Source organism: uncultured Brachyspira sp. (genome assembly GCF_910578695.1).
In the GTDB taxonomy this organism is placed as follows: Bacteria; Spirochaetota; Brachyspiria; order Brachyspirales; family Brachyspiraceae; genus Brachyspira.
Genome location: NZ_CAJTQJ010000001.1, coordinates 115343 through 159855, shown reverse-complemented (window position 1 = coordinate 159855; position 44513 = coordinate 115343). Strand labels below are relative to the sequence as shown.

The 44513-nt window shown below is 26.3% G+C and carries 35 protein-coding genes and 2 tRNA genes (1 of these 37 cut by a window edge); 20 read left to right on the top strand and 17 right to left on the bottom strand.

Translation table 11 applies throughout. From position 1 onward, the window contains the following. Both QZ288_RS00740 and QZ288_RS00735 read right to left on the bottom strand, forming a co-directional pair. Nucleotides 1–875: cell surface protein (locus tag QZ288_RS00740; protein ID WP_295153909.1), on the bottom strand; the 875-nt coding region annotated here is incomplete at its 3' end. A 388-nt stretch (nucleotides 876–1263) separates the two neighbouring features. Then, complete coding sequence (locus QZ288_RS00735; RefSeq protein WP_295153929.1) at nucleotides 1264–2874, bottom strand: peptide ABC transporter substrate-binding protein; 1611 nt, start codon at nucleotides 2872–2874, stop codon at nucleotides 1264–1266. 156 nt (nucleotides 2875–3030) lie between these two features. Between QZ288_RS00735 and QZ288_RS00730 the strand changes: the two genes are divergently transcribed. Continuing rightward, on the top strand, nucleotides 3031–6141 hold the full coding sequence (locus QZ288_RS00730) for a PD-(D/E)XK nuclease family protein (RefSeq protein ID WP_295153907.1): 3111 nt from the start codon (nucleotides 3031–3033) through the stop codon (nucleotides 6139–6141). A gap of 437 nt (nucleotides 6142–6578) precedes the next feature. On the opposite strand, the gene ligA is transcribed toward QZ288_RS00730, so the two are convergent. Beyond that, a complete protein-coding gene (gene ligA, locus QZ288_RS00725) occupies nucleotides 6579–8570 on the bottom strand; it encodes an NAD-dependent DNA ligase LigA (RefSeq protein WP_295153905.1) in 1992 nt (663 codons plus the stop codon). Between the two features lie 652 nt (nucleotides 8571–9222). Here ligA and QZ288_RS00720 point away from each other — a divergent pair. The 4 genes from QZ288_RS00720 (at nucleotide 9223) to QZ288_RS00705 (ending at nucleotide 11789) form a co-directional block, all read left to right on the top strand. Continuing rightward, complete coding sequence (locus QZ288_RS00720; protein ID WP_295153903.1) at nucleotides 9223–10026, top strand: DUF2262 domain-containing protein; 804 nt, start codon at nucleotides 9223–9225, stop codon at nucleotides 10024–10026. Between the two features lie 300 nt (nucleotides 10027–10326). After that, on the top strand, nucleotides 10327–11061 hold the full coding sequence (gene trmD, locus QZ288_RS00715) for a tRNA (guanosine(37)-N1)-methyltransferase TrmD (protein WP_295153901.1): 735 nt from the start codon (nucleotides 10327–10329) through the stop codon (nucleotides 11059–11061). Nucleotides 11062–11446: 385 nt separating this feature from the next. Further along, nucleotides 11447–11531: transfer RNA gene (locus QZ288_RS00710), tRNA-Leu, on the top strand. A gap of 57 nt (nucleotides 11532–11588) precedes the next feature. Next, nucleotides 11589–11789, top strand: coding sequence for a hypothetical protein (locus tag QZ288_RS00705; RefSeq protein ID WP_295153899.1), 201 nt, complete (start codon nucleotides 11589–11591; stop codon nucleotides 11787–11789). On the opposite strand, the gene QZ288_RS00700 is transcribed toward QZ288_RS00705, so the two are convergent. Continuing rightward, nucleotides 11786–12076: a DUF6506 family protein gene (locus tag QZ288_RS00700; protein WP_295153897.1), complete on the bottom strand. Its 291-nt coding sequence runs from the start codon at nucleotides 12074–12076 to the stop codon at nucleotides 11786–11788. The genes QZ288_RS00705 and QZ288_RS00700 overlap by 4 nt on opposite strands. A gap of 295 nt (nucleotides 12077–12371) precedes the next feature. On the opposite strand from QZ288_RS00700, the gene QZ288_RS00695 reads away from it, so the two are divergent. The 3 genes from QZ288_RS00695 (at nucleotide 12372) to QZ288_RS00685 (ending at nucleotide 16053) form a co-directional block, all read left to right on the top strand. Then, the gene (locus tag QZ288_RS00695) at nucleotides 12372–13376 is read left to right on the top strand and encodes an Ldh family oxidoreductase (RefSeq protein WP_295153895.1); all 1005 of its coding nucleotides are present in this window, start codon (nucleotides 12372–12374) and stop codon (nucleotides 13374–13376) included. 17 nt (nucleotides 13377–13393) lie between these two features. Beyond that, complete coding sequence (locus QZ288_RS00690) at nucleotides 13394–14062, top strand: DNA alkylation repair protein (protein WP_295153893.1); 669 nt, start codon at nucleotides 13394–13396, stop codon at nucleotides 14060–14062. Nucleotides 14063–14256: 194 nt separating this feature from the next. Then, nucleotides 14257–16053, top strand: a complete 1797-nt coding sequence (locus tag QZ288_RS00685) for a methyl-accepting chemotaxis protein (RefSeq protein ID WP_295153891.1) — start codon at nucleotides 14257–14259, stop codon at nucleotides 16051–16053. 13 nt (nucleotides 16054–16066) lie between these two features. On the opposite strand, the gene QZ288_RS00680 is transcribed toward QZ288_RS00685, so the two are convergent. Beyond that, nucleotides 16067–16951 (bottom strand): AAA family ATPase, encoded by an 885-nt coding sequence (locus QZ288_RS00680; protein WP_295153889.1) that lies wholly within the window; start codon nucleotides 16949–16951, stop codon nucleotides 16067–16069. Nucleotides 16952–17154: 203 nt separating this feature from the next. Between QZ288_RS00680 and QZ288_RS00675 the strand changes: the two genes are divergently transcribed. Continuing rightward, on the top strand, nucleotides 17155–18210 hold the full coding sequence (locus QZ288_RS00675; protein ID WP_295153888.1) for a DUF3298 domain-containing protein: 1056 nt from the start codon (nucleotides 17155–17157) through the stop codon (nucleotides 18208–18210). Between the two features lie 63 nt (nucleotides 18211–18273). After that, the gene (locus QZ288_RS00670) at nucleotides 18274–18690 is read left to right on the top strand and encodes a single-stranded DNA-binding protein (RefSeq protein WP_295153886.1); all 417 of its coding nucleotides are present in this window, start codon (nucleotides 18274–18276) and stop codon (nucleotides 18688–18690) included. Here QZ288_RS00670 and tmk read toward each other — a convergent pair. From tmk to QZ288_RS00655, 3 genes are all read right to left on the bottom strand, one after another. Then, a complete protein-coding gene (tmk, locus tag QZ288_RS00665; protein ID WP_295153884.1) occupies nucleotides 18659–19270 on the bottom strand; it encodes a dTMP kinase in 612 nt (203 codons plus the stop codon). The genes QZ288_RS00670 and tmk overlap by 32 nt on opposite strands. Nucleotides 19271–19336: 66 nt before the next feature. Then, entirely contained in the window at nucleotides 19337–20485 is a 1149-nt protein-coding gene (gene mraY, locus QZ288_RS00660) for a phospho-N-acetylmuramoyl-pentapeptide-transferase (protein WP_295153882.1), read from the bottom strand. A 213-nt stretch (nucleotides 20486–20698) separates the two neighbouring features. Then, nucleotides 20699–23986 (bottom strand): DUF4132 domain-containing protein, encoded by a 3288-nt coding sequence (locus tag QZ288_RS00655; RefSeq protein WP_295153880.1) that lies wholly within the window; start codon nucleotides 23984–23986, stop codon nucleotides 20699–20701. 281 nt (nucleotides 23987–24267) lie between these two features. Here QZ288_RS00655 and QZ288_RS00650 point away from each other — a divergent pair, with 281 nt between their 5' ends. After that, nucleotides 24268–26010 (top strand): tetratricopeptide repeat protein, encoded by a 1743-nt coding sequence (locus tag QZ288_RS00650; RefSeq protein WP_295153878.1) that lies wholly within the window; start codon nucleotides 24268–24270, stop codon nucleotides 26008–26010. Between the two features lie 5 nt (nucleotides 26011–26015). Here the strand turns inward: QZ288_RS00650 and QZ288_RS00645 are convergent. Next, a tRNA-Ala gene (locus tag QZ288_RS00645) sits at nucleotides 26016–26089 on the bottom strand. Between the two features lie 143 nt (nucleotides 26090–26232). Between QZ288_RS00645 and ruvB the strand changes: the two genes are divergently transcribed. From ruvB to QZ288_RS00630, 3 genes are all read left to right on the top strand, one after another. Then, complete coding sequence (gene ruvB, locus QZ288_RS00640) at nucleotides 26233–27273, top strand: Holliday junction branch migration DNA helicase RuvB (protein WP_295153876.1); 1041 nt, start codon at nucleotides 26233–26235, stop codon at nucleotides 27271–27273. Between the two features lie 62 nt (nucleotides 27274–27335). Next, complete coding sequence (locus QZ288_RS00635) at nucleotides 27336–28442, top strand: M23 family metallopeptidase (protein WP_295153874.1); 1107 nt, start codon at nucleotides 27336–27338, stop codon at nucleotides 28440–28442. Nucleotides 28443–28465: 23 nt separating this feature from the next. After that, the gene (locus QZ288_RS00630; protein ID WP_295153873.1) at nucleotides 28466–30097 is read left to right on the top strand and encodes a hypothetical protein; all 1632 of its coding nucleotides are present in this window, start codon (nucleotides 28466–28468) and stop codon (nucleotides 30095–30097) included. Between the two features lie 73 nt (nucleotides 30098–30170). On the opposite strand, the gene QZ288_RS00625 is transcribed toward QZ288_RS00630, so the two are convergent. The 6 genes from QZ288_RS00625 to murA form a co-directional block, all read right to left on the bottom strand. After that, entirely contained in the window at nucleotides 30171–30827 is a 657-nt protein-coding gene (locus QZ288_RS00625; RefSeq protein ID WP_295153871.1) for a flavin reductase, read from the bottom strand. A 224-nt stretch (nucleotides 30828–31051) separates the two neighbouring features. Next, nucleotides 31052–31255, bottom strand: a complete 204-nt coding sequence (locus QZ288_RS00620) for an alanine:cation symporter family protein (protein WP_295153869.1) — start codon at nucleotides 31253–31255, stop codon at nucleotides 31052–31054. A gap of 23 nt (nucleotides 31256–31278) precedes the next feature. Beyond that, nucleotides 31279–32379: an alanine racemase gene (gene alr / locus QZ288_RS00615; RefSeq protein ID WP_295153867.1), complete on the bottom strand. Its 1101-nt coding sequence runs from the start codon at nucleotides 32377–32379 to the stop codon at nucleotides 31279–31281. Between the two features lie 128 nt (nucleotides 32380–32507). Continuing rightward, nucleotides 32508–35387 (bottom strand): methyl-accepting chemotaxis protein, encoded by a 2880-nt coding sequence (locus QZ288_RS00610; protein ID WP_295153865.1) that lies wholly within the window; start codon nucleotides 35385–35387, stop codon nucleotides 32508–32510. 91 nt (nucleotides 35388–35478) lie between these two features. Further along, a complete protein-coding gene (gene flgF / locus QZ288_RS00605) occupies nucleotides 35479–36327 on the bottom strand; it encodes a flagellar basal-body rod protein FlgF (RefSeq protein ID WP_295153863.1) in 849 nt (282 codons plus the stop codon). Between the two features lie 24 nt (nucleotides 36328–36351). Further along, a complete protein-coding gene (gene murA, locus QZ288_RS00600) occupies nucleotides 36352–37629 on the bottom strand; it encodes a UDP-N-acetylglucosamine 1-carboxyvinyltransferase (RefSeq protein ID WP_295153861.1) in 1278 nt (425 codons plus the stop codon). 395 nt (nucleotides 37630–38024) lie between these two features. Between murA and QZ288_RS00595 the strand changes: the two genes are divergently transcribed. The 3 genes from QZ288_RS00595 (at nucleotide 38025) to QZ288_RS00585 (ending at nucleotide 39457) form a co-directional block, all read left to right on the top strand. Beyond that, entirely contained in the window at nucleotides 38025–38216 is a 192-nt protein-coding gene (locus QZ288_RS00595) for a hypothetical protein (RefSeq protein ID WP_295153859.1), read from the top strand. A 268-nt stretch (nucleotides 38217–38484) separates the two neighbouring features. After that, the gene (locus tag QZ288_RS00590) at nucleotides 38485–39018 is read left to right on the top strand and encodes a hypothetical protein (protein ID WP_295153857.1); all 534 of its coding nucleotides are present in this window, start codon (nucleotides 38485–38487) and stop codon (nucleotides 39016–39018) included. A gap of 37 nt (nucleotides 39019–39055) precedes the next feature. Next, nucleotides 39056–39457: a hypothetical protein gene (locus QZ288_RS00585; protein ID WP_295153855.1), complete on the top strand. Its 402-nt coding sequence runs from the start codon at nucleotides 39056–39058 to the stop codon at nucleotides 39455–39457. Nucleotides 39458–39474: 17 nt separating this feature from the next. On the opposite strand, the gene QZ288_RS00580 is transcribed toward QZ288_RS00585, so the two are convergent. Further along, nucleotides 39475–40065: an L-threonylcarbamoyladenylate synthase gene (locus tag QZ288_RS00580; RefSeq protein ID WP_295153853.1), complete on the bottom strand. Its 591-nt coding sequence runs from the start codon at nucleotides 40063–40065 to the stop codon at nucleotides 39475–39477. 9 nt (nucleotides 40066–40074) lie between these two features. Beyond that, nucleotides 40075–41097 (bottom strand): diguanylate cyclase, encoded by a 1023-nt coding sequence (locus tag QZ288_RS00575; RefSeq protein WP_295153851.1) that lies wholly within the window; start codon nucleotides 41095–41097, stop codon nucleotides 40075–40077. Nucleotides 41098–41667: 570 nt separating this feature from the next. On the opposite strand from QZ288_RS00575, the gene QZ288_RS00570 reads away from it, so the two are divergent. From QZ288_RS00570 to QZ288_RS00560, 3 genes are all read left to right on the top strand, one after another. After that, a complete protein-coding gene (locus QZ288_RS00570) occupies nucleotides 41668–43026 on the top strand; it encodes an aspartate kinase (RefSeq protein ID WP_295153849.1) in 1359 nt (452 codons plus the stop codon). A gap of 142 nt (nucleotides 43027–43168) precedes the next feature. Next, a complete protein-coding gene (locus QZ288_RS00565; RefSeq protein WP_295153847.1) occupies nucleotides 43169–43564 on the top strand; it encodes a DUF4234 domain-containing protein in 396 nt (131 codons plus the stop codon). 138 nt (nucleotides 43565–43702) lie between these two features. Continuing rightward, nucleotides 43703–44513, top strand: partial view of a DUF2268 domain-containing putative Zn-dependent protease gene (locus tag QZ288_RS00560; protein ID WP_295153845.1) — the 5' portion only. It continues 353 nt past the right edge of the window; 811 of the gene's 1164 nt are visible here — the first part of the coding sequence; the start codon lies at nucleotides 43703–43705; its stop codon lies beyond the right edge, outside the window.

Below are 44513 nucleotides of genomic sequence, written 5' to 3'. Positions count from 1 at the left end.
GCATGAGTTGTAACTTGATCTGCTCCTTTGTATTTAGAAGAAACTACAGCATAACCTAAAGAAGGTTCAAAGTATAAAGAAACTGTATCGCTTGAAGCTGCTAAAGATAATACAGGCTTAACAAATACTTTGAATGGACTTACATCATAAATATCTGATTGTTTTTGACCACCACTTAAACCTGAAATTCTGCCATGAGCAACATAGTTTTCTATAGTTCCGCCTTTTAATGCTGTATGATAATCTATTCTAACATAAGGATTAACAGTAACATTTCCTATTTGTGTTCTTAAGAAATATAACCTAACTTGGAAACCAAAAGCTTCTGAAGTATATTTAGTATCAACATCAGATGTGTTATTTCTATAATAGAAATATAATCTTATAGCATTGAAAGCATCTACACCTGTAAAATATCTTAATTGGATATTATTGAAAGCTATACCTGTATAGTTATCAGCATCTGCCACTTGTATAGGAGCTGCTATTCTTAAATTATTATTTAAAGCATTAAGAGCTAATACAGGAGTATGTACTTGCATATCTTTGTTGATGTAAGTGAAATTATATCCTAATCCAATACCTATCATATCAGAAGTATATCCTATACCAACTGAAACTGTAGGGCTGAAATCAGTAGGCTGATTAGTTGGAACATTTAAAATATTACCCATCCAGCCTGTGTTAGCTCTGAAGCCGAAAGTACCTTTGATTGTTCCGTTTCCTAAAACGAAGCCTAATTGATCCATTCTAGCTCTGAACTGGTTTCCATGAGTAAGGAAGTCAATCCAAGAATCGCCATAACCGTACATGCCAAATGCTGATGCACTTGCCATAGCAAGGAGCATCATAGTAGTTAATAAAAATTTTTTCATGTTTTTTTCTCCTAAATTTTAATAAAACATATTAGTAGTATACAAAAATATTATAAAATTGTCAATATTATGATATATTAAATTTATATAAATATATTTATTCATATATGTAAATATGTATTATATAAAAAATATGATTAATTACAGTATATTTTTTTACTAGTAATAAAAAACTAATTGTATGAGGTTTTATATCCTGCGATAATAAAATCATTTTTAGACACTAAAAAGCCGCTGTAAAAATTGAGTTTTTTATTATTGCTAATAAAATCTAATGTTAAAAAAATTATTAGTTTTTATTATTACTAATAAAAAACTTGTTCGTCAATAACTCCTATCGCTTTAAAAAAATTTATTTAATTCAATAATTACAAAATACAATATTTTATTAATTTAATTTAGCATAAAAGAATTTATGTGCCCCAAGAGGGTCGTAAATAACATTCGATAATTTTTTGCTTACTATAATCGGATCCGTATAAAAATAAAGAGGTATTAAAGCCATATCTTCCATAAGTATATCCTCAGCCTCATGCATAGCCTTCATTCTTATATCTTTATCTGCTGAAGACATAGCAAGCTTCAATTTATCATCATAAGCCTTATTAGAATAGCCTCCATTATTCTGTATGCTGTAACTTAAAAATACTCCTAAAAAACTCATAGGATCATTATAATCAGCTATCCAGCCATGACGGGCTATAACAAAATTTTTATCCTGTCTTGTAGTTTGAAAAACAGCCCATTCTTCCTGAGATATAGTAGAATCTATTGATAATTCTTCTTTCCACATCTGCTGTACTGCTTCAAATATCTGTATATGTTCTCCTGAATTAGATTTGAATTCTATAACAGGAAAGCCTGCTGCATTAGAATATCCTGCCTCTGCTAAAAGTCTTTTTGCCTCTTCAGCATTTTTCTTATAGTCTTCAGGCTTTATGCTGTAATAATCCCCTCCCAATTTTCTAAAATCATCATCAGAGTTTTCAGCATCATTAACACCATTAGGAACCCAAGCAGCTGCAGGAAGCTGTCCGCCCCTAGTCACATTTTCAACTAAATAATTTCTATCTATAGCCAAAGATAAAGCCCTGCGTATTCTTACATCTCTTAATATTTCATTGGTAATATTCAAGCAATAATAATATGTGCCCAAATAAGGAGATATATACATTAATCCCTCTTTTTTCAAATTCTCAATATCCTGAAGAGGAGGATTATTAGCAAAATGTATAGAGCCTTCTTTTAAAGCCGCAACTGCTGCAGTAGGGTTTTGCATAAGTATAAATACAAGTTTTTCAGGTATTATATTATCAGCATTCCAATAATTAGTATTTTTTTCCATAATAAGCCTATCATCAGTTCTTCTCTCTATCATAACAAAAGGTCCGTTGCCTATATAAGTTTCAGGAGAAAGAGTCCAATTATCGCCGTTTTCTTCTACAATATCTTTTCTAATAGGATAAAATGTAGGAAAAGCAGTTAATTCTAAAAAATAAGCTGTAGGAGAATTCAATTTTATTTCTAAAGTTTTTTCATCTATAGCCTTAATCCCCAATTCAGAAACAGACTTTTTACCGGAATTAATATCGATAGCATTAAGAACAGGCTCAAACTGATAAGCATATTCGCATGCTGTAATAGGATCAACTGCCCTCTGCCAAGCATAAACAAAATCTTCTGCTGTTATTTTTTTACCGTCAGACCATTTAGCATTATCTCTTATATAAAATGTATAAGTTAATCCGTCTTCGCTGATATCCCATCTCTCAGCAGCTCCGCCTATTATTTTATTATCCTTATCTCTAGTAGATAATCCCTCAAAAGCATGCTGAATATAAATACTTCCGTCTACAGTAGAGTTTAGTGCAGGGTCTATAGTTTTAGGTTCAGGTCCTACATTAATATATATTATTCCGTCTTTTGAAGTATTTCCTTTGCAGGAAATAAAAAATACAATTAAACTTAATGATAAAATTATTAACAGTTTTTTCTTAATAGTTTTTTTATCGTTTTTCATAACATTTCCTATTTAATTTTTATTTTTAATAATTATATTTCATATTGTCTATTAGTCAATTATTTTTTTATAATCAGAAGCATATTCTTTACAATTACAAATTTTAAAGTATAATTAAATAAAAAAGATAAATATATGCAAGAATTATTTTTATTTCCAAATTATAAAGCAAAAAATAATTACCTAAAAGATAAATTCAACAATTATACTTTAGATATAACTAATTATCAAACACTTCATCAATATTATAAAAACAGCATAGATAATTTTTTTGAAAAATACAAAATAGAATATGAAGTTCAAAAAATAGATGAATCAATAGCCGTAATTAATATTCATAATATATTATTTCAGTATAAAGAAAAATATAAAAACTCATTAATAGCAAAGCAGAATATCAATTATGAGCTTGCATATACTTTATATAAGCTGATAGAAGAAATAACTTTAGCAAAATTTTATAACTTCAAATTAGATGATTATAAAAATTTAGAAGAGATTAATAATATTATAAATCTATATAAAAAATACAATAGAGAAAATAATTTATTAGATGAATTTGATATTTTTGAACTTTTTATTGAATATATAAAAAATAAAAAATTAAATTTCTTTAATAATTATAATTCAATAACAATTTATAATTTTGAAAAGATACCGCCTTTACATTTAATATTTTTAGAAAATATAAAAAAGCATTATAATATAAATATAAAAGTTATAATGCCTTATGATATGAAAAAGCATTTCAATAATTATAAATCATTCTATCAGGGTATTGATAATATTGATAATTTTGATATAAATAAAAATTCAGATTTTGCTAAGGCTTTATTAAAAGAAAATAATAATATAAATCAATATAAAGATAAAATTAAATTCATATCAGGATTCGGGGCAAAACAGGAAGCTGATACGGTTATTGATGAAATAATTAAATTAATAGAAAAAGGAGTTAATCCTTATGATATAGGAATAATATTTTCGGATATTCAATTATACAGCGATATTATTTCAAACAGATTAAAAGAATGCAAAATAAAATTCAATGAAAGAAGAGCTAATTTTATATGGAAAGTACCTATAATACCAGTTCTTACTTCTATATTTTTGATATTGGATAAGTATGACGGAGAGATAGATACAGATGCTTTAATAAAAATATTATCCTCTTCATATATAAAAAATCTTGATAAAATTAATCCTTATAATATAAGAGATATGATTTATTCTTCAGATGATGAAATATTTTCAAAAATGTCTTTTAAAGATTTTAAATATAAGATTGCTAAGAAGTTTGAAGAAAATAATGCATCAAAATCCATAATTGATTTTTTAGATTTATTAAATGAGCTTGTATCTAAAAAAACTTATAAAGAAATAGGTCTTTCATATATTAAAATTTTGAAATTCTTAAAAATAGGAAATATATTTGAAGATGATACCTATAAAGATAAAGATGAATATTTTTACAGAGATAATGAAGCATTAGCATTATTTATTAATATTATAATTGATATAGCATATACTAATACAGAAAATATAAAAATAAGTCATTTTGATTTTCATTCTGCTTTAAATACTATTTTAAGAGATAAATCAATAGGAGAATATAACAGCAGAGATATATCTGTAACTGTAAGCAATTTATATGATGCTAGGGGATTAAGATTCAAATATTTATTTATACTTGGAATGAATAATAACTTTATAAACAGAAAGCCGAATTTATTTTTTATAGGCTCTAAATTAAGAGAAGAAATAAATAAAAAAAATAAAAAAATAGCTTTTAATACTCAAAGTTATTTATCGGATATTAATTATGCATTATTTCTTAATATATTATCTTTATGCTATGATGACAGTAATATTTATTTTGCATTCAGATTCAAAGATGAAAAAGGAAATTTGGAAATTCCTTTCTACTATTTGGAAGATTTATACAGAGAATTATATAATGATGATTTTAAATTTGAAAGTTTAGAAAAAAACGGGCTTATATACAGAAAAGAATATATACAAAAACAGGATAATATTCATACCGATAAAGAAAATCTTATGAGTTTATTTTTATATAATGATATAGCTTATAATATTGAAAATATAAATGATATTATAGATACTGTTTATCATAAATCTAATAAGAATATGCATCATAATTTTAACAATAAAAATGAAGAGATAAAAAATTTCTTTTTGAATATTTTTAAAGAAAAAGTATCTGTTACAACTTTGCAGTCTGTAATGGAATGTCCTGCCAAATTCTTTTATTCAGCTTTATACTCAAAAGAATCAGCTAAATCAAAAATGCAGAGTATAAATTATATGGACAGAGGAAAAGCATATCATCAATTCTTTCAGGATTTTTATAAGGAAGTAAAAAACAGATACGGCTCTCATCTAAAGGAAAGCGAATTTAATAATTACTGCAATATAGCAAATGAAGTTATAGAAAATCATATAAATAATTTAATAAATATATACTCAGAAAAAGATTTAGAAGAAAAATATAAATTAGAATATGAATATGATTACAGTGTTATAAAAGAAGAAGCATTAAATATAATGTCTTCATTCATAAAAAAAGAAATAGAACAAAATAAAATAAAAGAAGATGAAGGCTTTTATTATATACCGTCGTATTTTGAAAAATACATAGGCGGTAAATATGAAGAAGATTTTATAATTTATCAAAATAAAGATTTATCTATAAAGATTAAAGGAATAGCAGACAGAATAGATTTCAGCTATTATGATGAAGAAAATAAAAATATAAACGGAATAAGAATTGTCGATTATAAATCAAGCTATAAAAAAGAAGAGCCTTACGGAGAAACTCAAAAAGATATTATAAAAGAAACTATAAGAATATACTTTCAGCCTATTTTATATTTGAAATTCATATTAAATAAATATATACAAAATAGTGTAGCAGAAAAAATAAAGCATTTAGAAGTTGTATTTACTGTATATAAAGAAAAAGATGTCATAAATGAATCGCAGCAGATAAATCAGTCCTATAATGATAGGGATATGCTTTTATCTATATGCGGATATATTGAAAGCGAATATAATTTAAATAATTACTTTGATGAAATATTCGATAAAATTCTTGAAGGCGAATTAATTTATATACCAAATAGTGCAAACTGCGATAACTGTTATAATTTTTCTTACTGCGAAAAATCATATAAAAAAGATGATTATGAAAAATATGATTATGAAAAACATAATAATGAAGAATAATATTTATAAAAATACAGCTTCAAAAAATTATTTATCTATAAAGATACCTATATAACTAAAAAATATAATCTAACATCATTTATTATAAGCAAAGTTATACTCGGACTTTTCTAAATTAATAATGTATTCATAAAATTCATTTTCTTCAGCTTCAAGATAATATCCTTTTTATTATTTCAAAACAAGAACATATAAACCTATGATTATATTTATTTTTTAGTATAAATAATAGAAGATAATCCTCCTCTATATATTATATAATCAACATATAAATCGCCATATTTATAAATATTTTCAAAATATATTAAATTATTCATTTTACTTTCGATTTTTTACATTACTGAAAAATATTGTATATTGTTTAACATTTTTATATAACCAAAAATCTATATGAGAATTATTTTTTTTAATTATATTTTAAGTAATACTGTTTTTTATTATTTATTAACAAGCTTTATAAACTCATCAGCGAGAATTATCTCTATACCTAAATCCTGAGCTTTTTTAAGTTTGCTTCCTGATTTTTCTCCTACTATCAGAATATCTGTATTCTTCGACACAGAAGACTGAACTGATGCTCCTAATCTCTCAGCAGCTTCTTTTGCAGAAGTTCTTGTAAAGCCTTCTATAGAACCTGTGATTACAACATTTTTTCCGGTGATAGGAGATTCTTCTGCAGCTAACTTTTCAAATACAGGATTAACGCCAGCCTCAAGCAAATCATCTATCAATTTTGAAGCCTTTTCGCTGTTAAGAAAATCATAAATACTTTTTGCACTTACTTCTCCTATTCCTTCAATATTCTGTAAATCTTCAATATCAGCTTTCCTAAAATTTTCTATTGATGTGAAATATTTAGCAAGCAAATCTGCAGTAGTTTCTCCAACCTGACGCATTCCCAAAGCATATATAAATCTTTTTAAAGTAGTGTTTTTACTATCCTCAATAGATTTAAGCATATTTCCTGCAAGTTTCTCTCCCATTCTTTCAAATTCAAATAATTTTTCTTTTGTTATCTTATAAAGGTCAGCAGGAGTTTTTACAAGCCCGCTTTTTGTAAATGCAGCAATCCATTCCTTTCCTATACCGTCCATATTCATAGCAGGCTTTGAAACAAAATATTCTATATATTTAGTTATCTTACTAGGACATTCTTCATTAATGCATCTTACAATTACATCTCCGTCAGTTACGGCAGTATCTCCTTTACAAACAGGGCATTTATTTGGAAACTCAAAAATTTTGCTGTCAGGCGGACGCTTCTCTAATACCACCCTTGTAATTTTAGGTATAACATCTCCTGAACGAATAACTACAACAGTATCTCCAATTCTTATATCTTTTGATTTTATCTCATTAGGATTATGAAGCGTAACATTTGAAACAGTAACTCCTCCAACTTGAACAGGCTCTAATTTTGCAACAGGCGTTAATGCACCAGTTCTTCCTACCTGCACCTCTATATTTTTCAAAATAGTTTCTTTTTCTTCAGGCTTGAATTTAAAAGCTGCGGCAAATCTCGGAGCACGGGATAAAAATCCTAATTTCTCTTGATATTTAACATCATCAACTTTTATTACAAGTCCGTCAATATCATAATCTATTTTGCTTCTATTTTCCTGTATATCATAATAAATATCCAATACTTTTTTAGAATCAATATTTCCGTGAACTCCTTCAACTGTAAAACCTAAATCAGATAAAAACTCCATTGCTTTATATTCATTAGTTAAATTAAAATCTCTATAATTTGCAATTTGATAGGCAAAGAATTTTAATCTTCTTTTTTTACTTTCAGAACTGTCTAATTGTCTAAGTCCACCTGCAGCAGCATTTCTTGCATTTGCAAAAGGAATCTCCTCAAGCTCTTCTCTCTCTTTATTTAAAGCTTCAAAATCTTTCTTTGTTATTAATGCCTCGCCTCTTATAATAAGTTTATTTTTTTCTTTTATTTTTTTAGGCACATTACTCATCATTTTAACATTATTAGTAACATTCTCTCCTATCTGTCCGTCTCCTCTAGTTCCTGCAGCTGTTAATTTTCCTTCCTCATAAATAAGCTCTAAAGCAAGACCATCAAATTTATTTTCAACTGTATATTTAATATTATCTTCATTAAGCTCTTTTTTCATTCTATTATCAAAATCCCAAAACTCCTCTTCATTCATAACATTAGAAAGAGAATACATTGCAATGGAATGTTCAAACTTTTCAAACTTTTCTAATATAGTGCCGCCTACTTTATTTGTAGGGCTTTCATCTTTTTTTAATTCAGGAAACTCTATTTCAAGATTCTCTAATTCTCTGAAAAGTTTATCATATTCATAATCTTCTATTTCAGGATTATCATCTGTATAATAAAGTTTATTATGATAATTAATAATTTCTGTTAATTGTTCAATTTTTTTTCTAGCTTCTTCTCTGTTCATAATTATCCCATTAAAAGTATTTATAATAAATTTTGTATATTTACTGCATCTGATTATTATATATTCAGGCATTATTTTTTATTATTTTAAATAATTATAATTTATTTATTATTTTGCATATTATAATATAAAACTGCTTGAATTCAATATAAATTTAATAAATAACTCCCTCTATTATTAGTATAACAAAAAAATATTTAAGTAAATAAAAAATATTTGAATATAGAATTTTTTTGCAGTTTAGTTATATATTTGACATAAGTCAAAATAAACAATTAAAATTAATAGAACATTTTATTTATAAAAAAATTACTATATTACAGCTTTTCTATTCTTAATTTACTAATAAAAAACTTGTACTGATATCGGCATTATCTCCTGCCATTCTTGCGAATGTCAGGCACTCACAATTTTTATATTCATCTTTCTAGTATAAAACCTTACTAAGTTTATATAGTATAATATAAATGTAAATTGCAGTCAATAATCGATAACAATTTGAATAAGAATTTCATTTACAATCTAATAAATAATAAGAAATATAATTAAATATAATCTTAAACAAATAATAATAAATAGTTAAAACATATTTACCAATTTATTAAAATAAGTTAAAATTTTAAATATAAAATAATAAATAGGATAGCAAGCTGTGAACAATGAAATAGATAATTTTAATAATAATTTTAATGATGAAATTTCAGACATTGCATTCGTACTTAAAGAATCATGCTGCACAGCTACTAAATTTAATAAAGATAAATATTATCGTTTATCTGTTGATGCTATTGCTTTAAAAAATATTGCTACTAATGAAATTATAGAAAATGAACATATTAGCATTAATAAAAAAGTTAAAGAAACAAAAGAATATTTTAAAATGTTTAAAAGTAAAAGTATAGTAAGGTTAAAAGTGAGAAAAGAAAAAACTTCTGATAACTTATATATTAGATTTTTACTTGAAGATATAGTTGACAGTGATTATAAAGATGATGATTTAAATATTATATTAGAAAAATATTTAGAACCTGTTTATTATAAAGATGATGAGTTTGGAGATTTTAAGCTTGATAAATCTATTAACAGTTTTCAAAAAGATATATATTGGCTTGATAATGATATATCAATTTTATTTGATAATATTGATGAAGAGAATAATAAAAGAAGCATTGATATAATCAGAAAAATATTTGCTAATAAAAAATATATTGACAAAAAACTAAAAAAATATGCAGCAGAAAATATGCTTGAAGATGCCAATAGCTGGAATGATGATGCAGACAAGCCTCATATAAATGAAGAAGAATTCGCAAAATTAATAACTTTAGAATCTATAAGTATACAGGGATATGAATATAATATAACATTTTACTTTGATGACGGTGATATTTTCTTTGGACATTCTATAATAGTAGAAAGCGATTCAAATTTTAATTTTACAGATGCTTATATATGAGGATAATTCACTAAAATTAAACTTTAAAATATAATTCAAATTTTATTTACTTTTATTTACAATTCATTAAACTTAATTAAAGCCTGTGTATATGCTATATTTTTTAATGTCCTTGTCTTATTTTTAATTTTAAACTGTTATTATAATTTTTTACTCAAGAGTTTTTTCAATTTATATCTTAATTTCTGCATATAGAATGAGTTTAATAATTTAGCTTTTATTTATATTATTATATTAAAAACTATGCTTAATGATTATAAATGCACTTGATATAGAGCTTTTATATAGTATAATGCTAAAATGATAATAGATATACTCACTCTTTTTCCAAAATTTTATGAAAGCCCTATTTCCATAGGTATTATAAATATGGCTATTAATGAAAAAAAAATAAATTTGAATATTGAAGATATGAGAGCATACGGAGAAGGCAATTATAAAAAATGCGATGATTATCCTTATGGCGGAGGACCTGGTATGATCATAAGTTATAATATATTCAAAAAATATTTTGAAAGTCATAATAGAGGATATACAATTATTTTTTCGCCTTCAGGAAAAACTTTGACGCAAAAAAAAGTAAAAGAGTTATCCTATAAAAAGCATATCACTATGATACTTGGGCATTATGAGGGAATAGATTACAGAGTTGAAGAAAAATATGCTGATGAATCTATCAGTATTGGGGATTATGTATTAAGCGGAGGAGAGATACCTGCTCTTTTGCTTTTAGATGCAATATCAAGATATAAAGGCGTTATGAATAATGATGAGTCTGTAATAAGCGATACATTTGAAGAAAACAGTATTGGGCTTTTAGAGTATGAACAATATACAAGACCTTATGAAATAGATAATATGAAAGTACCTGATATTCTTCTTTCGGGCAATCATAAAAATATTGATGAATATAGAAGAAAAAGAAGCATTATAAAAACATTTAAAAATAGAGGAGATTTGCTTTCAAAAGTTAATCTTAATAAAAAAGATATAGAAACTATTTTTAACTATTTAAAAGAAAATAATATGAACTAAAATCTTTTGCCTAATAAAATGAGTTTTTTATTTTATTCTAACTCTCCAACTCAAAAGTTTTTTTATTTAAAGTCTGCCTGCCATAATCAGAGCGAAATAAAATTATGAGTATCTGATATTCTGATAATGCAGCAGATAATTAAAAATAATTTTAAAGCTTATAGCCTCTTTATTGTGCTTATAAAAATTGCGGGTGTCAGACATTCACAGAATGGCATAGTTTATTAAAAATAATAAAAAAGGGCTTACATTATCAGCATATACTTTGCCAAATCGTAAGTATCGGCAATAATATAAAATTTATAGCCTGCAATAATAATAAAATATTTATGAAATAAAACTTGATTTTTTTTCAGCAATATGTTAATATTTACAGCAACTGCTAGCTCGGGTGATGGAATTGGTAGACATAGCAGATTTAAAATCTGCTGGTCCTTGTGACCGTGCCGGTTCGATTCCGGCCCCGAGCAAATAAATACTAATTTCCAAAACGGAGCATTTTTAAGTTTTGCACTTTTATATAATTTATGATAAATAATCACGATAAACTTTCTAAACAAAATCTAATAATACTTATCATAGGATTAGTAATATTCGCTATTAGTTTTCTATTTACGGCAATGGTAGGACAGCACCCTGAAGGTTTTATGGGTTTTTTAGCACCTTTTACTATGCTTTCAGGTATTATAGTGATAGTTATAGGATTTTTATATAAATCTAATTCCTAATTACTTGCGAAAAGTTTTTTATAAATATCCTCCTGCTCTTTCAAATGTACGGCAAATCCTACCGCTATTTTATTTTCTGTTGCCTCTATTATTTTTCTTGCACCTTCTTCTTTAAAGCCTCCGCATAATTCTATACAGTCAATACCTTTTTCTTTAAGTTCTTTAGCTATTTTACAGGCTTCCTCTATATCTGAAACCCCTATTATCTGAGCAATACCATTATGTATATATGCCTTATCTGTATTACTGTCAAAAATACTTCCCATTATTAAATAAGCGAATTTCATTTTTATACTCCTTTTTATATTCATTGAAAATTGATAAAATAATTATAAACAATAAATAAAAAAAGTATATACTATTATCATAATTATATTATTGCTGGTTTAAACTAGTTAATTAAAACGGTTTATATAAGGCATAAAAATATTAATAAAAAGCATATGTCATAGATAAATATATAATTTGTATTATTACAGAAGTAAAATATACAGCATACAAAAATCATACTACGCTTATTGACATTATGTTTATAACTATGTAAACTTTATTATGTTTATTAAATATAAGGGTTTTGTCAGTATGATTAAAGTTAAAGCAAAAGACTTAATGGAAGCTCTATACAATAAATTGATATCTGCAGGAGTATCAGAAGAACAGGCTTCTATTATAAGAGATGTTCTTATATATGCTGATATAAGAGGCATACATTCTCATGGTGTTATTAGAGCTGAGCATTATATTGAAAGAATAAAATCAGGGGGAATAAATTTAGATTCAAAATTTAATATAGAAATAAAAAAGCCTTCTTTTGCATTGATGGATGCCGACGGAGGATTCGGACATACTGCAGCTCATTATGCTATGAAATGGGCTTTAGAAACCGTTGAAAAACAAGGAATTGCCTTAATAGGAATAAAGAATAATAGTCATGCTGGTGCTTTGGGATATTATAATAAAATGGCAATAGATAAAAATAAAGTTTCTTTAATAATGCTTAATACAGATCCCTGCGTAATACCTTTCGGAGGCAAGAGAGCATTTTTCGGAACTAATCCTATAAGCTATGGTTTTCCTGCAAAAAAAGATTTTATATTAGGAGATATGGCTACAAGCGAGGTATCTCTCGGACGCATATTTACAGCCCGCGAAAATAATGAAACTGTGCCTATGAATTGGGGAGTTGATGAAAACGGAAATCCAAGCAGTAATCCTTATGAAATAAAATATGTTGTGCCTTTCGGAGGAGTCAAAGGATATTTAATAATGACTATGGTTGAGGCTTTCACAGGGCTTTTAATAGGACAGGCATACTGCAATAATTTAGTAAAAATGTACAGCGATATGGATAAAAAAAGAAATTTATCTGCATTCATACTTGTAATAGATCCCGCTGTTTATAATGATTTGGATACTTATTTGAATACCGTTCAGTCATTTATTGATGATATAAGAAAAGAAGAGGCATTAAAAGAAAATGAAACTATATCAATACCCGGAGAGAGAAAAGAGGCTTGTTATATTGATTATTTAAAAAACGGAATACCTTTATCCGAGCATGTTTATAATTATATTTTTGATAAATAAATTTTAGGTCTTATTAAATGAGTGATTTATATATTTTTCTTTCAAAAGAATTTAAAAAATTAAAAAATGAAAAAGAAGCCTTAATGATGTCTAAATATATGAGAAATAATTTTGAGTTTTTGGGCATTCATTCAAAAGAAAGAAAGGAAGCTGAAAAGAAAGTATTCAAAACAATTCCAAAAGATGAAAAAGAGTTTATTGATTTTAACTTTACAGATAAATGCTATGATAATAAATACAGAGAATTTCAGTATGCTTCTTTATACTATTTAAAATTAAAAAATAAATATCTAAATAAAAACAATATAGAAAAATTAAAAGAATATGCACTCACAAAATCATGGTGGGATACTATAGATTTTTTAGATAGGATAATTGGCGATATTGCTTTAAGAGATGAGTCAGTCAATAATATACTTTTAGAATGGTCTTTATCTGATAATATTTGGCTTAGGAGAATAGCCATAGATCATCAGCTTTTAAGAAAGGATAAAACTAATACTCAATTATTAGAAAAAATTATAATAAACAATTTAAACAATAAAGAGTTTTTTATAAATAAAGCTATAGGCTGGTCTTTAAGGGATTACAGCAAAACTAATCCTGATTGGGTTAGGGATTTTATAGAAAGGCATAAAAATGATATGGCTAATCTCAGCATTAAAGAAGCAGGCAAATATATTTAATTTCTTTATATGAACTCTAAAGAAAATTTTTTATATAATAAAAATTTTAATAATAGATAAATTTATATTTTTATTTTCATTTTCTATGCGTTGAATATACTGCTGAAATATAGTTATTTATAATACTAGTTTTTTTTAAAATTTATCTTATAATAGCTTTAATATAGTAATAAATTTAATTTTTGGAGAAATTAATGAAAAGAGGATTAATGTTTAATTTTTTAAGTGTTTTCTCTATATTTTTATTTGCAGCATTTTTAGCAATATTATTTATATTTAAACCTATATACAAATCAAGATTTATAAAAGAAAAATATTTCCAAACTCTAAACTCCAAAAATGAAACAGAAGCACATGTAAAAGAAATAAAAAATACTGTTAATTTAATAGTTAATAATTTAGAATCAAATCCTGACTTAGAAACATTCGGAAACTTTATAACAAATGTACAAAAAACAGGTACGGGATATTTAAATATATATTTCGGAGATACGGTTCCTTATCCAGAAGGAGGAATATATCTAAATACAATAGAAGAATATCCAAGAACTTATGATCAAACATCAAGAGCTTGGTATAAGGATGCAATAGCAACAAATGATATAGCAATAAGCGATCCTTATATAGATTTTGCTGTTAATGAACTTACTGTTACATTTAGTAAGGCGGTTTATACAAACGGCAGATTAAAAGGGGTATTTGCTATAGATTTTGCCAATATGAATAATATAATGAAAGATGTAAAAGTAAATTTTAAAGAGAATTTTTATATAGTATCTCCAAACGGAATATATATGACACATGAAAATAGCGATTATATATTAAGTGAAAACAATAATTTATTTACAGACCCGCTTTTTGCACCTTTCAAAGATAATCTTGCATCTCATATAGGCGAAGTAAAAATAGCGGGCAATCAATGGTATGTTATACAAAAAACAGATAATGCCCCTTGGATTTTAATATTTAAAGGAGATGCTAGTGAGTTTAATAATCAGTTTATGATTTTTATGATTATAGTATTCATTGCTATGGTTTTTATTTTATTTCTTGAGGGATTTCTTGTTTATAAAATAGTAAAGCCTTTGAAAAATACTATAAAAATAATAGACTCGATGAAAGACGGTAATTTTAACAGCATATTTAATGAAGAAGATTTAAGTTTAAAAGATGAATCAGGACATTTAGTAAATTCAGTTAATGATATGCAAAATAAAATTTCAGATATAGTTTTAGGAATAAAAACAAATATATCCTCAATAAATAATTCAAGCGGGCAGATATCAGAGGGAATAGATCATTTATCAGAAAGAACATCATCTCAGGCGGCTGCTATAGAAGAGGTAAGCAGTTCTATACAAAATTTATTCTCTTCTATATCAGAAACATCAAAGCATGCAAATAATGTAAAAAATATGAGCAGTAAAGTATCAGATTCCACAAGAATAGGTGTAGAAGCTGTAACACAAATATCAGATAATATGTCTGATATATCTCAGTCTAGTAAAGAAATATCGGATATTATAAAGCTAATACAATCTATAGCATTTCAAACAAATATACTTGCTTTAAATGCTGCCGTAGAAGCGGCTAGAGCCGGAGAACAGGGGAAGGGTTTTGCTGTTGTAGCATCTGAAATACGTTCGCTTGCACAAAATGTTAATGATGCTGCTGGAAAAATTACTGATATAATAGAAAATACCGTTACAAAGATAGAAACAGGAGATGAATCCGTTAGGAATTCTTTAGAAATACTTTTAAATATAGAAAACTCTGCAAAAGAAGTTTCTAATGTTTTAGTTAATTTATATAATGCTGTTTCTGAAGAAGAGGGAAGCGTAAGAGAAATTTCTCTTGCTATGAATGAACTTAATAATATTACTCAGGAAAATTCAAATCTAGTACAAAACAGTGCTATTTTAGGAAGAAAAGTTGCTAATAATACTGAAAGCGTTTATGAAGAATTAGAGTATTTTAAATTAAATAAATAACTTTATGCATTATTTAAATAATTGTGCTTCCTTCATCATTCATATTTTTTCTATTATCTTTATCATCTATATTCAAACTTAATATTCTAAGCCCTTCATCTCCTAATACAGATTTTAATGCTATTAAAAAAGCCGTATCTCTGCTGCCTGCAATATTACTTTTATAAAGCTTCATAGCATATCTTGCCATATTAATGCCATCTCTCACAGAAAAAGAAGCATTATGTATATGAGATTTTTGTAAGAATCCTACAGTAATTTTTAATATCTCATCATCTGCAAAAGGCAAATTCATTTTTAATATATCATATTCTTCTTTAACATCAGGAAAAGGAAGTTCTATAGTAGGCTGCAAACGGGAATGTATATATTCAGGAAGTTCAAAAGTACTTGCATCATCATTCATAGTAACTATTATTCTAAAATCAGGATGAGCCTTTATCTTTATCCCAGCTATAACGCTTTCTACATACCTTCTGTCATCAAGAAGAGGAGCTAAAGAAGCCCAAGTCTTTTCTCCCATTCTGTTTCCCTCATCTAATATAGCAACTCCGCCTTTAATCATAGCACTAACCAAGCTGGAAGCATGATAGCTTATTTTATTATCTTCAGATATTACAGGTATTATTATCAAATCTTCAGGTCTTGTATCTACTGTACATTGAAATATATAAACATCTCTGTTCAAAAGCTCTTTGGCAGTATAATAAGAAAGAGTAGTTTTTCCTGTACCGGGCTTTCCCACTATTCTAGGATTCAAAGGTATATCATCTTCTGAAATTAAATGCCAAGATGCCATTATTTGTCTTACTAAATCATTCTGCCCTGTCCATTTTACATTTAAATTATCAGGATGCGATAATGTAAGCTCTACATTCTCTATTTGAATTTTTTCCATTTTTAAGCCTTTTATTTCTGCTATAAATAGCTTGCTTTAACATTACTAATAAACAGCTGCTTATAAGTATTTATTTTGTAAATAATATTATTAATTTTATAAAAAGTCAATTATTTATAATAATTTTAACAATATATTATTGATTATTTATATTTAAATTATATATTTATATTTTATAAAGTAAAAATAAAAAGGGATTTATTATGTTAAATAAATATGTATATATACTGCTTATTCTAACTGTATTAATTATTTCATGCAGTAAAAAAAATAATGATATAAATGATATATCAGAGAATAAGAAAAGTATAAATATAGAAGAATCTAAATTCTATTTATTAAAAGGAAATATTGCAGGAGAAAAAGCTGATATGTATTTATATGTAAATGAAAAAAATAAAAAAGTAAGCGGTTATTATTATACAAAAAATAAAAAAGCTATGATTACAGGAAGCATTAATAATAATAGGCTGAATTTAAATGAATTAGATGAGAATAATAATATATATGCTTCAATATCAGGAAATTTAAGCGATGATATAGTACTTAATGCTGAAATAAAATATGATGAAATAAATGAAATTAAAGATATGGAATTTTATTTAAATAGAAATCTGCCTGTATATTATGCTGATATTGTTGATTATTATAAAAATGATAATTTAAGCAATTCTATATTCTCTTATCATAGAACTTTACTTTTATTCAGTAAAAATACTGATATCAAGTCTTTAGATATGCAGTCATCTATTAACTATGTAGAAGAAGAATGCGGTAATTACTATAATGAATGGAAAGAGCTTTTATATTCAGGTGCAGATAATGCAGTTTATGAAATAGATAATACTGTCAATGTAGGTTATATAGATAATAGAATAATAGCACTTGATAATTATTCTTCAATGTATACAGGATATGATAATATAGTAAAAGCAAATATTCAGGAAGTTTTTTCTTTAGAAAGTTCTAATCTCATTACGATAAGAGATTTAATAGATGATTTTTATAATACTGATTTAATACGGCTTATGAGAGATAAAATATTAAAAACAGGCTCGGTAAAAGAGGATTACTTTAAATTTAATTCCATAACATTAGAAAGCTCAACTTTCAGAATACTTCCGAATTCTATTAATTTTGTATGGCAGGTTTATGATATAGCACCATATACTACAGGAATAACTGAAATAAGTTTTACTTTTGAAGAATTAAAGCCTTATGTAAAAGAAGATTCTCCTTTATATTATTTATTTTTATAAATAGGCTTAAATTGATAAAAAAATTTGTTTAACTATTAGCATAAAGATAATAAGGAGTTTAATATGTCTGGAAATGCTAATATTATTGTAATAGAAGGAAGATTAACAAAAGATCCTTCTTATATGAAAACAAAGAATGGAAAATCTTTATGCAAATTTTCTATAGCAAATAATAGGTATTATTATACTAATGGTTCTTTACAAAAGGAGGTATATTTTTTTGATTTAGTTGCTTGGGGATACAATGCTGATAAGGCTGCTGTTAATCTATTTAAAGGAAGACATATACTTGTAAACGGAGAATTAAGACAAAACAGATATACAGCAAAAGACGGAAGTAAAAAAACTGCAGTATATATACTAGCATTAGAAATAAAAAATTTAGATAAAAAATCTATAGGAAATACTTCATATACGAATACAGCCAATAATCAGATAATACATGACTCTATTGAAGAGAATTTAGAGGAAGTATTTTAGATTCTTTTATGATATTTAAAAGCTCATTATTGATATATTTTTCATCTTTGGAGGCATCTATATGATGTATATATGAATCATTAATTGAAGAAAATATTTTATCAACATTTTCTAAATAATTTTTGTTTTCAAATCTATCAACAAAACCTCTTTTTTTTATGATTCTATCTAATGCAGTTTCTATCGGAAGATGAAGTATAAATTCTATATCAGGTATTATTATAAAATCTTTATGCAGATTATATATATATTCTATATCTATGCCCTTAGCACCTTGATAAGCCATAGATGAATGCATATATCTGTCTAATACTATTACATATCCGTCGCTTATAGCAGGCTTTATCATATGCTTTATATGATCTTTTCTATCTGCTATAAATAATGATAATTCTTCTTCAGGCTTTAAATCCTTGCTGAACATACTTTCTCTTAATTTAGAACCATAATAAGCATGTGTAGGCTCAAATGTATATATAGATTTTACTCCCATATTATTTAAAGTATCAGTCAGCATTATGCCTATGCTTGATTTTCCGGAACCGTCAATACCTTCCAATACTATTAATTTACCATTCATAATGTTTCCTATTATTATTAATACATATTTAAATATAACAATTATTTAAGCTAATGTCAAAAATATTTATCTTATTTTAAGCGTCGCTATACCTATAAGAGCAACTATTATGCCTATAATATAAAATCTAAATACCACCTGAGTTTCTTTCCAGCCTGATTTTTCAAAATGATGATGCAAAGGAGCCATTTTAAATATTCTCTTTTTAAACATCTTATAAGAAAATACCTGCAAAACCACACTGAAAGCCTCAGCTACATACACAGCACCAATTATAAGAAGCAGTAATTCATGTTTTATAAATAAAGCAATAATGCCTAAAACTCCGCCCAAAGATAAACTTCCCACATCTCCCATAAATACTTGTGCAGGGTGAGCATTAAACCATAAAAAACCTAGTCCTGCACCTATCAAAGCACCTACAAAAACAGTAACCTCTCCTGCATCCGATATAAAAGGTATTTTCAAATAAGTTGCTATAACCGAGTTTCCAGATACATAAGAAAGCACAGCCAAAGCCATAGACATTATTATCAAAAGACCTATAGCAAGCCCGTCAAGTCCGTCAGTTAAATTTACAGCATTACTCATACTTACAATTACAAATGCAGCAAAAGGTATATATAAAAGCTTTAAATCTATATATATAGTGCTTGCAAATGGAAGAAATATTGCAGATGAAGAAACTTGTGCAACCTTAACAGCCTCTAATGCTCCTATTCCCTGATTAAGTTCAAAAGTCATTAAAAATACTGAATTGTCAAAATAATATAAATATACTCCTATCATAATACCTGTAAGAGTTTGAAAAAATATTTTATATTTTCCGGGAAGCCCCTTTGAATTTTTATACTTAATTTTTAGAAAATCATCTAAAAAGCCTGCTATAGAAAGTATTAATAATGAAACTGTAAGAAGAATTATTTTTAAATTATCAAGTTTTCCCCATAAAAGTATGCTTATCAAAATGCTTCCTATGATAAATATACCGCCCATAGTAGGAGTACCTGTTTTTATTAAATGTGTTTCAGGTCCGTCATCTCTTACAACCTGACCAAAATTTAATTTTCTAAGTCTGCCTATAATAGAAGGGGCAAATATCAAAACAAAAATTAAAGCCGAAGCAACTGCCCCAGCTGTTCTAAAAGTAATATATCTGAATATATTAAATCCGAAAAATGATTCCCTTAAAGGATAAAAAATTTCATACAACATCTATATCAATAACCTTTATGCAAAAAATAAATTTCAAAAACATTTATATAATACTATTATATATAAACTATTTTGTCAATTAGAATAATTATGTTAATTTGTATTTTTTATTATTGCTGTTGCCGACACCAAGATATTAATGTATCATTAGAGGTAACGGCTTTTATTTTATTAATCATTATATATATATTACATATAACTAATAAATATTTTTTACTTTATAAAATAAGATTTTACTGTTCCGTATATTGATGAAGTAAATCTCTTATTAATTTCTAAAGGATTTATGCATTCTTCTTCATTATAATTGCCGTTTTCATTTAACTTGTGGAAAGTTATATTATTAAATGTTATCTCTTCATCGGCTCCTATTCCAAAATACATAAATCTGAAATTAATACGGCAGGCTATATTTAATATATTGTCTTTTAATTCATAATAAGTATAGCTTCCTCCGTCTTCTATATCCCTTGCTCTTTCAAATGACATTTTATTTGCCATTGACATAATATCGCCTGCTTTAATTTCTTTATCTTCAAATGAAATAATCTTATTGTTTTTTATATGTTCTTCTTTTACTTCTTCAAATAATAAGCTAAGCTGATTAATAGGCTGTGATATTTCATAATCGCTTAACTGCATTTTCCATTTTGATAATTTTTCACTGTCTAATTCTATTGGATGAACTAAAGTAATATTTTTTTTATTTTTAATGCTGTCATCAAATATATATTCTTCTTCATCAAAAGTATTAAATGTACCGTCTTCCATATATCTGAAACTTTCAAGTAAATTATTATTTTCATCATAAACACCCCATATAAGCTTCAAAGCAAATATATTCATTATAGGGTTATTAACAAAAAGCTCATTAAAAGTTTTATAAGACCATTTGCGTCCGTTTAATAATACTTTATTTAATCTTGTCATCTGATTAGAGCTTATCATTTTAATATTTTTCTTTATTAAAGTTAATTCTTTTTTAGATGCATCTGCTGCTGACTTGTCATCTTTACTGTTTGGTGCAGGAAGTGATTTTAAAACTTTATTATTTGAATCTGTTATTTCAATAGAGAAATCATTTTTTATTTTGATTGTAAATACTCTGTCAGCTTCTCCTTTATAATGAAGTTCTCTCATTCCTTTTTTATCAAAATCTAAATCAGGTATTATTTTATCTATAAGCTCATCTTCTGAAATTTCTAATTGATAAGCTGCTTTCTTTAATGCATCTTTTGCAGCATTTTTTACCTGATTATTTTTTATTTTTACTGATATTGTATCAGCTAAAACTAATGCAAATTTGCTTCCATTTAAAGCTATTGCATATACTGCGTATGCTCCTAATGCTCCTCTAGCATTCAATGCCCAATCTTCAATCTGAGCTTTTAATTTTAAAAGTTTATCTTCGCTTTGAAAAATACAATATGGAATGAGTATATTTTTTAATTTTGTATCTGCTTTTTTATCAAGCCAATTAGAATATATATTATCAAGTGCATTTCTTAATGAATCAATATCAAAAAACTCTGCTATTTTATTGCAGTCTTTTAATATAGAAGGCTCTTTTAATGCAGTATATTCCATAAATATATACTTTACTATTTTTAAAGGTGCTGATGTTTGTTTATCTTTAAGTAAAATATTAGAAAGTATATTTTCATCTATATCTTTTATTAAGCTTTCATGCCCTTCATTATAGTATTTATTTAAATATTCTTCTATTTCATCAACACTTTTAAATTGGAAATCATCATTAAATTTTTGTAAATCCCAATTTTTAATTATCTCTTTATAAACTGTTCTTGATGCTTCTTTTCCTTCATTAGATAATTTTTCTATTTTGCTTCTAATAATGCTTTCATTATCATTTATTATTGATATGCAGTGTTTTTTAATTTCTTTTGATTTGGCTGTATCAAGAACTTTTAATATAAAATCAAATTTATTATCTATTAATTCGCTTAACTCATCGCTGAAAATATAATCAATAAAAACTATTGTATGCGTAATATTTGATGTTATGGAAGTGATAAATTGTTTATCTTCTATAACAGCTTTTACCTCTTCTTTATTTTCTTTTACAAGTGCTGTGATATCATTTTTTGAGTTTATGGATAAATATACATTTTTTAACGGTACTTTTTTTTCATTAACTAATTTTTCTTTAATTAATGAAATATTTCTATTATATAATATTTTTTGAATAGAAATATAAACATAAATTTTTCCGTATATCCCATAATGCTTTAATAATTTATCAGTAATTTCTGATGCCTCATCATTTATGCCGTCAAAAGACATTATAGCTGAAAAATAATTATTATATCTATCTTTAAAATATTCTAATCTTTTAGAAATTATATCATCGAAACTTTTAATAGATTCTACTGATTGTAATGATTCTAATAATTTTTCTTTGAGTTTTGATATTATAGAATCAGCATCAATTTTGTATTTATTATCATTGCTTGCAAGCATAATTGATGAAAGCATAACACAAGGAAGATACAGCCATTCTAATTTTGATTTTTCTATTATTTCATAAAGTTTATAAAAAGTTTCTTTATCTTCATCATATAATTTTTTTATATTTTCTGTTAATTTTGAGGTATATATAAAATTATTATTAACAATATTATTTAATAATAAAAATTCTTTATTAAAACCGCAGATTTCTAAATATTCAGGCACAACTTTTTTAGAATACTGATAATACTCTTTATTATCTGAATACTCTTTGCAAAATCTCTTATATGCCTTAATTGCACTGCTAGTCATTTCAGAATCTATATTTACAAGAAAATAAATCATATTATTATTTTTATTTAAAATATTCATTAATCTATTAAAAACTTCTTTATCTTTATCTGCTATAGTAAAAAGCAATGCGATAGCTTCATATTCATTAATTTTTAGAGAATCTATATAATTTAATAATTGTTTAATAAGGCTTTTATCATCATCTCTATTTATAAGATAAACTAGAATAGTTAATAATAAATGAGGTTCTTTATTTAATAATATTTTATTGTCATTTTTTATTTTTTCTAAATACTGATTAAACTCTTTAAAAATATTATTTTCTAATTTTAAAAAATTTTTGAAATTATTTATTTGTATTTGAATATATTTATTAGCTTCATTATTTACTCTGTCTATATTTCTTTTGAATACATTATTATAATTTTTTATTAATGCATTTTCTAATTCTTCTCCTGCACATAAACTTACAATTATATTTGCAGAATTATTTTTATATACATCTCTAATTATAATTTCTGCATATCTTTGAAGTGCTTTTTTATCTTCTTTTGAAGTATTCTCATCAAAATAAAAATCTAAAATCTCTTCATACCAATAATTATGATAAACTCCTAAATTAGGGCAGCTTTCTGATTTTCCATAGAAATAATCAATAAATTTATATCCATTATTATAATAAAATATGTTTTTAAACTTCCTTTTTATTAGTTCTTCGTTATTTATATCATTTTCCATAATAATCGCCTCATTTTTGATTGTTTTTCTATATATAATAATTAGTTTTTTTTATTTTGTCAAATTTATTAGCAAATAATTAGATTAAAAATAATTTACATATTTTTAGCCTATTATATTTTTTTATATTATATATAAATTCAAAAATATAAACAATATTTATTTATAAGTTTTATTAAACTTGCCTGAATAATATTTATGTTTCTTACAGCAGTATTAAGTAATATCTTTTTATATTTAAAAACTATAGTATAATAATAAAAAATGATTAAGGCATATTTATGAAAAATAATGAAAATACAGAAAATAATAATCAAACAAGCAATAAAGAAAAAAGAAACTATCAAATTTATAATTATAATGTAATGATTAAACTGTTTATATTATCTATAATAGTTTTTGCAGTACTTTATTTTTTTCATAATTTTTTTATTTGCCGTACGCTTGATAAAGCTATGGAAAGATATTCAAGTCCATTAGAAAATATTATTATAACTAAAGAAGAGTTTTATACCAATGTGATAATAACGGAGATAGAAAGTAATAAATTTATCACTAATAATATAATATTAAAAAGTTCATCAATAGAAGATTTGCAAAACGCATTCAGCAAGGCTATAGACAGCCATACAAAAAATCTTCAAATATCAATGAGCGAAATAGTAAAATCTTCATCGGATACGCTAAATTTTTGGCTTGCTTTTATATCCGTAATAATGATAGTGTTCTCATTTGCGGGTGCATTTGTAAATAATAATATTTTAAATGAAACAAAAGAGAAGCTAAATGATGTAGAAGAAGAAGCAAAAAAATCTCTAAGCCGAATAAAAAAAGAAACAGCTAAAATAATTAAAGAAAATAATAAAAATGTCAAAATAAACAGCGAATTGAATTTAGGCTATCAGGCATATCAAAATAAAAAATACAAGGAAGCTATAGAATACTTCTCAAAAGTTATAGAGCTTGACGGTAAAAATATATACGGCTATTTTAACAGAGCACTAGCTAAACAGGATTCAAAACAATATAAAGAAGCTATTAAAGATTATGATAAATGTATAGAATTAAATAATAGTAATTCTATAGCTTATAATAATAGAGGAATTGCTAAAGCATATTTGAAACTGTATGAAGAAGCTATAAAAGATTTTGATGAGGCTATAGAATTAGATAATAATTTTTCATCAGCTTATAATAATAGAGGAAATGCTAAAGCAGATTTGAAACTGTATGAAGAAGCAATTAAAGATTTTGATAAAACTATAGAATTAGATAATAATGATTCATTAGCTTATTATAATAGAGGGATTGCTAAAGCAGATTTACAGCAATATGAAGAAGCTATTAAAGATTATGATAAAGCTATAGAATTAGATAATAGTAATTCTATAGCTTATAATAATAGAGGAAATGCTAAAGCAGATTTACAGCAATATGAAGAAGCTATTAAAGATTATGATAAATGTATAGAAATAGATGGAAGCTATATATATGCTTATAATCAATCAGGTTTTTATAAAATTAAATTATCAAATATTGAATTAAAAAATAATAATATTTCAAAAGCTAAAGAATTATTGACTGAAGCTATAGAATATTTGTGCAAAGGCATTGAAATATCTAATGATAATGCTGCAATATATGATACTAGAGGTTATGCTAAAACTAAACTTGCTGATATTGAAAGGTATAATGGAAGTATAGAAAAAACTCTTGAAATATATAATGAATGTTTAGAAGATTTTAATAAGGCTTTAGAATTAAATCCTAAGCTTGATTATTCATTAAATAGTATAGGATACATTAAAAATAAACTTGCCGATATTAAAAAAGAAAATATCTCTGAAGATGAATATAAATCTTTAAAAGATGAAGCTTTACTTTCTTTTGAAAAAGCATACGAATTAGCTAATGATGAATTAAAAATAAAAATGGAAAATTACTTAATAAATCTTGCAAAAGAAAATGACAATATAGGCATAAAGTTTTGTGATAAAAACGGCATTGATTATAAAAGTTTATGAAAAGTTGGAGATAATGGGGCTCGAACCCACGACCCTCACAATGCCATTGTGATGCTCTCCCAAACTGAGCTATATCCCCTTAATGATTTTGAACATTCTAAATTATTTTTAATTAAAAGTCAATCTATATCATAATTCTTTTTTATTGATAAAATAATATAAGTACTCTTTAATTTATAGAATTTGTTATTTAATTAATTATACTATATAATAGATGAAATTATGGATAGAGAAAGCATAACAAATGCTGAAGAAAACTCTTATGATAATACATCTAATAATATAAGACCTAAAGGTTTTGATGATTTTTTGGGACAGAATAATATAAAATCAAAATTGAAAGTCTTTATATACAGTGCTAAAAAAAGAGAAGTTTCTTTAGATCATATACTATTTTACGGTCCTCCAGGACTTGGAAAAACTACATTGGCTCAGATAATAGCCAATGAAATGGGCAGCAATATAAAAGCTACATCAGCCCCTATAATAGAGCGTCCCGGCGATTTGGCTTCTATACTTACCACTTTAGGAGAAAAAGATATACTATTTATAGATGAGATTCATAGACTTAGAACCGTAGTTGAAGAAGTGCTTTATTCTGCTATGGAAGATTTTTTTGTAGATATAAAGATAGGAGAAGGAACATCTGCTAAAAGCTTTAGGGTTAAGCTTCCGCATTTTACTTTGATAGGAGCAACGACTAGAAGCGGATTATTAAGTACTCCTCTTTATGACAGATTTGGAATAGTGGAAAGGCTTGAGTTTTATACCAGAGAAGATTTAGCTAATATAGTAAAAAGAAACTCAGAATTTCTAAATATAAGCATAACAGATGAAGCAGCTCTATCAATAGCATCAAGATCAAGAGGAACGCCCAGAATAGTAAACAGACTATTAAGGAGAGTTTTTGACTTTGCTACAGTAGAAGATGTTTTTAGGATAGATGAAGAGTTTGCCTGTAATTCTTTAGAAAAGCTTGGTATAGATAAAAACGGATTTGAGGCACTTGACAAACTTTATTTAAATACTATTATTAAACATTATAACGGAGGACCTGTAGGAGTAGATACTTTATCGGTGTCTTTATCGGAACAGATAGAAACTATAGAAGATGTAATAGAACCTTATCTTATACAATGCGGTTTTATAAAAAGAACGCCTAAAGGCAGAGTTGCTACTAATAAGGCTTATAGTTATTTAAATATTTCATCTAGGTATGACGATAATTATAATGCCGAAGAAAGAGGATTATTTGATTTTTAAGGAGAAGTATTATTTTAATAACGGACAATACATCATCAAAAGAAAAAAAGTCCAATGATCAGTTGGATAAATATTATTTAGAAGAAACTTCAAAAGATGTAAAAAATTTGGCTAGAAAATTTGTAGGCAATTTTAAATATTCAAATGAGCCTATTAATAATTCGGTTTTTGATATAAGCTATAAAAAAAATGTTAAATTAAAACCTTCTTCCAGATACAAAGCTCCTAAATCAAGAAAATTTAATAAAAGCAAAAGAGTTTTCAGTAAATTTTATAATGCTACTTATGGAATAAGGCATTTTTTCAAATTAATAATAGAAGCAGTAAAACGAAAAGGAAATCATGAAAGAAGCATACTTATATTTTATGATAATGAAGAGCATGGAATAAGGCTTCCTATTAATAATTTTATGATTTTATTTTTATTTCTTGTATTTTCTGCCTTAATTTATACAGGATATGATGCCTATAACAGACAAAAACAGGCAAGAGAATTTTATAATACTTTGTCTGCAAGAGAGGCTAGAACATACTCTCTGATAGAAGATTATAAAAAATCTTTAAATAGATTCTCTAAAGCATTAATGGAATATAATAATATTATGAAATCTATATCTTATGCTATAGACTATAATGATGCTGCTTCATTCAATAATAATAATTTAAATTACAGCGAATCTTCAAATATTAATAAAATGCTTAATGAGGCGGATTCTTATCAGAAAAATATACTCTCATTTATGAAAGTGCCTCCTAAAATATATAAAGAAATACCTCTAGGCTGGCCTGTTTCAGGAGGAGGAAGAATATCAAGCGGATTCGGGGCTAGACTTTCTCCATTTAATCAGGAAAAAAGCTATCATTACGGCGTAGATATAGCAGGACCTTATGGTACTCCTATATTAGCTGTTGCTGACGGAGTGGTTACTTTTTCGGGCTGGCGAAACGGATACGGCTGGTTTCTGCTTATTAATCATGCTAATGGATATCAAACTGCTTATGGGCATAATTCTAAATTACTTGTCGGAAATGGACAAAAAGTAAGAAAAGGCGAAAAAATAGCTCTTATAGGAAATACAGGAAGAACTACAGGAATACATTGTCATTTTGAAGTTAGAGTTGGAGGAGATCATAAGAACCCTATGCCTTATTTAAGTGCTAGATTTTAATTGTTTAGATTTATTAATATAATATGCCTGAAAATGAGTATAATTCTAAAAAAAGATATTTGGGGGAATTTTATACTCCTTTAAATTTTGCTGAGAAATCTATAGAATATATATATAATGCTCTATCAAAGAAAGAATTAGAAAGCGGAAAATATAGAATATGGGATATGGCGTCTGGAATAGGGAATTTAGAATATTATCTTGATGAAAAATATCATAAGTATCTCTATATGTCTACAATAGATGAAAAGGATGTAGAATATAGTAAAGAAAAATTTAAAAAAGCATGCATATTCCAATATGATTATCTTAATGATGACATAAATAATAATGATTTTGAATATAAAAAACTTCCTTCAAAACTTCAAAATGATCTTAATAATGGAAATATAAAATGGATAATATTTATCAATCCTCCTTATGCTACAAGTCAGTGTGCAGGTACAAATTCCAAAAGCAAAAAAAATGTAAGTATAAGCAAAATAAGAGATATGATGCATAAAGAAAAATTGGGAGACGCTTCAAGAGAATTATATGCTCAGTTTATGTTTAGAATATATAAGGAGTTTATAAATATTTCAAATAAAAGCGAAGTTTATCTAGCTATTTTTTCAAAAACAAATTATATAAAATATAATAATAATGAGAAGTTTAGAAATAAAGTATGCAGTTTTAATTTTATAAACGGCTTTATATTTTCTTCATCTAATTTTGATAATACTTCAAAAACTGCTCCTTTCCCCATAAGTTTTATAATTTGGAAGATGAATAGTAATTATAATATAAAATCTCAAAATATAGTATTGGATGTATTAGATGATGAATGCAGTATAATAAGTAAAAAAAATTATAATGTTATAGACAGCAGTAATCTTTTAAATAAATGGATAAAAAGAGAAAAGACTTCTAAAATATTTGTACCTTTATCATCTGCCATTAAAGTAAAGACATCTGGTAATGATATAAGAGATAAAGTATGCGAAGGATTTATAGGCTCTCTTATGAGCTGCGGAAGCGATTTACAAAAACAGAATCTTACGGCAATATTTTCTGCACCTCAGGCTTCAGCAGGCTCTCTTTCTATTACTAAAGAAAATTTTGAAAAAGCTATGATTATACATTCTGTCAGAAGAAATGTTAAAGTAGATTGGCTTAATGGAAGCGATCAGTTTTGCATACCTAAAAATGAATTAGATAAAAAATTTATATTAGACTGCGTAGTTTGGAGTATATTTTCTGCTTCAAATCAAAGTTCTGCTATGGATAATATACTCTATAAAGATAAGTATTATACTATTATCAATCATTTTTACCCTTTTGATTATAAAGAAGTATATTCTGACTGCAGTTTATTTAAATATAATGGAGAAAAAAGATTTTGTTTTGAATATTTAGAGAAAAATAAAAAATATATATCAGATGAGGCATTAGAACTTATGGAAATCTGTAAGCAGCTTTATATATTTTTTTATTCCAATATAGAAAATATCAATAGAGAGAAATTTAAAATATCTCTTTGGGACAGCGGTTTTTGGCAGATAAGAAAATCTCTTAAAGATTCAAAATCGGCATTAGATATATTAAATAAGATTAAGAAAAAAAGAGATATTCTAAAGATTAATATAAGAAAAAATACAGATAATTTTATTTTTTAGAGAGAGAATAATTATTATAAATAGGGGCAGCATATATTTCTATACACTGCCTTAAAATTAATTTGGTTTATTATTATGATATTTTTACAAAACTGCTTTTGGGTTCTTTACATATAGGGCATACCCAATCATTAGGCAAATCTTCAAAAGGTATATCTCCTTTATATTCAAATCCGCATACTTTACATTTATAAACTGCTTTTAAAGAATTGCTGTTTTCCTCTTTTTTATATGCATTAGATGTTGAAGCATTAGGCGGTGTTTTACCTCTGATTACATTATGATAATATGAATAAGTCATAGAATTAACATCATTATCAAATATATCCGCATCCAAAAGCTCGCCTATAAATATAGTATGAGTATGAACTTCTAAAGTATCAATTACTTTACAAATTAAATATGCATTGGCTTCTTTTATTATAGGCAATCCTTCTTTCATTTCATAATTGATATTTTCAAATTTATTATTATCTTTTGAACTTCTAAAACCGAATCCGCCTATTAAAGTTGAATCGCTTTTTTCAGAAAGTATAGATAAAGCAAATTTACCGCTTTTTTTAATGCATTGATTAGTATAATTATTCTTATTAACACTTATCATTATAGTAGTAGGTTCTGGTGTAATTTGTGCAGAAGTATTAATAGTACAGCCTACAGGTTTATCTCCGTCTATTGTTGTTAAAATATACATTCCATAAGAAAGTTTAGTTAAAGCAAAATCATTCATAATTAAATATCCTTATTAATAATAGTTATTAATTATATACTTAATTTATAAAAAATCAATACTATATAATATATTAATAAAAAAATAATTAATCTTTTATTATGGTAGAATTAGGATATAGGGTATTTTATACAATCTTTTGTAAGTTTAGCAATTTTAGGAGAAAATATCAAAAGCCCTATTAAGTTAGGTATTGCCATAAGCCCATTCAAACTATATTAAATTTAATTGACTATTATCTCTGCAATTAAAAATATTATTCTGTATAAATAAGAAGCTATTTTATTTATTTTTGTAAGATATCCTAAAGCAATAATACCATAATGAGACCAGCCTACAAAAGCAGAGAATGAAAATAATACTAATGATATAGTAAGAATAATAGAGCCTATATATACAAAATTGGATTTGAAAGAAACAGATATCAATTGAGCACCATTTAATTTAGTTATTATTTATAAACTCTTTTAACTCTTTCTCCTATATTAACTAATACTTCATGACTTATAGAGCCTATTCTTTCAGCCAAAGTATCAGCATTGAGTCTTTTATCGTCTCCGAATATTAATACTTCATCGCCTATATTTATATTGTCATTAAATATTTCTGCAACAATGGAATCCATACAAACTCTTCCCCTCAAAGGATAATATTTGCCATTAATTTTTACTTCCCAATTATTTGATAATTTCCTAGAAACACCGTCAGCATATCCTATAGGTATCACAGCAGCTTTAGTATCTTTTTGAGCAGTCCAAGTCATACCATAAGAAATGCTTTCTCCTTTTTTTATATTCCTTACTAAAACCACATTAGATTTTAAATTGAGTACAGGCTTAATTCCTAAATCATAAAAACTATTTGTATATCCGTATAGTATAATTCCAGCTCTAACCATATCAAAATATGTATTTTTATATGAAATTAAAGCCGCTGAGTTAGCAGTATGAACATTTTTTATATTGATTGAATTCTTATTTAATGTATCTAAAACTTCATTAAAAATATTTATCTGCTTATTAGTAAACTCTTTAGAATAATTATCTTCCATATCAGCAGCTGCATAATGCGTACTAATTCCTTCTATATTTAAAGTACCATAAGATAAAACTTTTTTTGACAGAGAAAGAACATCTTCAGGCTTCGCTCCCATTCTGTTTAATCCCGTATCTACTTTTATATAAATATTTAAAGTTCCTCCATTCTTTTTTAAATATTTATCATAATACTCTAAACATTCATCATTGCTTATAATAGGATTTAAATTATATTTACATACTAAATCAGATTCATCTTTAAAATGCTGAAATAAAACTAATATAGGTAATTTCACTCCTGCTTCTCTTATTTTTATTCCCTCTTCTACATTGGCAACACCTAAAGCATTAGCTCCGAACTTTTCTAAATATTTTGATATTTCTATAAGTCCGTGCCCATAAGCATTAGCTTTTACAATGCTAAGTACCTTCACTCCATTTGAAAGTGATTTTATAATTTCCATATTTCTGCATAAAACAGATAAATTAATTTCTGCTATAGTATAATCTGACATAATCCAACCTATTTATTTTTTTATTAAAAACAGACTTTATTATTAACATAATAATAAAATCAAAATATAAAAAAAGAGATATTATATAAATATTAATATCTCTTTAAAAATTTATAGATATAGTATATTTACATACTAAACATTTCAGGATTTTTAAAATCTTCTTTTAACATATTTAAAACTTCATCATCTCTTTGGAAACCCTCATTTTCTTTTCTGAATTCTTCCTCAAGACTTTTAAGCTCCATATCCATTCTCTTATCTACAGAATAATCATCAATATTATTAGCAGCATCAGAATTTTTATCTTCTTCTGTAATATCTGCATTAGTAATAAATTTACCCATAAGCTCGCTGAATTTAACAAATATTTCATTTAATTTGCTTGTAGCAGTATAGAATTCTTTATTACCATCAACAGTTTTTATAGAAAGTTCATTTAAGAAACTCATAGCATGCATTACCTCTTTAGCACCTGCACTATTAGCCTCAATAATATCAGAAACTTCTCTAGTAATCTGGTCAAGTAAAGTAATTTGGCTGTCCACCACATCGCCGCTGTTCATCTGCTCTTTTACACTGTCTTTAACGCCTGCAGTAATACTATTTAAATGCTTAATAGTTTCAAGTATATCTCTTCCTCCGATTTCAAGCTCGCTGTTTGCAGTATTAATTTCAGAAACAACCCTAGCAGTATTTTCAGACATATCAAGTATATTATCAAGAGATTTACCGCTGTTGCTTGCAAGCTCTACAGTTTCTTCTATTCTTTTTGTGATAGATTTAATAATATTTGTAATAGATTTAGTATTATCAGCTGTATGTTCAGCCAAAGATCTTATTTCATCAGCAACAACAGAAAAGCCTCTTCCCTGTTCTCCTGCATGTGCCGCCTCAATAGCTGCATTCATAGCTAAAAGGTTTGTCTGCTCTGCAATGCTCTGAATAACATTAACAATATCCTTAATCTGGTCAGAACTCTCTTCAATACCTCTTACTGCTTCAATAACCTCATCTACCGTATCGCCTCCGTCATGAGCATCGGCAAGCAGTTTTTTAGAGAAGCTGTCTGCTTTATTAACACTCTTTGCCACAGATGTAATATTTGATATCATCTCTTCAATAGAAGCTGAAGTTTGTTCTACAGCTGATGACTGACGCTCCATATTATCATTAATTTTATAAATTGTCTGTAATAATTCTTCTACTGCAATAGAAGCTGATGAGAAAGCATGTCTCTGCTGGTCTGTAGAACTTGTAACATTTTGTATAGAAGTAATAATATTATTAACACTTGCTACGCTTTCTGTTATGCTTGAACTTTGATCATTTATTCTATTTGTATTTTCATCAATAACTTTTTCTATTACTTTAATTTCTTCAAATACTTTATAGCTTTCTACTTTCAAATCCCCTATAAGACTATCTAAAGTAGAAAGAAATAAATTAAAATTATAAATTAAAAGTCCTATTTCATCATTATTTTTTGATATGATTCTTTTTCTTAAATCTCCGTTTCCGCTTAGAAGCATTTTGGTAGATAAATTAGCTTTATTTATAGATGATAATAGTATTTTCAAAATAACTAAATATATAAAAAAGAATATAATAAATATTAAAATAAATAAAAATACATAATTAAATATTCTGGAATCTATATCAGAATCTCTTATTATTGAATTGATATCCTTATAATACATAGATATTACTTTTAAATCTTTTATATAAGAAATTACAGCAATAGATCTGTTTCCCTGTATATTTACAGACGGAAATAATGCAAATACACGATTATCCAATGAATTTTCAAAATTTGCTATAGAATCTTTTAATTCAGAAGAAGATGATAATATGTCGCTGGAGCTTTCGGCTATATATCTGCTGTCTGAACCAAGTATAATATCTTTATCTTCAATTCTATAGTATATATATGACCATCTTGAAAGAATATCATTATTTTTAACGATTCTATTAATATCTGATATATTGGCTTCAGATATTAAATATCCTATATTCTTTTTAAATAATTTTAACGGAGTATATGAAGATATATATATATTATTTCTATCATATACATTCACATTCAAAGCAACATTATTATCAGATATATCATTTTCAGAAAAATTATGAGATATTAATGCATCGGATATTCTAGTAGTATATCTGTTTGCATTTGCATTTTTTGAAACAGTTATAGAAAAAGGAATATTATTATTCAAATACTGCTGATTAATGCTAAGAGATATTGTATCATAATTATTTTTTAAAGTATTATTAATATATGATAATCTATTTACAAAATCTTCTTGTATTTGCTCTCTGTCTACAGTATTTTTATTAGAGTACATAGAAAGTACTGAATCAGAATAAACCATCATATCTGACTTAATATTATCATTAAAATTTCTTATATATTCTGAAACCTTTAACATCTCATCTAAAAGCGTATTGCTAAGATCATTTAAGTATATTTTTTCTTCTACAGATATATAATTTAATAAAAATGCAATTATTATTACTGAAAAGAATAGATATACTATAAGTCCTAATTTAGCTATAAGAGGTATATAAAAAGTAACTATATTTTCTTCTAATTCAAAGTTTTTAGATAATACCTTAAATAAAAACATAAATATGCAGGATAATAAAACGGCATTAATAACAGCATTGAATGCAGCAAGTATTGTAATATATAAAAATGTTTTATTTAAAATGGCATATATAACTATTTCTATGATGCTTCCTAATAAAGAAAATATAAAGAAAGTAAATATTATTTTACTAGCCAATTTTATATTAGAATTAGCATTCCACATTTTTAGATATTTGAAGAAAAATATAAAAGAAATTACAGAAAAGAGTATTTTTACACCATATATAGGCGGTACAGATTTATATATAAAAAATAATGCTGTATTCCAAGTAAATATATCTATAAGTAAATATATTGGTATTGTCAGAACTTTAAGTCTGCTTATAACATGTTGTTTTATCTTTTCTGGGGTCATAATATCCTCTATTTTTCAATGTTTAAATATAATATTAATAATTATATATTATTGTTTATTTTTTATCAAAATTTATTTTTCAAAAAATAAGTTATACTCTTCCTACCTCATTAATTACTCTTCCAATCAATGTATCATGAGAAGATATAACTTTAGAATTTAATTCATAAGCTCTTTGAACTTCAATCATTCTAACCATTTCATTTATAGGATTAACATTACTCATCTCTAAAAACCTAGATAATACTTTAGGTCTGTCAATACCCTTTTGTGCTATAAAAGCAGGTCCGCTTATATCAGTATCTGCCCAAAAAGATTCCCCCTCTTTTTTCAAATATCTTTCATTATCAAAGCGTACTATTTTTAAAGTATCAAGTATCTCTTCATCTTCCCATTCATTATCATTAAATTGCACGAATGTATTGCCGTCCTGATATCTTTTATTGATGCTTACTCTTCCTTCTTCATCTATATTGAAGTTATTAGTTTTTATCTGAATATATCCGTTTTCTCCCATAACCTTATAACCGTGTTTAGTTACAAGATAATGCTCATTATCTATTAAAAAACTTCCGTTTCTTGTGTATCTTTCTCCTTGGGGCGTTTCTATAGCAAAAAATCCTTTATCAGCTAAAGCTATATCAAGCTGATTGCCTGTTTCCCTTAATGAGCCTTGCTCCCATTCTGTGAAAACTTCATTAACTTCTACTCCTGTGCCTATTCTTCCTATATAAGGTCTTACATCTGTAGAGCCTAATGGAAATATTACCACTCCGTCATCTTCAGTTCTTGCCGCCATCATTTCAGGAAAAGATTTGAAGCTTACTGTATCTCTTTTAAATCCGGGCTTATCAACATTAGCCAAATTATTTGATACAACATCAAGTCTAGCCTGTTCAGCCATCATTCCGCTTGCACCTGTATAAACACCTCTTACCATTATTATATTCCCCCTAATTATTATTTATAAAATATCATCTTTTTCTCTTACTGTATTTATATTTATATTATTTAATTTTCCGTCTAAATTTTCATATCCTCTTTCTATATGATAAATTCTATGAACATTTGTTATACCTTCTGATACGGCTCCTGCAGCAACCAATGCCGCACCAGCCCTTAAATCGCTTGCCTGAACATCGGCTCCTGATAATTTTTTGCCTCCGTTTACAACTATATTTGAAGTATTTAGTTCAATATCAGCTCCCATACGAATAAGCTCAGCTACATGACTAAATCTGTCAGGATATATTCTTTCTATAAACTCGCTTTTTCCATTAATTGTACATGCAAGAGTTGTATAAATAGCCTGCAAATCTGTAGGAAATCCTGGATAAGGTAAAGTTTCTGCCTTGAAAGGTTTTAATTCCCTATTAGAGGCATCTATTTCTATAGAAGAATCTGATGTTTTTATATCGCATCCTATATCAGAAAGCAAGTCCAATACATAAGTTAAATGCTTAGGCTCAGCATTTTCTAATTTTAATTTTCCTCTTCCTGAAGCTGCTATTGCTAAAAAAGTACCTGTTTCTATTCTATCAGGTATAACTGTAAACTCAGCACCGTGAAGATAATCAACGCCCTCTATAGTAATAGTACCTGTTTCTTCTCCTGTAATTTTTGCCCCCATAGCATTAAGCAAATCAGCCAAATTAGTGCATTCAGGCTCTTTTGCCGCATTTCTAATAATTGTAGTTCCTTTAGCCAAAGAAGCAGCCATCATCACATTATCTGTTCCAAGCACCGTAGGTCCGAACTTTCCTGATAAATCCATATCTGCTCCAATCAAACCGCCTTCTACTTTAGCATCTATATATCCTGCTGTTATATCTATCTTTGCTCCTAATGCCTCCATTCCCTTTAAATGCAAATCTATAGGTCTTGGTCCGAAAGCACAGCCTCCCGGATATGATACTCTGCAATGCTTTCTCTTGGCAAGTAAAGGACCTAAAACTATAATAGAGCCTCTCATTTTTTTTACTAATTTATAAGGAGCTTCATCACTTTTACCATTATATGATATTATAACAGTAGTATTGTTTTTAAAATCAACCTTCTTGCCTAAAGGTTCTAATATATCTATAAGAACATGCACATCCGCCAAATCAGGCACATTATGAAGTATAATAGGCTCATCAGTTAAAATAGATGCAACAAGTAAAGGCAAAGATGCATTCTTAGAACCCGATATTTTTACTGTCCCTTCGATATTATTTGAACCTTTTATTACATATTTATACATATATTCTCCGACTCTATAAAATAAAAACTATACTTCTATTATATTCGGTATAATACAAAAACGCTTGATAATTTTATCTGTATGCTATTTATTAATAATAATATATAACTTTATTATAAGAATATGAAACAATCTAATAATTAAAGCCAGCTAAATATAGAAATACAGTTTTTATTTATTAGTTTTTTAATAATACAAAAAATTAAAACTTATTTATTAAATCATAACATTAAAAATAATAATAAAATGTATAATATGTATTATATATAATTTTACATTTAATTTACATCAGTATATTTTTTGTAAAATTTGTTTATATAACTTTACAAAACTATAAATATATGCTATACTTTAAAAGTAAGAGATAAAGTTATAGTTGTAAAAGGAGGCAATCAATGAAAAAAACAGCAATAACAGCATTAATATCAGCATTCATTATGACTGCTAATTTATATTGTTTTGATTTAATAGAGGATACTTTTGAATTTATTTTTGATGATTTAGCTCAGATAATCGGTATCGTAGTAATAATAGCAGCAGTATTATTTTTTATTAAAAAGAAGTCGAAAAAAAATAATAATTATTGAGTACTAGCTAATTAAAAAATTGTTTATGCATGATATTTTAAGAATGAAAAATATTATTAAAAATAGTTTTAAATCTATAAACCAGCAAGAAGATTATAAAAATTTAATAAGATTATAAAAATTACAGGCGTTTAACATTATTAATAATAAATTTTTTAAATTATTTGTAAAGCAAATTTATAGCAGGCAGCAATAAAAAAATAATTAGGAAATATAAAATATAAATATTAGTAAATAGAGGATATAAAGATAGAGGAAATATAAATAAATGAAAAAAATAATACTATTTATTTTTATAAATTTAATATTGTCTGTACATCTGTATTGTTTTGATTTAATAGATGACGGACTTGATTTTATAGAAGATATATCAAAGTTAATAGGCATAGTAGTTATGATATTAGCTGTAACATATTTGGTTAAAAGAATACTTAGAGATGATAATACTTATGAAAAAATAAAAAATAATAAAAGAAACTATGATGATTATGATAATAACTATAGAAGACGAAGAAGAGGAGAGAGAAAATCAAGAGATATGAGAAGAGATTATTATGACGATTATTATGATGATGACGACGATTATGATGATTATAATAATAATAGAGTTAATAGAGATAAATCATCAACAATAGAAGAAAATATACAATATGAATATGATATCAGAGATTATGACAGAAGAGAGAGAAGAATACCTAATAATAAGAATAATAATATAGAATCGGAAGAAAATGATTCAAGATATAAAAAAGTTTATGAATTGAAACCTAAATATAAATTGAAAAATAATAGAAAAGAATAATGTAAATTTCTTTTATATAAATTAAAAGGAGTTTTTTATGAAAGATAATATAGTATCAGCATTAAAATCAATGCAGTATTATATATTATATATGATTCATAACTTTGATGATATAATTGAATCACTGCTTAAAATATCAGTTTTTACTGCAATTATAATATTTCTTATTATTTTAATTAGAAAAATAGATACCAAAAAAAGAAATAAAATAAAAAATAAAATAGTAAGAGAAAAAAGACAAAATCATAATAGAGAATATATGGTTATTATTCCTGCAGTATCTGTATTAGCATTGATAGTAATATTTATATTATCTTATAAATTTTTTGGAATATACTATATAATGCATAATTTTGATGATGTATTTGAAGTTATTTTTCAATTGGCATTTATTGCAGTGGGTATAGTACTTGCAAAAAAGATTTTGGAAAAAATATAATTAATAAAGATTATATATCAAAAATAAACAGAGCCTTGACGGAGAATTTTATTTTGTATACAGTCATAAAGAGTAGAAGGCATTTTATTTTCTAATATGCCTGCATTAACTATTAAATCAGCTTTATCCTTATAAAGTTCAGCTAATTCATTGCCGTCAAGTATGATTCCATAACCGCTGGGATTTGCAGAAGGTGCTGCCAAAGGATTAGTGCTTTTTAATATTAAATGCATATATTCATCATTAGGTATTCTTAAAGCTACAGTATCTTTTAAGTATGAGAACTGATTTTTTAATTCATCTAAAAGAGGCATAATAAAAGTAAGCTCTCCTGGTATATTTCTTTTTATTATATTAGGTATTTCTTTATCAGAAAATCTTTTTGTACTCTCTAAATCTTTTAGTAAAATTAAAAAGGGCTTATTTTTCTCTCTTTCTTTAATATCATATATTCTATTTACAGCATCGGTATTGAAAGAGTCGGCAAGCATTCCGTAAACTGTATCTGTAGGAGAAACGGCTATTCCTCCTTCATTTATCACTTTTATAACCTCATTTGCAGCATACTCTATACTTTCTATATTATTTTTATCAAGACTAATAATCATAAATAATTATCACCTTTTAATGAGTGTAGGATGTACAAATAAACTTGCAAATCCTCGTCTTTTGGCATTATGAAGGGCTAAAAGTACAGGAGCTATTTCCTTATCCATATTTTCTATATGATAATTTTTTTTGTATGCAGTATATGATATTCCCACTGATATAGTATATTTTATCATAATACCATTATATTCAAGTTCATTCTTATCAACAAAACCTCTTATTTCATCTATTTTTTTATCATATAATTTTATATTCATTCTATTGAAAGCAACCATAAATTGATTATTATCAAATCTTGCTAGTATATCTTCTTTTCTTGTACTTTTTTTAAGCACCTCAGTAAATTTAAGCATTATCTCTTCTGCAGCAATTATTCCAAACTCGCTTATAATATTATCAAGTCCGTCTATAGAAAAGCATGCAAGTACAATAGTTTCTTCATGTCTTACAGTTTCATAAAGCAGTCTTGTGAATTGCTCATAAAACTCTTTTTTATTCCAAAGCCCTGTTTCTAAATCTACATTTAATATATCGTCATATTTTTTCTGTACTTCTTTATATGACTGATAATTTCTATTTGAAACTTCAGTCATATCAGTTAATGAGCTTTGAAGATAATCAGCTTGTTTTATTAATTTCTGATGCTCCAAATAAAGCTTTCTATATTTGAGGCAGCTATTAACTCTTACAACAAGCTCCATTTCATCAAAAGGTATAAATATAAGCCCGTCAATTCCCATATTCATAGCTTCTTCTATAAATTCCATTTTTCTATAAGGCGTACTTAGAAGTATTACAGGAGTTCCTTTAGTAGATTCCTGATTTTTAAAAGTATCCAAAAGCTGAAGACCTTGAGAGTCGCCTATATCAGCATCTAAAAGTATTAAATCTAATGTGCTTTCATTAGAAATATTAACAGCCTGCGAGCGTGATTTAGTTGCTATAGGGTTATAATGCTTTGCTCTTAAAATATCTACAAACCTATCCAAAAGATCTGTTCTATGCTCTACTACTAAAATATTTTCATTCATAATTAATTACATCTTTGAAGTATACAAATATTATATTAAAGTATCGTAAATTTGCACAATATATTGAATAAAAAATAGATATATGATATTGCTTATATTCTAATATGCTATATCATATTTTCTGTATTTTTAATTTTTATTAGAAATAAAATAAAGTTTATATCTGGAAGTAATAAAGCGAATTTATTTTAATAATAATAAAAAATATAATTTTGAAATACGATAAAGTTAAATATAAAAATTGTGAGTGCCTGACATTTGCAGAATGGCAGTAATAACTAAAAATAAAGTAATTTTAAAGTGATAAACGAACAGCTTATAACTGACGAAGGAAGTTATAAGCTAATTTAAAGTGAGTTTATCGCTAGCAATAATAAAAAATAAACGAGCAGCTAATAAAGAGCGAAGCTGTTTATTAGCTAATTTAAAGCGAGTTTATTTTAGTAATAATAAAAAATATAATTTTGAAATACGATAAAGTTAAATATAAAAATTGTGAGTGCCTGACATTCGCAGAATGGCAGGGAAGATTAACGAACAATTTTTAGTAATAATCTAAGGAGAAGTAAAATGAAAGTTGCAAAATTCGGAGGTTCTTCTGTAGCAAATGCAAGTCAGATAAAAAAAGTAGTTGATATAATTTTAGCTGATAAAGAAAGAAAAATTATAGTTGTATCAGCTCCCGGCAAAAGACTTAAAGAGGATACCAAAGTAACGGACTTGCTTATCACTCTTGCAGAAACTATTATTTCAGGAAAAGATGAAAAACTAGAATTAAAAATTATTATAGAAAGATTCAAAAATATCATAGATGATCTTTCGCTTTCCAATGATATTTTAGAAGAGATTAAAAATGATATACTAAAAAGAATATCCGAGGATAAATCAATTCCTATAAAATTTATAGACGGAGTTAAAGCATTGGGCGAGGATTTGAGTGCCAAAGTTATAGCAGCATATATTAACTCTATAGGCGTAAAGGCTAAATATGTAAGTCCTAAAGATGCGGGACTTTTGCTTTCAGAAGAATTTGGAAATGCTGCTGTATTAGAAAAATCTTATGATAATTTAGCTAAATTGAAAGATGAGACTGCTTTGATAATATTTCCCGGATTTTTCGGATATACTGAAAAAGGCGATGTAGTAACTTTTCCTAGAGGAGGAAGCGATATTACAGGTGCTATATTAGCGAAGGCTGTTAATGCTGAAGTTTATGAAAACTTTACTGATGTTGATGGAGTATTTGCTGCTGCTCCCAATATAGTAGATAATCCTAAATTGATAGATGAGTTTACATACAGAGAGATGAGAGAATTAAGCTACGGAGGATTTAATGTTCTTCACGCTGAGGCTCTTCAGCCTGTTTATGAAACAAATATACCTGTGCATATACTTAATACTAATAATCCTTCTGCCAAAGGGACTAGAATAGTTGCAAGCAGAAATAAGGCTGTTAATCCTGTAGTAGGTGTTTCAGGAGAAGATGATTTTTCTTGTCTTTATGTAAGTAAATATTTAATGAATAGAGAAATCGGTTTTGGAAGAAAACTTTTAGAGATAATAGAAAATGAGAATATACCTTATCAGCATGCTCCTTCAGGAATAGATAATATTTCTGTAATAGTAAGGAATTCTGCAATTACCCCAGAAAAAGAAAAACGCATATATGAAAGGGTGAGAGATGAGCTTAATGTAGATAATATTTATTTTGAGCACGGACTTGCTTTGATTATGCTTGTAGGGGAAGGAATGCAGCAATGCGTAGGTGTTTCTGCAAGAGCTATGAATGCTATGGAAAAATACAATATAAATATAGAAATGCTTAATCAGGGAATAAGCGAAGTAAGTATTATGATAGGCGTAAAAGATGATGATCTTAATAAGGCTATAAAAAGCATATATAAAACTTTTTTTGAAGAAGAAATTTGAATAGGAAATTTGAAGAAGAAAATTAAATAATTTAATTATAATTTATCTATTATTAATAAAAATTGTTTAATTGCTCTTGCTATAAAAAAGTCTTTAATATATAATATATTTTCAATAAAAATATATAAATGGAGAGTTAAAAATGAAAAAAGGTACTGTTAGAAGTATTCCTATGTTAGTACTTTTAAGTATAGTTACATGCGGTATTTATTATCTTTATTGGATATATAAAACTACAGATGAAATCAAAAATTTTATGGAAAGAGAAGATATAAATCCGACATTGGAGCTTATACTTGTTTTAGTGACTGGCAATATATACGGCATATACTGGTACTATAAATATAGTAAAATTGTTTATTCAGAAATGACTGCAAAAGCAGGTATAAATAATAGCGAAGATAGTACAGTATTATTAGTAGTATTGGGAGTATTATTCCCTATAGCAGCAGGAGCTATAATGCAGGATAAATTAAATACTATATGGAAAAGTATAGATGATTCTGCAAATACTGTATCTAATATAGAAAATAATTAATTAAATAATTAACTTTATATATTATTAAAGGCTTGTCTTTATAGGCAGGTCTTTATTTTTTTAAATAGTTTTTATAAACTCTTTTTCATTACTTTTCCGATACTAATTATAAATAATATAATTAAAGGAGCTGTCATAATGAAAAAATATTTAGTACTGATTATATTCAGTATATCTATTCTAAATGCCAAAGAATTCAGCACTTTAAATGAAGTATTAAAAACTTATGTAAGTTATAATATTTATAAAGGTAAAAACACAGAAAAAACATTTAATGCTGTGAGATATATAAAAAATAATTATTCAAAAGAAACACTCAAAGCAAAGAATATATATTCAACATCAAAAATAGATATATTTTTAGAAAACGGATTAAAGGTAAATGAAAGGGAATTAGAAAATATTATATTAGAATTATCTAAAATATATGAAATAGAAGAATATTTATACGGCAGATTGAAAGGAAGATTAACTCTTTTGATAATGGATATTAACGGAGGGCATACAGGAGATAAGCCTTATATGCAGGGCTATTCTATACTAGATGAATTTGAAGAGATAAAAAATGATTCTGAAAATATAATATTTTTGGATTATATAAACGGCTGGGATAATATAGAATCGGTTGTAAATACAATAGCACATGAGCTTCATCATGTTATATATTACAGCCAATTAGAAAATAAAAGCATAAGTTCATTTGATGTATGGGTTGATGAGGCATTATCTGAGGCGGCTGTTATTTCATACAGAGGAAAAATTCCTGCAAACAGACTTAATTATTATAATAGCGATTCAATGTATTTAATAACAAAAGGCGATTATTTTATTAATTGGAATCAGGGATATACTGTGCATAAATATGCTACAGTTTCGCTTTTTATGTATTGGCTTGGACTTCATTCTAAAAACGGATTTGAAATATATAAAGATATAGCGAATGCCCCTA

What these genes read in the sequence shown, in the direction of transcription:
- QZ288_RS00730 (WP_295153907.1), top strand. Translation starts at nt 3,031, where the DNA reads ATGCAAGAATTATTTTTATTTCCAAATTATAAAGCAAAAAATAATTAC.
- ligA (WP_295153905.1), bottom strand. Translation starts at nt 8,570, where the DNA reads ATGAACAGAGAAGAAGCTAGAAAAAAAATTGAACAATTAACAGAAATT.
- trmD (WP_295153901.1), top strand. Translation starts at nt 10,327, where the DNA reads ATGATAATAGATATACTCACTCTTTTTCCAAAATTTTATGAAAGCCCT.
- QZ288_RS00705 (WP_295153899.1), top strand. Translation starts at nt 11,589, where the DNA reads ATGATAAATAATCACGATAAACTTTCTAAACAAAATCTAATAATACTT.
- QZ288_RS00700 (WP_295153897.1), bottom strand. Translation starts at nt 12,076, where the DNA reads ATGAAATTCGCTTATTTAATAATGGGAAGTATTTTTGACAGTAATACA.
- QZ288_RS00695 (WP_295153895.1), top strand. Translation starts at nt 12,372, where the DNA reads ATGATTAAAGTTAAAGCAAAAGACTTAATGGAAGCTCTATACAATAAA.
- QZ288_RS00690 (WP_295153893.1), top strand. Translation starts at nt 13,394, where the DNA reads ATGAGTGATTTATATATTTTTCTTTCAAAAGAATTTAAAAAATTAAAA.
- QZ288_RS00685 (WP_295153891.1), top strand. Translation starts at nt 14,257, where the DNA reads ATGAAAAGAGGATTAATGTTTAATTTTTTAAGTGTTTTCTCTATATTT.
- QZ288_RS00680 (WP_295153889.1), bottom strand. Translation starts at nt 16,951, where the DNA reads ATGGAAAAAATTCAAATAGAGAATGTAGAGCTTACATTATCGCATCCT.
- QZ288_RS00675 (WP_295153888.1), top strand. Translation starts at nt 17,155, where the DNA reads ATGTTAAATAAATATGTATATATACTGCTTATTCTAACTGTATTAATT.
- QZ288_RS00670 (WP_295153886.1), top strand. Translation starts at nt 18,274, where the DNA reads ATGTCTGGAAATGCTAATATTATTGTAATAGAAGGAAGATTAACAAAA.
- tmk (WP_295153884.1), bottom strand. Translation starts at nt 19,270, where the DNA reads ATGAATGGTAAATTAATAGTATTGGAAGGTATTGACGGTTCCGGAAAA.
- mraY (WP_295153882.1), bottom strand. Translation starts at nt 20,485, where the DNA reads ATGTTGTATGAAATTTTTTATCCTTTAAGGGAATCATTTTTCGGATTT.
- QZ288_RS00655 (WP_295153880.1), bottom strand. Translation starts at nt 23,986, where the DNA reads ATGGAAAATGATATAAATAACGAAGAACTAATAAAAAGGAAGTTTAAA.
- QZ288_RS00650 (WP_295153878.1), top strand. Translation starts at nt 24,268, where the DNA reads ATGAAAAATAATGAAAATACAGAAAATAATAATCAAACAAGCAATAAA.
- ruvB (WP_295153876.1), top strand. Translation starts at nt 26,233, where the DNA reads ATGGATAGAGAAAGCATAACAAATGCTGAAGAAAACTCTTATGATAAT.
- QZ288_RS00630 (WP_295153873.1), top strand. Translation starts at nt 28,466, where the DNA reads ATGCCTGAAAATGAGTATAATTCTAAAAAAAGATATTTGGGGGAATTT.
- QZ288_RS00625 (WP_295153871.1), bottom strand. Translation starts at nt 30,827, where the DNA reads ATGAATGATTTTGCTTTAACTAAACTTTCTTATGGAATGTATATTTTA.
- alr (WP_295153867.1), bottom strand. Translation starts at nt 32,379, where the DNA reads ATGTCAGATTATACTATAGCAGAAATTAATTTATCTGTTTTATGCAGA.
- QZ288_RS00610 (WP_295153865.1), bottom strand. Translation starts at nt 35,387, where the DNA reads ATGACCCCAGAAAAGATAAAACAACATGTTATAAGCAGACTTAAAGTT.
- flgF (WP_295153863.1), bottom strand. Translation starts at nt 36,327, where the DNA reads ATGGTAAGAGGTGTTTATACAGGTGCAAGCGGAATGATGGCTGAACAG.
- murA (WP_295153861.1), bottom strand. Translation starts at nt 37,629, where the DNA reads ATGTATAAATATGTAATAAAAGGTTCAAATAATATCGAAGGGACAGTA.
- QZ288_RS00595 (WP_295153859.1), top strand. Translation starts at nt 38,025, where the DNA reads ATGAAAAAAACAGCAATAACAGCATTAATATCAGCATTCATTATGACT.
- QZ288_RS00590 (WP_295153857.1), top strand. Translation starts at nt 38,485, where the DNA reads ATGAAAAAAATAATACTATTTATTTTTATAAATTTAATATTGTCTGTA.
- QZ288_RS00585 (WP_295153855.1), top strand. Translation starts at nt 39,056, where the DNA reads ATGAAAGATAATATAGTATCAGCATTAAAATCAATGCAGTATTATATA.
- QZ288_RS00580 (WP_295153853.1), bottom strand. Translation starts at nt 40,065, where the DNA reads ATGATTATTAGTCTTGATAAAAATAATATAGAAAGTATAGAGTATGCT.
- QZ288_RS00575 (WP_295153851.1), bottom strand. Translation starts at nt 41,097, where the DNA reads ATGAATGAAAATATTTTAGTAGTAGAGCATAGAACAGATCTTTTGGAT.
- QZ288_RS00570 (WP_295153849.1), top strand. Translation starts at nt 41,668, where the DNA reads ATGAAAGTTGCAAAATTCGGAGGTTCTTCTGTAGCAAATGCAAGTCAG.
- QZ288_RS00565 (WP_295153847.1), top strand. Translation starts at nt 43,169, where the DNA reads ATGAAAAAAGGTACTGTTAGAAGTATTCCTATGTTAGTACTTTTAAGT.